The sequence below is a fragment of the Flavobacterium aestivum genome (assembly GCF_026870175.2).
In the GTDB taxonomy this organism is placed as follows: Bacteria; Bacteroidota; Bacteroidia; order Flavobacteriales; family Flavobacteriaceae; genus Flavobacterium; species Flavobacterium aestivum.
This window is the reverse complement of record NZ_CP113977.2, coordinates 1383624-1441294: the sequence shown is the minus strand read 5'-3', so window position 1 is coordinate 1441294 and position 57671 is coordinate 1383624. Positions and strand designations below refer to the sequence as shown.

The 57671-nt window shown below is 32.9% G+C and carries 53 protein-coding genes (1 of these 53 only partly in view); 11 read left to right on the top strand and 42 right to left on the bottom strand.

Translation table 11 applies throughout. The annotated features are described in order from the left end of the window. Positions 1–43 precede the first annotated feature (43 nt). The 7 genes from OZP08_RS06285 (at position 44) to murI (ending at position 7880) form a co-directional block, all read left to right on the top strand. Positions 44–928, top strand: a complete 885-nt coding sequence (locus OZP08_RS06285) for an NAD kinase (RefSeq protein ID WP_268848798.1) — start codon at positions 44–46, stop codon at positions 926–928. Positions 929–1082: 154 nt separating this feature from the next. After that, a complete protein-coding gene (gene porG, locus OZP08_RS06280) occupies positions 1083–1763 on the top strand; it encodes a type IX secretion system protein PorG (protein ID WP_281323243.1) in 681 nt (226 codons plus the stop codon). A gap of 4 nt (positions 1764–1767) precedes the next feature. Further along, positions 1768–2505, top strand: coding sequence for an undecaprenyl pyrophosphate synthase (uppS, locus tag OZP08_RS06275; protein WP_281323242.1), 738 nt, complete (start codon positions 1768–1770; stop codon positions 2503–2505). Then, entirely contained in the window at positions 2438–5179 is a 2742-nt protein-coding gene (locus tag OZP08_RS06270; protein ID WP_281323241.1) for a BamA/OMP85 family outer membrane protein, read from the top strand. Before uppS ends, OZP08_RS06270 begins: the two co-directional genes overlap by 68 nt. Positions 5180–5213: 34 nt before the next feature. After that, entirely contained in the window at positions 5214–6461 is a 1248-nt protein-coding gene (locus OZP08_RS06265) for an OmpH/Skp family outer membrane protein (protein ID WP_349293463.1), read from the top strand. A gap of 32 nt (positions 6462–6493) precedes the next feature. Then, the gene (locus tag OZP08_RS06260) at positions 6494–6994 is read left to right on the top strand and encodes an OmpH/Skp family outer membrane protein (RefSeq protein WP_268848795.1); all 501 of its coding nucleotides are present in this window, start codon (positions 6494–6496) and stop codon (positions 6992–6994) included. Positions 6995–7103: 109 nt separating this feature from the next. Further along, positions 7104–7880, top strand: coding sequence for a glutamate racemase (murI, locus tag OZP08_RS06255; RefSeq protein ID WP_268848794.1), 777 nt, complete (start codon positions 7104–7106; stop codon positions 7878–7880). Here murI and OZP08_RS06250 read toward each other — a convergent pair whose 3' ends face one another. Together OZP08_RS06250 and OZP08_RS06245 are read right to left on the bottom strand one after the other, a co-directional pair. Next, positions 7881–8396, bottom strand: a complete 516-nt coding sequence (locus OZP08_RS06250; protein ID WP_268848793.1) for a gamma carbonic anhydrase family protein — start codon at positions 8394–8396, stop codon at positions 7881–7883. It lies immediately after the preceding gene. 15 nt (positions 8397–8411) lie between these two features. Then, positions 8412–9407 carry a PorP/SprF family type IX secretion system membrane protein gene (locus OZP08_RS06245; protein ID WP_268848792.1) on the bottom strand — a complete coding sequence of 332 codons (996 nt, stop codon included), beginning with the start codon at positions 9405–9407 and terminating at the stop codon, positions 8412–8414. Between the two features lie 124 nt (positions 9408–9531). On the opposite strand from OZP08_RS06245, the gene OZP08_RS06240 reads away from it, so the two are divergent. Beyond that, positions 9532–10431: a NifU family protein gene (locus OZP08_RS06240; RefSeq protein ID WP_268848791.1), complete on the top strand. Its 900-nt coding sequence runs from the start codon at positions 9532–9534 to the stop codon at positions 10429–10431. Between the two features lie 379 nt (positions 10432–10810). Here the strand turns inward: OZP08_RS06240 and OZP08_RS06235 are convergent, their stop codons facing one another. The 7 genes from OZP08_RS06235 to OZP08_RS06205 form a co-directional block, all read right to left on the bottom strand. After that, positions 10811–11005 (bottom strand): hypothetical protein, encoded by a 195-nt coding sequence (locus OZP08_RS06235; protein ID WP_268848790.1) that lies wholly within the window; start codon positions 11003–11005, stop codon positions 10811–10813. Positions 11006–11121: 116 nt separating this feature from the next. After that, positions 11122–11325: a hypothetical protein gene (locus tag OZP08_RS06230; RefSeq protein ID WP_268848789.1), complete on the bottom strand. Its 204-nt coding sequence runs from the start codon at positions 11323–11325 to the stop codon at positions 11122–11124. 120 nt (positions 11326–11445) lie between these two features. Next, on the bottom strand, positions 11446–11643 hold the full coding sequence (locus OZP08_RS06225; RefSeq protein WP_268848788.1) for a hypothetical protein: 198 nt from the start codon (positions 11641–11643) through the stop codon (positions 11446–11448). Positions 11644–11759: 116 nt separating this feature from the next. After that, the gene (locus OZP08_RS06220) at positions 11760–11951 is read right to left on the bottom strand and encodes a hypothetical protein (protein ID WP_268848787.1); all 192 of its coding nucleotides are present in this window, start codon (positions 11949–11951) and stop codon (positions 11760–11762) included. A gap of 134 nt (positions 11952–12085) precedes the next feature. After that, on the bottom strand, positions 12086–12262 hold the full coding sequence (locus OZP08_RS06215) for a hypothetical protein (RefSeq protein WP_268848786.1): 177 nt from the start codon (positions 12260–12262) through the stop codon (positions 12086–12088). 107 nt (positions 12263–12369) lie between these two features. Continuing rightward, positions 12370–12552, bottom strand: coding sequence for a hypothetical protein (locus OZP08_RS06210; RefSeq protein WP_268848785.1), 183 nt, complete (start codon positions 12550–12552; stop codon positions 12370–12372). Positions 12553–12660: 108 nt separating this feature from the next. Beyond that, on the bottom strand, positions 12661–12843 hold the full coding sequence (locus OZP08_RS06205; RefSeq protein ID WP_268848784.1) for a hypothetical protein: 183 nt from the start codon (positions 12841–12843) through the stop codon (positions 12661–12663). Between the two features lie 455 nt (positions 12844–13298). On the opposite strand from OZP08_RS06205, the gene OZP08_RS06200 reads away from it, so the two are divergent. Next, entirely contained in the window at positions 13299–13775 is a 477-nt protein-coding gene (locus OZP08_RS06200) for a YtxH domain-containing protein (RefSeq protein ID WP_281323240.1), read from the top strand. A 79-nt stretch (positions 13776–13854) separates the two neighbouring features. Then, a complete protein-coding gene (locus tag OZP08_RS06195) occupies positions 13855–14682 on the top strand; it encodes a mechanosensitive ion channel family protein (RefSeq protein ID WP_268848782.1) in 828 nt (275 codons plus the stop codon). Positions 14683–14705: 23 nt separating this feature from the next. Here OZP08_RS06195 and tsaB read toward each other — a convergent pair whose 3' ends face one another. From tsaB to OZP08_RS06160, 7 genes are all read right to left on the bottom strand, one after another. Next, positions 14706–15374, bottom strand: coding sequence for a tRNA (adenosine(37)-N6)-threonylcarbamoyltransferase complex dimerization subunit type 1 TsaB (gene tsaB, locus OZP08_RS06190; protein WP_281323239.1), 669 nt, complete (start codon positions 15372–15374; stop codon positions 14706–14708). Positions 15375–15598: 224 nt separating this feature from the next. Then, positions 15599–16891 carry an efflux RND transporter periplasmic adaptor subunit gene (locus tag OZP08_RS06185; RefSeq protein WP_281323238.1) on the bottom strand — a complete coding sequence of 431 codons (1293 nt, stop codon included), beginning with the start codon at positions 16889–16891 and terminating at the stop codon, positions 15599–15601. Between the two features lie 4 nt (positions 16892–16895). Further along, entirely contained in the window at positions 16896–18293 is a 1398-nt protein-coding gene (locus OZP08_RS06180) for a TolC family protein (RefSeq protein WP_281323237.1), read from the bottom strand. Between the two features lie 74 nt (positions 18294–18367). Continuing rightward, entirely contained in the window at positions 18368–19483 is a 1116-nt protein-coding gene (locus OZP08_RS06175) for an efflux RND transporter periplasmic adaptor subunit (RefSeq protein WP_281323236.1), read from the bottom strand. Between the two features lie 41 nt (positions 19484–19524). Further along, positions 19525–20790: an ABC transporter permease gene (locus OZP08_RS06170; protein WP_268848780.1), complete on the bottom strand. Its 1266-nt coding sequence runs from the start codon at positions 20788–20790 to the stop codon at positions 19525–19527. A gap of 2 nt (positions 20791–20792) precedes the next feature. Beyond that, complete coding sequence (locus OZP08_RS06165) at positions 20793–22037, bottom strand: ABC transporter permease (RefSeq protein WP_268848779.1); 1245 nt, start codon at positions 22035–22037, stop codon at positions 20793–20795. Then, positions 22030–22731, bottom strand: a complete 702-nt coding sequence (locus OZP08_RS06160; protein ID WP_268848778.1) for an ABC transporter ATP-binding protein — start codon at positions 22729–22731, stop codon at positions 22030–22032. The genes OZP08_RS06165 and OZP08_RS06160 overlap by 8 nt, the downstream gene beginning before the upstream one ends. A gap of 263 nt (positions 22732–22994) precedes the next feature. Here OZP08_RS06160 and OZP08_RS06155 point away from each other — a divergent pair, with 263 nt between their 5' ends. Continuing rightward, a complete protein-coding gene (locus OZP08_RS06155; RefSeq protein WP_281323235.1) occupies positions 22995–24410 on the top strand; it encodes a DUF4403 family protein in 1416 nt (471 codons plus the stop codon). A 126-nt stretch (positions 24411–24536) separates the two neighbouring features. Here the strand turns inward: OZP08_RS06155 and OZP08_RS06150 are convergent, their stop codons facing one another. The 26 genes from OZP08_RS06150 to OZP08_RS06025 form a co-directional block, all read right to left on the bottom strand. Continuing rightward, positions 24537–24767, bottom strand: coding sequence for a hypothetical protein (locus OZP08_RS06150; protein WP_268849447.1), 231 nt, complete (start codon positions 24765–24767; stop codon positions 24537–24539). A gap of 22 nt (positions 24768–24789) precedes the next feature. Further along, positions 24790–25329: a DUF420 domain-containing protein gene (locus OZP08_RS06145; RefSeq protein ID WP_268848776.1), complete on the bottom strand. Its 540-nt coding sequence runs from the start codon at positions 25327–25329 to the stop codon at positions 24790–24792. 46 nt (positions 25330–25375) lie between these two features. Next, positions 25376–26062, bottom strand: coding sequence for an SCO family protein (locus tag OZP08_RS06140; protein ID WP_281323234.1), 687 nt, complete (start codon positions 26060–26062; stop codon positions 25376–25378). Between the two features lie 4 nt (positions 26063–26066). Next, positions 26067–26708 (bottom strand): hypothetical protein, encoded by a 642-nt coding sequence (locus OZP08_RS06135; protein ID WP_281323233.1) that lies wholly within the window; start codon positions 26706–26708, stop codon positions 26067–26069. Positions 26709–26786: 78 nt separating this feature from the next. Further along, positions 26787–27137, bottom strand: a complete 351-nt coding sequence (locus OZP08_RS06130) for a cytochrome C oxidase subunit IV family protein (RefSeq protein WP_268848775.1) — start codon at positions 27135–27137, stop codon at positions 26787–26789. A 16-nt stretch (positions 27138–27153) separates the two neighbouring features. After that, on the bottom strand, positions 27154–28128 hold the full coding sequence (locus OZP08_RS06125; RefSeq protein WP_268848774.1) for a cytochrome c oxidase subunit 3: 975 nt from the start codon (positions 28126–28128) through the stop codon (positions 27154–27156). A 42-nt stretch (positions 28129–28170) separates the two neighbouring features. Beyond that, entirely contained in the window at positions 28171–28758 is a 588-nt protein-coding gene (locus OZP08_RS06120) for a cytochrome c oxidase subunit 3 (RefSeq protein ID WP_268848773.1), read from the bottom strand. Positions 28759–28760: 2 nt separating this feature from the next. Next, complete coding sequence (cyoE, locus tag OZP08_RS06115; protein WP_281323232.1) at positions 28761–29663, bottom strand: heme o synthase; 903 nt, start codon at positions 29661–29663, stop codon at positions 28761–28763. 144 nt (positions 29664–29807) lie between these two features. Then, the gene (locus OZP08_RS06110) at positions 29808–31922 is read right to left on the bottom strand and encodes a gliding motility protein RemB (RefSeq protein WP_268848771.1); all 2115 of its coding nucleotides are present in this window, start codon (positions 31920–31922) and stop codon (positions 29808–29810) included. 17 nt (positions 31923–31939) lie between these two features. After that, positions 31940–32683, bottom strand: a complete 744-nt coding sequence (deoC, locus tag OZP08_RS06105; RefSeq protein ID WP_268848770.1) for a deoxyribose-phosphate aldolase — start codon at positions 32681–32683, stop codon at positions 31940–31942. Between the two features lie 205 nt (positions 32684–32888). After that, the gene (locus OZP08_RS06100; protein WP_268848769.1) at positions 32889–33281 is read right to left on the bottom strand and encodes a VanZ family protein; all 393 of its coding nucleotides are present in this window, start codon (positions 33279–33281) and stop codon (positions 32889–32891) included. Beyond that, positions 33274–33654 (bottom strand): glycine cleavage system protein GcvH, encoded by a 381-nt coding sequence (gcvH, locus tag OZP08_RS06095; protein WP_268848768.1) that lies wholly within the window; start codon positions 33652–33654, stop codon positions 33274–33276. Before gcvH ends, OZP08_RS06100 begins: the two co-directional genes overlap by 8 nt. Positions 33655–33740: 86 nt before the next feature. Further along, positions 33741–40886 (bottom strand): T9SS outer membrane translocon Sov/SprA, encoded by a 7146-nt coding sequence (gene sov, locus OZP08_RS06090; protein ID WP_281323231.1) that lies wholly within the window; start codon positions 40884–40886, stop codon positions 33741–33743. Positions 40887–40909: 23 nt separating this feature from the next. Next, positions 40910–41491 carry a Holliday junction branch migration protein RuvA gene (gene ruvA, locus OZP08_RS06085; RefSeq protein ID WP_281323230.1) on the bottom strand — a complete coding sequence of 194 codons (582 nt, stop codon included), beginning with the start codon at positions 41489–41491 and terminating at the stop codon, positions 40910–40912. A gap of 144 nt (positions 41492–41635) precedes the next feature. Further along, positions 41636–43918 carry an NADP-dependent malic enzyme gene (locus OZP08_RS06080; RefSeq protein ID WP_281323229.1) on the bottom strand — a complete coding sequence of 761 codons (2283 nt, stop codon included), beginning with the start codon at positions 43916–43918 and terminating at the stop codon, positions 41636–41638. 146 nt (positions 43919–44064) lie between these two features. Continuing rightward, complete coding sequence (locus OZP08_RS06075) at positions 44065–44499, bottom strand: CBS domain-containing protein (RefSeq protein WP_268848767.1); 435 nt, start codon at positions 44497–44499, stop codon at positions 44065–44067. Positions 44500–44917: 418 nt separating this feature from the next. Then, complete coding sequence (gene queG / locus OZP08_RS06070) at positions 44918–45841, bottom strand: tRNA epoxyqueuosine(34) reductase QueG (RefSeq protein ID WP_268848766.1); 924 nt, start codon at positions 45839–45841, stop codon at positions 44918–44920. 148 nt (positions 45842–45989) lie between these two features. Further along, positions 45990–47012: a Holliday junction branch migration DNA helicase RuvB gene (gene ruvB, locus OZP08_RS06065; RefSeq protein ID WP_268848765.1), complete on the bottom strand. Its 1023-nt coding sequence runs from the start codon at positions 47010–47012 to the stop codon at positions 45990–45992. A gap of 80 nt (positions 47013–47092) precedes the next feature. Next, entirely contained in the window at positions 47093–48889 is a 1797-nt protein-coding gene (locus OZP08_RS06060) for a cytochrome c oxidase subunit I (protein WP_281323228.1), read from the bottom strand. A 28-nt stretch (positions 48890–48917) separates the two neighbouring features. After that, a complete protein-coding gene (locus OZP08_RS06055) occupies positions 48918–50075 on the bottom strand; it encodes a cytochrome c oxidase subunit II (protein WP_268848763.1) in 1158 nt (385 codons plus the stop codon). 19 nt (positions 50076–50094) lie between these two features. Next, positions 50095–51423 (bottom strand): quinol:cytochrome C oxidoreductase, encoded by a 1329-nt coding sequence (locus OZP08_RS06050; RefSeq protein WP_281323227.1) that lies wholly within the window; start codon positions 51421–51423, stop codon positions 50095–50097. A gap of 30 nt (positions 51424–51453) precedes the next feature. Further along, on the bottom strand, positions 51454–52002 hold the full coding sequence (locus tag OZP08_RS06045; protein WP_268848762.1) for a c-type cytochrome: 549 nt from the start codon (positions 52000–52002) through the stop codon (positions 51454–51456). 8 nt (positions 52003–52010) lie between these two features. Beyond that, complete coding sequence (locus OZP08_RS06040) at positions 52011–52535, bottom strand: DUF3341 domain-containing protein (protein ID WP_281323226.1); 525 nt, start codon at positions 52533–52535, stop codon at positions 52011–52013. Beyond that, positions 52528–53928, bottom strand: coding sequence for an NrfD/PsrC family molybdoenzyme membrane anchor subunit (gene nrfD, locus OZP08_RS06035; RefSeq protein ID WP_268848761.1), 1401 nt, complete (start codon positions 53926–53928; stop codon positions 52528–52530). The genes OZP08_RS06040 and nrfD overlap by 8 nt, the downstream gene beginning before the upstream one ends. Positions 53929–53964: 36 nt before the next feature. Beyond that, positions 53965–57015, bottom strand: coding sequence for a TAT-variant-translocated molybdopterin oxidoreductase (locus tag OZP08_RS06030; protein WP_268848760.1), 3051 nt, complete (start codon positions 57013–57015; stop codon positions 53965–53967). A gap of 108 nt (positions 57016–57123) precedes the next feature. Beyond that, positions 57124–57671, bottom strand: the 3' end of a protein-coding gene (locus OZP08_RS06025; protein WP_268848759.1) for a cytochrome c3 family protein. Its footprint extends 796 nt past the window's final position; 548 of the gene's 1344 nt are visible here — the last part of the coding sequence; the start codon falls outside the window, past its right edge; it ends in the stop codon at positions 57124–57126.

Genomic DNA, 57671 nt, shown 5'->3' with positions numbered 1-57671 from the left:
TAAAAATAAAACTTCAACAAACCAACAGATTCAGAAAAACAAAATGAAAGTAGCTATTTACGGTCAATATTATTTAGTAAGCACAGAACCAATTATTAAAGACATTTTTGTGTTTTTTAAAGATAATAATGTAGAAATGGTTATCGAAGCTGATTTCTTAAAGATGTTGCATGAAAAAAACATTGTAAAAAAAGAATACAAAACTTTTAGCTCCCACACAGAACTAGACAAAAGTTTTGACATGTTGATCAGTATTGGTGGAGATGGTACGATTTTGAGAGCTATCACCCTTGTTCGTAATTCTGGCGTTCCTTTATTAGGTATAAATGCAGGACGATTAGGTTTTTTGGCTACCGTACAAAAAGAAAACATTGCCGAATTTATGCAATTTGTAATTGATAAAAACTTCACAATTTCAAAAAGAACCCTCTTGAGCTTATCATGTTCTCCAGATAACGAAGCTCTTGATGAACTAGATTTTGCAATGAATGAAATATCCGTCAGTCGAAAAGACACTACATCGATGATTACCATAGAGACCTATTTGAATGATGAGTTTTTAAACTCTTATTGGGCAGATGGCCTGATAATAGCAACTCCCACAGGTTCTACTGGTTATTCCTTAAGTTGCGGAGGTCCAATTTTGACTCCAGATGTAAAAAGTCTTGTAATTACTCCTATAGCCCCTCATAATCTAAACGCAAGACCACTTGTCATTCCTGACGAAACAGAAATCAAACTAAAAATATCTGGAAGAGAAGATCAATACTTGGTTTCCTTAGATTCAAGATTAGCCACTGTCAAAAATGATTCTATATTAACCATAAAAAAGACTTCTTTTCAGATAAATATGGTAGAAATTCCAGAAGAAACATTTTTAAAAACCTTGAGAACAAAATTACTTTGGGGAGAAGACAGAAGAAATTAAATAGCTACACATACGAATAACCGCTATTTTCTCGTTTACAAACATTAACATTCCATTCTTATATAGAGTCTCGCTTTTGAAAAAAACGTACTATTCACACAATGGGTATTGAATCCTATTGATAATTATTATATTTGCACACAATTTTTAATTTATGAACAAAATTCTCACCTCTTTTTTGTGCTTTTTTGCTTACACAACTATTTATGCCCAGATCAATGAGGTAGGAGTTTTTCTTGGTGGAAGCAACTACATTGGAGATGTTGGTTTGACCAACTATATTTATCCCAATGAACCTGCCTTTGGCGTTTTATACAAATGGAATAAAAGTCCGAGACATTCATATAGATTTTCATACACCCAATCTAGGATTTCTTCTGATGATAATGATTCTAAAGAACCTGGAAGATATAACAGAGGATACAAATTCAAAAATAACATAAAAGAATTGTCAGCAGGTATTGAATTCAATTTTTTTGATTTTAACTTGCATGAAGAGAAGCCAAAAGTCACTCCTTATGTGTACACTGGTTTAAGTTATTTTTTTTACGATAATCTATACGTCCTTTCTGGAGAAATTGTCAAAACTGACAAAATAAATAGTTCAGTTGCAATCCCAATGACAGTTGGAGTAAAATCTAATATTTCACGTGATTTAATTTTAGCTTTAGAAGTTGGAGCTCGATATACATTTACAGATAATATAGACGGGAGTAATCCAAGTAATGGCAGTTTGCCTAAATTTGGCAATATAAATAATAATGATTGGTATGTTTTTTCCGGAGCAACATTGACTTATACCTTTGGAAAAAAACCATGTTATTGTAGAGAATAGAAAAATGTTAGAAGACAAAATAAACACAAACAATTTACCCAATCATCTGGCCATTATCATGGACGGAAATGGGCGTTGGGCTAAACAACAAGGTTTTTTAAGAACCCTTGGACATCAAAGTGGTTCAAAGTCAGTAAAAAAAATCATCCAAGAATGTTCAGATTTAGGAATAGGCTTCCTTACATTATATGCATTCTCTACTGAAAATTGGAACAGACCAAAGCTAGAAGTAGACACTTTAATGAAAGTACTTGTCAAATCATTAAAGAAAGAATTACCAACATTAATAGAAAATAACATCCGAATGAACGCCATTGGTAATTTAGAAAAATTACCAAAAAACGCTCAAAAAGAAATAATCGATGTAATCGATAAAACAAAGCACAACACTAAAATGACCCTTACTCTTGCGTTAAGTTATGGCTCTAGAGAAGAAATAGTAAATGTTGTAAAAATAATAAGCGAGAAAGTTAAAAATAATATAATTTCAATAGACGCTATTGACGATTCAATTATAAATGAGCATCTTTACACGCATAATTTACCAGATGTAGATTTATTAATAAGAACAAGTGGAGAACACAGAATAAGTAATTTCTTGTTGTGGCAGATAGCCTATTCAGAATTATACTTTACTGATGTTCTATGGCCTGATTTCAAAAAACAAGATTTGCATGAGGCTATTATTAGTTATCAAAAAAGAGAACGCCGATTTGGAAAAACAAGTGAACAAATTAAATAATTATTTAGTGTCATATAAAAGCATAAAATTAGTCTTTACCCTTTTTATTTTAGGAACCTTTACTCAGATAAAAGCACAAGAAAGAGTTCCATTTGACCAAGGAAAAAAATACATATTGGCAGATGTTGCAGTAATTGGCGACATCAGCTTTAATCCACAAACGGTTGTTACATTTACAGGTCTTGAAAAAGGACAAGAAATCACGGTTCCGGGCGAACAAATAAGTAGCGCTGTTAAAAAATTAGGAAAATTAGGTCTCTTCGATGAGATTTCATTTTATATAAACAGAATACAAAACGATAGCATATACCTCGATTTAAACATCAAGGAATTACCTAAGATTAATGAAGTAAAAATTGTTGGTGTAACGAAAAGCAAAGCTGAAACTTACATTAAAGAAAACGGACTTACAAAGAGTAAAATTGTAACCGAAAATTTAATCACTACCACTAAAAACTACATTGAAAAGCAATACAAAAAAGACGGCTTTTACAATGCCAAAGTATACATAACCACAACAAAAGACACTGCTTCAGCAAATGAAGTAAACATGCTTGTAAATGTTGATAAAGGAGAAAAAGTAAAAGTATATGATATTGAAATTGAAGGGAACAAGGAAATATCCGATAGTAAACTTCTATCATCAATGAAAAACACGAAAATTCAAAACTTTTTTCATGTTTTAAAAAGATCTAAATATATTGAAAGCAAATATCAAGAAGATTTAGAATCAATAGTTAGCGATTACAAAAAAATTGGATACAGAGACGCCAGAATTAAGAGTGACTCAGTTGCCTACAACAAAGAAAAAAATGCAATCTATATTAAAATCGACGTAGAAGAGGGACAAAAATACTATTTCGGAAATATTAAATTCATAGGTAATACAGTCTATTCGGACCAAGGATTAAGTAGCATGCTAGGAATTCGTCCGGGTGACACATATAATGGTGTCCTTCTTCAACAAAGAATAGCAGATAAAACTAAACCTGATGGAGATGATATTACCAATTTATATCAAAATAACGGGTATTTGTTTTCGAACATAAATGCTGTTGAAACAAAAACTGTAAACAACACTATTGACTTCGAAATAAGAGTAACAGAAGGGCCTATAGCATATTTTAATAAAATCACTGTAGTAGGAAACGACAAAACAAACGATGAAGTTATTTATCGTGAATTGAGAACTCATCCAGGTGAAAAGTACAATAAAGCAGAACTAGTTAGAACAATTAGAGAAATTGGGCAATTAGGATTTTTTGATCCTGAAAAGATTGATCCAAAATTCAAAAATGTGGATTCTGCAGCTGGTACAGTAGACATTGAATACAATCTTGTAGAAAAAGGCGCGAGTCAAATAGAACTACAAGGTGGTTACGGTGGAGGTGGTTTCGTAGGAACATTAGGTTTATCATTTAACAACTTCTCAGCAAGAAATCTATTCAACAAAGAGGCATACAAACCTCTACCAATGGGGGATGGTCAAAAGGTTGCTTTACGATTACAGGCAAGTTCTTATTATAAAACCTATAGTTTATCTTTTTCAGAACCTTGGTTTGGAGGTAAAAGACCAATTCAATTTAACACCTCATTCGCATTTAGTCAACAATACAACGCTAATTACCAAACTCAAAAAGTAGACAAGTCAAAATACATTAACATTACAACATTATCAGTAGGAATAGCAAAAAGACTGACAGTACCAGACGACAATTTTGTACTTTCTCAATCTATCAGATTTCAACAGTATGATTTACACAATTACCTATATGGTTTATTTACATTCGCCAATGGTACATCAAGAAACTTATCTTACACTATTGGCCTAACAAGAAACAGTAAAGGTCATAATCCAATTTTCCCAACATATGGTTCTGAATTCGGAATTGTAGGCGAATTCACACTTCCGTATTCATTATTTAACGGAATAGATTACGCAACATTAGGAGAACAACAAAAATATAAATATATTTACAATGGTAATTCTTATGTAGATAATAATGACCGAGTAGTAAATTCTGGAGATTATCTAGATAAATTACCAGGTGGCTCAGTAGTTGCCAATAAAGTTGACAATTACCAGGATGCTGTAGCGGATCAGGCAAAAGTGGATCAAGAGAAATACAAATGGTTAGAATATTATAAAATACAGCTAAACGGAGATTGGTATACATCGGTTTATAAAAATTTGGTTCTACGTACTTTAATGCAATTTGGTTTCTTAGGAGCTTACAATCAAGACAGAGGAGTAATCCCATTTGAAAGATACTATCTAGGAGGAGACGGAATGGCAGGAAGTGCAATAGACGGAAGACGAAATATTGGACTAAGAGGATATGAAAATGGTTCATTAACACCTGCAAACAAAAATGGAGAGGCATATGGTGCGACAATTTATAACAAGTTCTCATTAGAATTACGTTATCCAATAACATTAAAATCGTCAGCATCTATATATGCGCTAACATTTGCTGAGGCAGGTTCAGCTTATGCAACACTTTCAGATTATCGCCCATTTGATTTAAATCGTTCTGCTGGTGTTGGTTTAAGAGTATTTATGCCTGCGTTTGGATTATTAGGAATTGATTTCGGATATGGATTTGATGCTGTTCCAGGGCAGATACAACCAAGCGGATGGCAAACACATTTTATAATTGGTCAACAATTTTAAGTATATTAGTGTGAAATTTCAAAATTTTAAAATTATGCGAAAACATATTTTATTTATAATTTTACTACTGATTGTAACAACTACAATTAGCGCACAGACCAAAGGAAACAAAGTGGGTTATATTGATATGGAGTACATTTTACAAAATGTTCCCAATTATATAGAAGCCAAAACTCAATTGGAAGAGAAAGCTCAAAAATGGAAACAAGAAATTGAAGCTAAAAAAATAGAAATCAACAAACTAACTGATGCACTAAAAGCAGAAAAACCTTTACTTACATCAGAGTTAATTGAAGAAAGAGAAACAGAAATAAAATTTCTGGAAAATGAAAAATTAGATTATCAACAAAAAAGATTTGGTCCAAATGGTGACTTAATCACGCAAAAAGCAGGATTGGTAAAACCAATTCAAGATCAAATTTTCACTGCAGTACAGGATATTGCAGAAGCAAAAAAATATGATTTTATATTTGATAAATCATCACACTTAACCATTCTTTTTGCAGCAAAAAGATTTGACATCAGTGATCAAGTAATAAGGATGTTAAATAGAACTGAAAAAAGAGAACAACTGACGAAAAAACAGTTAAAAGAAGAAGAAGAAAAAGAGAAAAAAGAAGATGCAATTGATGAAAACCCAGCTTTAGCAGAAAGGGAAAAAGCATTAGAAGATAGAAAGACTGCACGGGAGAAATTAATCGAAACTAAACGATTAGCACAAGAAGAAACAAAAAGACAATACGAGGAAAGACGTAAACAACTTCTTGCCGAAAGAGAAGCGAAAAAAAATGGCACGGTTGTTGCAAAAACACCAACTGAAGCTAGCTCTCCAAATGGCACTGTAGACAAAACAGAGACGGCTAAGCCAAGTGCACAAGAAGAACAAAAAAGGCTTTTAGAAGAAAAAAGAAAAAAAATTCTTGAAGAAAGAGAAGCTGCTAAAAAAGCACTTGAAGAGAAAAGAGCCAAAGAACTTGCTGACAGAGAGGCCAAAAAAAACAACTTTACTCCTACAACAGGAAAAGTAAATGAAACGACAGAAAAAGCAGCTGACCCTAACAATGCTACTGCAAAACCTTCTACCGAGTTTAAACCAACAACAGAAGAAACCAAGACAGATGCACAAGAAGAGCGTAAAAAAGCTTTAGAAGAAAAAAGAAAAAAAATTCTTGAAGAAAGAGAAGCTGCCAAAAAGGCACTTGAAGAAAAAAGATTAAAAGAAATTGAGGAAAAAGCAGCTTTGAAAAAAGCAAATGAAGATAAATTAAAAGAGAACAAATAATAATACTAATTAATACTAAATATTTTAAAACGATGAAACAAATCAAAACTTTACTAATTGCTGCAATTTTAATACTAGGAGCATCACAAACTATTAATGCGCAAACTAAAGTGGCTCATGTTGATGTAAGTGAAATTATGGGAAAAATGCCTGCTATGCTTGATGCTCAAAAACAATTGACGAAATTAAGTGAAACATATGATGCTGACTACAAAAAAATGGTTGAAGAATACCAAGCTAAATTAAAAAAATATGAAGCTGAATCTACAACTGTTACTGAAGCTATAAATCAAGAACGTTCTAAAGAAGTTCAAGACATGCAAAAAAGAATTGTTGACTTTAGAGATAACGCTCAAAAAGAATTACAAGCTAAAGAATCTGAAATCGTAAAACCAATTATGGAAAAAGTAAGAGCTTCTATCCAAAAAGTAGGAAAAGCAAAAGGATTCCAATACGTTTTAGACGGATCTACTCTTTTACTTGCTGATGGAACAAACATAACTGCTGATGTAAAAAAAGATTTAGGATTTTAATCCCCTAAAAAAACAAACAGAACTGCTCTTCCAAAATTTTGGATCGAGCAGTTTTTTTTTACAATGAAAATTCTAGTATATTTAAACTATAGCTTATAAATTTGCATTTATGACAAACGATAGACCAATAGGTATTTTTGATTCAGGAATTGGAGGAACATCCATATGGAAGGCCATACATAATTTACTTCCAAATGAGAAAACTATTTACCTTGCAGACAGCAAGAATGCTCCTTATGGGCAAAAATCGAAAGAAGAAATCATTGCTCTGAGTATCAAGAATACTGACCTATTAATTGACATGGGCTGTAAATTAATTGTAGTAGCTTGCAATACAGCAACCACTAATGCAATACAAGAATTAAGAGCTAAATATACAATTCCCTTTATTGGTATTGAACCTGCAATAAAACCTGCAGCAACACATTCAAAAACACAAACAATAGGAATTCTAGCCACAAAAGGCACCTTAAACAGTGCGCTTTTTAATAAAGCTACCGAAATATACCGAGACACTAAAATAATTGAACAAGTGGGCCATGGATTAGTCCAACTTATAGAGAATGGAGACATTAACTCAGCAGAAATGACTCGATTGTTACATTCTTATCTTACCCCAATGATTGAAGCAAATATTGATTATCTAGTATTGGGATGCAGCCATTACCCTTATTTGATTCCTCAAATAAAAGAAATCCTTCCAAAACATATTCAAATAATTGATTCTGGAGAAGCGGTGGCAAAACAAACCAAAAAAATCCTGAAAGATAAGGTTGGCTTTTCAAGTGCAGAAAATAACCTTCCTGTTTTCTATACCAATTCAAACCCAAAAGTTTTGGCTGAAATTTTAGAAAATAAATATCAGGTTGAAGAGAGAGATTTTTAATTATTCTTCTTTAAACCAACTCGAATACATAACATAATTATTAGAAATACGATCAATTTCGCCAGCAAAATTAGATTGATCAATATCTTTAACTTTTTTAGCAGGAACACCAGCCCAAATAGAGCCAGATTCAATTATTGTATTTTGGGTCACAACTGCACCAGCAGCAACAATAGAATTGCTCTCTACAACACAATTATCCATAACAATAGCTCCCATGCCTATTAATACATTGTCATGAATAGTACATCCATGCACAATCGCGTTATGACCAATTGAGACATTATTCCCAATAATAGTAGGATGTTTTTGATAGGTACAATGTACAATTGCTCCATCTTGAATATTTACTTTATTCCCAATGGTAATGAAATGAACATCACCACGGATTACAGCATTAAACCAAACACTACAAGAGGCTCCAAAAGTTACATCACCCACAATAGTAGCATTATCCGCCACATAACAATCTTCAGGAATATTTGGCGACTTGCCTTTTACTGATTTAATTATCATTTTTTTTAAGTTAAATTAATTAATTGCCGGGCAGTTACAATCATACTTCACTGGTTTGCAAAACAAATTTAAACCTAAAGTAAGTTGATGCAATCCTGAGGTATCGTATTGTACATCTCCCAATAAATAGGAGTATGTATAAGCAAACATAAAGTTTTTATAGTTAAAACCTAAAACTGGCGTTATATATTGTAATTTTTGACTGTTGGTTCCACCACCATTACTAGACCCTACTCCATCAAAACTTCTTCTATAGGACAAAACAGCCCATAGACTACCGGAATTTATATTCTTATATGCTTTCATATTTACATCTAATGCACTCTCTTTTGTTTTATCTACAAATTGATACAAAAGTGATGGTTCCCATAAAACTTTATCAGCATTTCCAAAAACATATCCTCCGCTAATGATAAATTTTCTCAAATTATCACTTTCATACTCTGTATAAATATTTTGTCTAGTCTCTAAAACATTCTTAACAACCGCATTCAAACTGAAATCAAGAACATTATAAGATGCACCAATATCCACATTAAAATAAGAAGCTTTTTGAACTACATTTCCAAGAGTAGGATCATAATCTCCTGAATTTTGAAAATCGGTTTCATCCAATTGACTCTGATTCACTCCTGCATTAATTCCAAAAGACAACTGATTTAAATCGACCTCATCTCTTGAAAACATAAGATGATATGCATAAGTAGCTTTGAAACCAAATTGCGAATGATACCCATTGACATCATTAAAAACAATAGCTCCTATTCCTGATTTCTCTCCTACCCTACCATTATAACTTAACGTCTGTAATGCTGGTGCATCTGACTGACCAAACCATTGCTTCCTAGAAGTGAGCCTAACTTTATCGCAATTGGAAGCACCTGCCATTGAAGGAAAAATCAAATAATAATTATCCGACAAATAATCTGAATATACAGGTATGCCTTCTTGAGAGAAAATATTTAGGGAGATAAAAAACAGGGCAACGAAAAACTTTATTTTACAGCACATTAAGTTGATTTTTACTAAACTTAGGCATGAATAAATCAACCTTTTGTTAATTTATTCATTAAAAAAACAAATATAGCTAATCGTAGAAAATAACTTCACTAAATTTGTGCAAAATTTAAAAGTCATGACAAAAGTTACCATAAAAGAAACACAAAATCCAACCATATTAAAATTTGAATTTCAAGATTTTATTACTCAAAATGAAAGTTTTGAATTTAAAAATATAGACGAAGCCAAGACCTCTCCATTGGCACAACAATTATTTTACTTACCATTTGTAAAAACAGTTTACATTTCAGGAAATTTTATCGCTATCGAAAGATTTAGTATCGTAGAATGGGAAGATGTAAAAGATGCAGTAGCGGAACAAATTGAGGCATTTGTAGATAAAGGCGGAGTTATAATTACTGTTGATAAAGACAAACCAAAAAAGCAACCTATTACTGTTTATGGTGAATCAACTCCAAATCCTGCCGCTTTAAAATTCGTAGTGAGCAGAATGTTGACAAAAAATGCTATAGAATTCAAAAACATAGATCAAACTGCTCCATCTCCTTTGGCGAAAGAATTGTTCAAGTTTCCTTATGTAAAAGAAATCTTTATCGATGAAAATTATATTTCTGTCACCAAATACGACATTAACGAATGGCAAGACATCACTCTGGAAATAAGAACTTTCATCAAACAGTATATTGAAAATGGAGGAACTGTTTTAGACGAGAATTTAATTCAGACTATTGTTAAAGATGAAAAAGCAAAAGATGAATCCTTTGATGCTTTAGACGAAACTTCACAAAAAATTATCAATATTTTAGAAGAATACGTAAAGCCAGCAGTAGCTGCGGATGGTGGTAATATTCTTTTTGATTCTTACGACGAATCCTCAAAAACAGTAAAAGTAATGATGCAAGGTGCTTGTAACGGATGTCCATCTTCTACTTTTACACTAAAAAGCGGTATTGAAAATATGCTAAAAAGTATGTTGAATGACGAAGGCATTAAAGTTGAAGCAGTAAATGCATAATGGCTTTCATTTACTCATTAAATAATTCAAAGCGTTTCCATCTGGAGACGCTTTTTTTTTAAAAACTATTTCCTCCAAATGTTGTTTCTAAATTATTCGGAAATCAATAATGAATAGCCAATTTAAGAAGCATGATCCTAAGAACATTAAAAGAAAATACAGTCTGAACATTCCAAATAACGTGTTAACGGGAATGCAGAAACATCAAACTTTCTTTTTTATGGATAGATATCAAACTGAAAGAACTTTTTTCTACACTTATCTAAACAAAAGCAGTAGCATTAATATCTTAATTTTTTAGACTCCTAAAAGTTAGTTTTGATATATAAAAAACGAGGAAACAACAATGCTATTCCCTCGTTCTAAAAACATTAATTATTTAATAACAGTATGGAGAAGAGCAAATAGGTACACAAACCCATACCCCTCTAACACATGCAGTAGTGCGTCCAGGACCACATGGGGGACCTTGTGGTGACTCACAAGGCATACCTACATCACCAGCATTAATGCTTTTTTGCTCACTTACTGTTAATTTTTGAGCGCCTTTTAATTTTAAAATTTCTTTTAACATAGCTTATTTTTTTTTTAATGTTTAACATTTTAATCATTTAGACACTTACAATTAGTGTCTATGCTTTAAAAAACGAAGGAATAACATTGGTCATTCTATCGTTCTAAAAAAATTACTTATTGAGAACATCCTGGATAAGGAACCGGACAATTAGGCACACATACCCATCTCCCATCAAAACCACATTTATAAACATATCCAGGACCACATGGAATATTTGGTGGTCCACAGCTTACGCCAATATCTCCAGCTTTTATGCTTTTTTGCTCATTTACTGTTAATTTTTGAGCTCCTTTTAATTTTAAAACTTCTTTTAACATAGCTTATTTTTTTAATGTTTAACATTTTAATCATTTAGACACTTACAATTAGTGTCTATTCTTTAAAAAACGAAGGAATTACATTGTGTCATTCTATCGTTCTAAAAAAATTACTTATTATTAACACCCTGGGTAAGGAACAGGACAAGTAGACACACATACCCACTTCCCATCAAAACCACATTTATAAACTTGACCAGGTCCACAAGGAGGTCCTAGTGGTCCACAGCTTACACCAAGATCACCAGCTTTTATACTTTTTTGCTCATTAACAGTTAATTTTTGAGCTCCTTTTAAACTTAAGATTTCTTTTAACATAACTTTTTTTTAATGTTTAACATTTTAATGATTTAGACACTTACAATTAGTGTCTATACTTTAAAAAACGAAGGAACAACATTGTCATTCCCTCGTTCAAAAAAAATTACTTATTATTAACAGTATGGAAATGTTGGACAAGAAGGCGTACATACCCATCTTCCGTTAATACATCTATTAGTTTGTCCAGGACCGCATGAAGGCCCTTGTGGTCCACAGCTTATACCTGTATCACCAGCTTTAATACTTTTTTGCTCACTAGCAGTTAATTTTTGAGCTCCTTTTAAATTTAAAATGTTTTTTAACATGATTTTAGTTTTTTAGTTTTTTAATTTTTTTTTAATCAACCCATATTCCAATATTGGGATCTGCTTTTACACAGTAATCTTTAAATATTAAAAATCAATAAGCAAATAAACTTACTAATCAATATTTTAATCTATTAAGTATAAGCGCATTTCCATTCTCCACCAATACACATTACATAGTAATCAACTTGGCAAATAGGTTGTGGATGATATCTATCACAATTTCCCCATACACCAGAACCGTTTATGTTTTTCTGTTCTTTTTTAGTTAACTGTTGAGCACCTTTTAATTTTAAAATGTTTTTTAACATGGTTATTTTTTTTAAAATATTTAACATTTAATCATTTAGACACTTCGAATTAGTGCCTATATTTTAAAAGAAAGGGAATGACAATGTCATCCCCTCATTCTTATTTATTAGCACCAAGGACATGCAGATACGCATACCCACACCCCATTGACACACTTACGAGTTTGTCCAGGTCCGCAAATAGGAGCAGGAGCTCCACATGCTACACCAGTATCACCAGCTTTAATACTTTTTTGCTCATTAGCAGTTAATTTTTGAGCTCCTTTTAAATTTAAAATGTTTTTTAACATCGCTATTTTTTTTTAATATTTAACATTGTAATCCTTTTAGACACTTCAAATTAGTGTCTATATTTTAAAAAAGAAGGAATGACAATGTCATTCCCTCATTCTTATTTATTAGCACCATGGACATGCAGATACGCATACCCACACTCCATTGATACACTGACGAGTTTGTCCAGGTCCGCAAATAGGAGCAGGAGCTCCACAAGCTACACCAGTATCACCAGCTTTAATACTTTTTTGCTCATTAGTAGTTAATTTTTGAGCACCTTTTAAATTTAAAATTTCTTTTAACATCGTGTTTTTTTTTTAGTAATTTATAACTCAATCAATTTTTAGACATTTGAGTCTTATGTCTATTCTTGGCCAAGAATATTTTTGAGCCTCTTCACAACCTCATCAAAAGGAAAGAATTAAAGCTATAATTTATAATTTTTTAATTAAAGTATTGTCTCACAACAAACTTAAACATCATAAGAATTTACAGCCAAAACTAACTCAAAAACAAAACATAATAAAATCTAAAATGTTATTAAAATGTTAATTTTCTTACGCTAATAATTACGAATATTCATATTTTTAACAAAATCACTCTTAAATGTTTATAAACTAAAATAAAGGACCAATTCAAAAAGCATATATCAACATCTTAAAAACGCTACATATTGATTTTTAATAAATTACACAAATCTTAACCTGTTAACAGCAAAAAAATATTTACTTTTGATAGTTAACAAAAAACAAAAAAAGTCATGGGAGTATCATCATTTTTAAAAAAATTATTTGGTTCAGCCAAAGTGACTGCCAATGAATTAGCCGATCAGGCAGAAACTGTTATAGAAGAAACAAAAACAGCTACAAAACCCTATGTTGATAAAGCAGAAGAATTTATCGAAGACACTGTAACAAAAGCAAAAGAAACTACAACTCCATATATGGAAAAAGCTGAAACATTTGTTGAAGAAACCGTAAACAAAGCAAAAGAAACAGCAACTCCGTATATCGAAAAAGCAGAAACTTTTGTTGAAGAAACAATTGAAAAAGTGAAAGTAGCTACCACGCCGCTTTTAGAAAAAACAGAAAAGATCTTGAATGACACTAATGATTCAGAAACAAAAGCAGCAAATACACTTGAAGAAAAGACAAATACTAGCACAAATGATTCTGAAGTGACAAATATTGAAAACTCAAAACAAGCAACAGATAAAACAGAAGAAGATGCTAATTAACATTTAAAAAAATAAATAATTCGTATTTTTGCACTTCAACTATCACCTTCTCTCTGAGAAGGTTTTTTATTATTTTACCATGACATTAAATCCTGAAAACATCACTAGCTATGCCAGCACTTTTTTGAAAGTTCTGATAGATTATTCGCCAAAGGTAATTTCTGCCTTTCTAATTTTATTTATTGGACTTTACGCTATTCGAATTATCAATAGAATTATTCGAAAAATAATGGTTAAAAGAGAATTGGATCCTACATTAACCAAATTTCTTGCTGATATTTTACTTTGGGTTTTAAGAGTACTATTATTTGTAACCTTCATAGACAAATTAGGAATAGGAACCTCATCTTTTGTTGCCATTCTTGGTGCTATGGGGCTTGCTGTTGGTTTATCTTTACAAGGTTCATTATCAAACTTTGCTGGCGGAATGCTAATTATCCTTTTCAAACCTTTCAAAGTAGGAGACACAATTGAAGCGCAAGGAGTTACTGCTACAGTAAAAGAAATACAAATTTTTGTAACCAAATTAATCACCTCCAACAATCAAACAATCTTTGTTCCAAATGGAGCCTTATCAAATGGAACCATTATCAACTATTCTATGGAAGGTTTTAGAAGAGTTGATTTAACTATTGCTATTTCATATGACACCGATATTAAAAAAGCAAAGGAAATCATAACAACTATCCTAAACAGTAACCCTAAAGTATTATCAACACCTGCTGCAGAAGTTTCAGTAAAGAATCTCACTGATAATTCAATTCAGTTGGCAGTTCGTCCTTGGGCAAATAATGACGATTTCAACTCTGTTACCTCAGATACTTTAGAAAATTGCAAATTGGCTTTTGATACTGCTGGCATTACTTTTCAGCCATTCGTTACTGAATTATCTAAAAGCAATAATTAGAAACAATGATTACTAGTGATTGATTATTTCTTTGAACTAGTAATTAAAAAGTCTTTCAAATAATAAGGTTCAAAATAAGCGACATCTACAGTGTCGCTTATTTTGTATTTATCATAGCTTAAAGCACTCATTTCATTGGCAGAAGGATACTTAATTGTATCCAAGAATACGAAATTCTCATTAGTTAAAACAGATTTGCATTTCTCATTACAATCACCCACAAAATATAATTTTTCATGTAGTTCTTCGAAAGAGTTTTCCGTGATAACCTCTGCAAGGATTTCTCTTTTTTTCTCTAAAGTTGACGAGAATATGGCGCTATATACTTCCATTCTACGGGCATCAATCATTGGAACAATTAAACCATCTGTAACTGTTACCTGGGAGGCTAATGCTTGTAACGTATCTACCGCAATCAACGGAATATTCAAGGCGAAACACAATCCTTTTGCTGCCGAAACACCAATACGCAATCCTGTATATGAACCCGGTCCTTGACTTACTGCAATAGCAACTAAATCATTGAGGGTAATCCCCGCCTCATTGATAATTTCTTCAATAAAAACATGCAATCGTTCAGCATGAGAATAACCTTCATCTGCAATTTCTTTGCACAATATAGTTTTTCCTTCTTTTGCCAAAGCAACAGAACAATTTTTGGTAGCAGTTTCAATGTTGAGGATATAGGACATTTTTAAAGATTTTAAATATTAGATTTTAGACTTTAGTTTCTGACTTATACAAAATTAGATTACCAAGATCTAAAAAGCTTCAAATGATTCATACGATTGCAAATTTACACCGAATTTTGAAATATCCTTTATAAAAACAAAAACACGCCCAGAAAGTTCTGGACGTGCTTTATTTACTAATAATCGAAATGAATTTGACCGAAAAACAATTTAATAAACTTAAATTATTTTTTCTTATCATCTGTCTGAACAAATACTTTATCTCCAGAATTTAACTCTTTAGATACTGTGGTATAAGGTCCCGTAATAACTACATCTCCTTTTTTTAGACCAGACAACACCTCAATATTTGTATCATCCTGAATACCCGTTTTTATGATTCTGATTTTAGCTTTATCTCCTACTTTTACAAAAACACATTCTAATTTCTTATCACTTTTAGGAATAGTTTTTTTCTCATCAGATTCTGGCCCATCTATTTTTATTTCTTTTACTGCAGTTGTATCAGACTTCACGACTACTGAACTTATAGGCACATTAATAACGTTTTTATGCGTTTTTGTAATTATATCTACTGTTGCAGTCATTCCTGGTCTAAAAGGAGAATATGAAGCTCGTCTGCCCTCCATTAAATCTTGATATGATTCTTTTAAGATTCTAACTTTTACTTTAAAATTAGTCACTTGGTCAGCCGTTAATGCCGTGCTAGCCGAATTGGAAATACTGGTTACAACACCTCTGAACTGTTTTTTTAAATAAGCATCGACTTCAACATTTGCCAAGTCTCCCTCCTTTATTTTTACGATGTCATTTTCATTTACATCAACTTCGACTTCCATATTATTCAAGTTGGCTACTCTTAAAATTTCAGTTCCCGCCATTTGTTGCGTTCCTAAAACCCTTTCTCCTAGCTCTACATTCAACATTGATATCGTACCATCTGCTGGAGCGTAGATAACGGTTCTCCCAAGATTGTCTTTGGCTTCAATTACAGTTGCCGAAGCACTTTGTACATTATAGTAAGCGGATTGTTTGGTAGCTTTTGCTACTTCAAAAGAAGCAATGGACTTATCCCAATCTGATTTAGAGATAATTCCTTTCTCAAACAAAATTTTATTTCTTTCGTAATTTGCTTTAGCTTCACTATAAGAAGCCTCAGACTGACTTAAGCCCGCTTTTGTTCCAGATAAATTAGCTACCGTCCTGTTCAAACCTGATGTATACAGATCTGGATTTATCTTCACCAATAAATCTCCTTTCTTCACCACCTGTCCTTCTTTTATAGGTAAATCTATAATCTCGCCAGATACCATAGAAGCTATCTTCACTTCTATTTCTGGTTGAATTTTCCCTGTAGCCGAAACGGTTTCTACAATAGTTCCTGTACTAACATTAGCTATTTCAATTTCTTTACCCTTGTCCTTATTTCCTATAATACCTGCCTTAGAAAGCCCTATTAACAAGCCTATAATTAGTATACCTGATCCTATTAAAATATAAATTGTTTTTTTTGACATGCTCTTATTTTTTCATGATTTGATCGATTGGAATTCCAAAATAAAATTCTAATATTTTTATTTTAAAGATATAATCGTATTTAGTTCTTAATACTTCTGATTGTGCATTCGTTAGCAAAGTTTGCGATTGATTAAAATCAAAAGAATTCATTAGCCCCACTGCATATTTTTCTTTAGCATAATTATACGCTTCATTTCTTGCTTCAAGTGCAACAATAGAAGATTCATGTGCATTCAAAGCTCCTTTTGCATCTGTAAAAGCTGTATACACATTTCTTTGCAAATCTAAGTCAGCTTTTTCTAATGCAATTTTTGATTTTTCTAAATCGACTTTAAAACGTTCTACATTATTTCTGGCAGAATATCCGTTAAAGATAGGAATTGATAATTGTGCTCCAAAAGACTGACCTTTATTATTATTAAATTGGTCCGAAAATGGCGCTGCACTTTTTTTCCCTATTATATTACCATTACTATCAAATGCTACGACATCTGCATAAGAAATCTGAGTATTAAAGTTGTAAAAACCTTGTAGTGTTGGCTGAAAACCTCCTCTTGCAATTGCTACATTTTTTTCGGCTATTTCTAAATTTGTTTTAGCAATTTTTAACTCCGTTCTGGTTTCCTTAGCCTTTTGATAAATATCTATTGGTTTAATCGCCATGATATTATTTTCATCTTTGGCATTACTAGCATCAATAACATCAAAATCCCAAAATTCCTTTAATTGTAATAATTGAGCCAAACTCAATTTAGAAATCAGCAAGGCATTCTCGGCAGTGATAACATTTTGTTTATTGGAAGCCACTGTTGCTTTTACGTCTAACAGATCGCCACGTGGTATAGATCCTGCTTTTACCAATTCTTCGGAACGAGTATATTGTTTTTCATTAATAGCCAATTGTTCTTGTTGAACTTTTAGGTTTTCTTTATTAAAAAGTACTTGCAAGTAAGCATTGGCAACATTCAGAGCGATATCTTCTCGCATTTTTAGCAATTGATATTTTGATGCTACAACAGAAAGTTTAGCTTTTCTAAGAGCATTTTGATTTTGCATTCCTTTATAAATATCAAAACCAATACCTGCTCCTATTGAGGTATATTGAGTAGTTTGATTACGTTTAACGTTTGTTACTGGATCTGTATTTAATCCGATATTCCATGAATGCGAAGCATTAGAATTCAACGAAGGAAGAAAGCTCCCAATTGCTCCCCTTTTATCAATATTTGCCGAAACGGTATCCAGTTCAGTTTGTTTAATAGAGATGTTATTTTTTATGGCATAATTTACACACTCTTCTAGAGTCCATGCTTTAGTTTGTGTTGTTGTTTGAGTTTGTGCTTGAGTCGAAAAACCTAGCAAGAAGATAAAGGCAATACTTAAATAATTTATTTTTTTCATTGTTTATTGAATAAAAGCTCGGCAAACACGCCTTACTCATTTAACTTAATTTTACACTTAACACTACGTGCCTACTATTTTTTTTCTTCTTCAGTTTTCAAACCTTGATTCCAAACTTTTATTTTATCAGTAGATTTGATTCCGCTTTTTATTTCGACATTAATACCATCACTTACTCCTAAAACCACATCTTTTCTTTGGAATTTTTGTGGACTATTTTCAATTTCTACATACGGTTTTTGCGTTTTTTTATCAAACTGTATTAAAGACTCTTTTACAGACAAGACCTTATCAGCTTTTTCTAAAATAATAGAGGCATTAGCACTCAAACCTGCTCTGATAAAAGTATCATCTCTATTGGTCATTGTTGCTTTTATCTCAAACTGAATCGCTCCATTTTCTGTCTTCCCTTTTGGGGCAATGTAAGTCAAAACAGCAGTGAATTTTTTATTATCAATAGCACCTACGGTAATTTCTATAGGCATATTTAATTTAATTTTTCCAACTTCGGCTTCATCAACTTTACCTACAAAGATCATTCTTCCTATGTCGGCAACACTTGCAATGGTAGTTCCTTCATTAAAATTATTACTTTCAATTACTTGGTTTCCTACTTTTACTGGTACATCTAACACCATTCCGTTTACTGTAGAGCGGATTAATGTATTGGCATAATTTCCCAGACCCGAAGCTGTTCCTGTTTTTACGATATCTAACCCTTGGGTTGATGCCTTATAGTTTTGCTTTGCCTGATTATATGCCAACTGTGCTGCATCAAAATCATTGGCAGAAATCACTCCTTTATCAAACAATGTTTTTTGTCTTTGATACAATTTTTCTTGATTATCTAATTCAATTTTTGCAGTTTTTACTTGATTTTGAGAATTACTCAAATTAGATACATTGGCTACTACTTTTATCTTTGCAATCAAATCACCCGCTTTTACATTTTCACCAGCTTTAATATAAACCGCTTCAATAATACCTGAAATATTTGGTTTTATAAGTACCTCCTCATCAGGAACAATATTTCCTGTAGCAATGGTACTTTTTACTATTGTTTTCACTTCGGCTTTATCCGTTTCAAAAACAATAGGTGATTCTTGATTCTTTGCATACAGGTAATATAAAGCGCCAAAAAAGACTAGCGCTATCAAAATTAAAACAGTTATGGTTACTCCTTTTTTCATTTTATGATGGTTTATTCGATTATTATATTTTGGTTAAAAATCTATTCTGTTCGTAATGCATCGACTGGCTTGACTTTAATAGCTGTTTGTGCAGGTATAAATCCAGCCAATAATCCCGATCCTACTAATATCAACAGAGCAATAAAAACTACGGTTAAGTCAACACTTGGATTGACAAACATCATTCCTTCAGATGGCATTGAGGCTAAAATCATGTTCAAAATGACCAATAATCCTGTTGCCACAGCAATACCAAACATCCCTGCAATAATGGTTAGCGAAATCGCTTCTAACAGTATTTGGGATCTAATAGCTGCTGGGGTTGCCCCTAAAGCTCTTCTGATTCCTATTTCATTGGTTCGTTCTTTAACAACAATAAGCATTATGTTTGAGATTCCAATAATACCAGACAACAATACTAATGTCCCTACAAAATAAGCTATGAACTTAAGTACCATAAACAGATCCTGCACTTTTTGAAATTCCTTAAACAAATCAAAATTACCTATAGCTCTCTCATCATCGGGATGAATTGAATGCCTATCACGCATAAATGCCATAATTCCAGATTTAAGCTCCGTAATTGATGCATCATCATTTGCGGTAAGCGCCATCCATCCCACTTTATCTCCAAAATTAAATGCTTGTTGAAAAGTGGTAAAGGGAATAAAAACATTTTTTTGGGCCGACTCTGCATTCCCATTATTATTGCCCTTTGACTTATAAACTCCTACCACCATGAAGTTAATTCCGTTAATCTTAATATATGAGCCAATCACTTCTTCGGCACCCATATATAATTCACTGATTACCCCACTTCCGATTATAGCAATTTTACGTTTTAAAAGAATATCTTGCGGATTCACAAAACGCCCCTTAATAATGTCCATTTGTTCTTGCTTAACCAATTCCGGGTAATCGCCATATATCGTATAAGCTCCCGTCTTTGTTCCTCTTATAACATTGCTAACCCCATTAAAATCGCCTAATTGATTACGGGGAGAAACATATAATAAATCTGGAAACTTTAGTTTTAAAGCTTCGACATCACTATTCCTAAAATCATATTGTCTTACTTTTGGCAAACCTTTGTAGGCTTTTGATGTGCTTTGGGTCCACATAAACATAGTGTTGGTAGCAATGCCATCAAACCCTTTTTTGACACCATTCTCTAAACCATTCGAAGCTGCCAATAATATCACCAGAATAAAAATCCCCCAAAAAACACCAAACGCAGTAAGTAACGTACGAAAAGTATTTGCCGTTAAAGCCTCTAAAATTTCACTCCAGTTCTCTCTGTCAAACATAACTATTCGTCTCTAAGTGCTACAATGGGTCTAATTTTTGCGGCATTATAAGCAGGTACAAAACCTGCTAATGCTCCAGCAACTACCAATACAATTAAGGTTGATAATGCCACGGTAAAATCAACTTCTGGATTCACGAAATACTCGCTCTGCGCATGAGGACCAACTAATTCTAAAAGTGACAATCCTATTAATAGTCCCATAAAACCTGAAATAGTTGTAATGAATATTGACTCTTGCAAAATCATCACAATAATCGAAAATGGTGATGCTCCAAGCGCTTTTCTAATTCCTATTTCTTTTGTACGTTCTTTTACGATAATCATCATAATATTACTTACACCAACGACTCCCGCAATGATTGTACAAATCCCAACCCACCAAAAAAACAATCGAATATAGAGATTCAAATCGTAATATTTTTTGGCATCAACTACCGAATTATTAATTCCAATAGCACTTTCATCATCTGGGGCAATCTCGTTTTTACTTCGCAATAAGTGCCCTAAATCTTTTGTAAATTTATCCGCATCTGCTAAAGCCTCTTCATATGTATCTCTCTTTTTTAGGGTATAAAACAAATTATTAATCTTATCTCCTAAACCATATACCTTTTGAGCAGTCGACAGAGGTAAAATCACCCTTCTTTCCTCTCTTTCTCCACCTGGATCCGTGAAAACTCCAACTACTTTAAAATTGATATTATTAACTATGATTAGTTCTCCTATAGGATTTTTTTCCTTGAATAAATCTAATTTTACCTTTTCCCCAATTACTGCTACTTTTTCATTATTGACAAGATCATTATTGTTTATATAGCGTCCTTGTATGATGTTCGCATTTTCTATCGCTAAATAATCTGGATTCACACCGCGGTATTGATAATTACCCGATTCTTTTCCATATACCACATTGATATTCCAAGCATTATATGTTGACACGTTTTTATCTAATTGCTCTCCATATTTTTGAGTTGCAATATCGTAATCACTATTTCTAAATTGTATTTGCCTTCCTGGATTCATCCCTTTATAGGCTTTTGTGGTTGTCCCTGACCATACTTCAATTATACCGGCTGCATCACGTTCGAACTGCTTTTCTATTCCGTTTTGCAATCCTTTTCCAACCCCCAGCAGAATCACTAAAATAAAAATACCCGAAGCCACAGAAATACCCGTGAGAAAGGTTCTCAGTTTATTTTTGGCGATAGCCTCAAATATTTCTTGCCAACGTTCTATATTAAACATATGAAGAAGCTCTAACTTGTTCTACCATTTTATCGTCAATGATTAACCCGTCTTTCAACACTACATTCCTTTTGCACATTGCTGCAATATCCGGTTCGTGAGTTACTATCAAAATAGTTTTTCCTTCGTCATTAATCCCTTGTATCAATTCCATCACTTCGTAGGAAGTCTTGGTATCTAATGCTCCCGTAGGCTCATCTGCCAATAATACTTTAGGATTAGAGGCTAAAGCCCTAGCAATAGCGACACGTTGTTTTTGTCCTCCGGAAAGTTCATTAGGCAGGTGATGTGAATGCGAAGCCAAGCCCACTTTCTCTAAATATTTTAATGCTATTTCATTTCTGTCTTTTCTCTTTACACCTTGATAATACAATGGCAAGGCTACATTATCCAATGCGCTTTTATAATTAATCAAGTTGAAAGATTGAAAAACAAAACCTAAAAATTGGTTACGGTATTTAGAAGCGACGGTTTCATTTAACTTTTTTATGGGCACATTGTCTAAGTTATAAACTCCCGAATCTCCTTCGTCTAAAATACCAAGTATATTAAGCAATGTTGATTTTCCTGATCCTGACGACCCCATTATAGCAACCAATTCTCCTTCTTTTATATTGAAATTAATTCCTTTTAGCACATGCAATTCGGAATGTCCCATTTTGTATGATTTGTGTAAGTCTTTAATTTCAATCATGATTCGTTTGTTTTAAAACAATAGTATTTATCTTCTAAAAATAGCAATAAAAAAATGAAAACTAAAATTACTCATTTTAATTTATCTGCATATTTTCAATTATTTTCTAACATTCATTTATAATCAATTCAACAGTCTTAGTTACCCAATGCCATTTTTTGCTTATACATGTTTCATAAGACTTATATTTCATAAAAATGTTACATCCTTAACGTAAGAAATATATTTGTTTTGTTAAATTTGCTCCCAAAAATTTTAAACAAATGCAAAAAAACCTTTCTATTCTAATCATTTACTTAATTACACTAATATCAATAACAAGTTGCTCCTCTACTTCCCAAAAAATAGAAGCCTTAAGACCTGAACCGGATGATGCAGTACCGCTGACCTACACAAAAACTCCTTCATACATCAATCTTCCAGTTAGTATTAAACTAAAAGATATTGAAAATAAGACCAACTCTTTATTGAGTGGTTTAATTTATGAAGACAACAAAATTGAGGATGACGATATTGAAATCAAAGTGTGGAAACAAGCTCCTATTACCATTACTAATGATCACGGAAAAGAAGGTGAAAAAATAAAAACTGTTTTACCTCTAAAAGTTTGGGTTAAATATAGAGTTGGAACCAAAACGTTAGGCGTAGAATTATACAAAACGCAAGAATTCAACCTAAACGGAATGGTAACTCTACTAAGTGATGTTTCTTTGGTTAACTGGCGATTAAAATCTAAAACAACATTAAAATCACTCAATTGGGTCGAAAGCCCTACGATGACTGTTTTTGGTAAAAACATGCCTATAACTTATCTTATCAATCCTGCAGTAAGTCTGTTTAAAGCAAAAATAGAACAAAGCATTGATAGCGCTATAGAAGACTCTATGGACTTCAAACCGAATGTTTTGGATGCAATTTCAAAAATCAGTTCACCTTTTCTAATGAGTGAAGCTAACAAAAGCTGGTTCAAAATTTCTCCTCTTGAAATTTATTCGACTAATGCAAAACTTAAAAATGATTCATTCTTACTCAATATGGGTTTGAAATGTTATATGGAAACTTTAATAGGCAACAAACCTGAATCGAAGTTTGACAACAACAAATTCGCTCTAAAATCAGTTGATAAAATTCCAGAACAGATTTCGGCAAATATAGCTGCAGTTTCAACCTACCAAGAGGCTTCAAAATTGATGAATACCAATTTTGCAGGACAAGAATTTGGATCAGGAAGCAAAAAAGTAAAAGTGCAAAACGTTGCTATGTGGCACAAAGAAGGTAAAATCGTTATTTCATTAGATCTTTTAGGAGCTGTAAACGGAACAGTCTATTTGAATGGTGTTCCTCAATATAATGATACAACAAAAGAAATCTATTTCGACAAATTAGATTATGTGTTAGATACAAAAAGCAGATTAATGCGTACTGCAAACTGGTTGGCTCAAGGAATCATTTTGAAAAAAATAGAACAAAGCTGTCACTATTCTATCAAACAAAATTTAGATGATGCTAAACAAAGTATGATGGCTTATTTAAAGAACTATTCTCCAATGCCAGGGGTTTTCATCAATGGAAAAATGGAAGATATACAATTTCAAAAAGTTGAACTTACCAACCAAGCGATGATTGCTTTTATAAAAGTAAACGGAACAGTAAATGTTGCTATAGACGGATTGAAGTAAAACAATCAGTAATAGCCTAATTTCAACAACCCGAAAATAAAAAAGTCAGTCTCTAAAATTAGAGACTGACTTTTTTATTTTAATTCAATTGCATATTGCAACCGAATATATTATCATTAGAAATCCTTAAGATTTCTTCTTTTTCATTCTATACACATAATACCCCAGCGCCCCAACAAGTATGTACGGAATCACCATAAGATAAACTATACCATCATTTACAGCTGCTGCTTTGGCTTTATTTTCATCACCTGTTAACGCAGCACGACACATAGCACATTGTGCATATGAAGAAACAGTAAAGAATAAAGAACATAAAATACAGAAACACACTCTTAATCCTATTCTTCTTCCCATTCCGTTAATTCTATTTTCTCTACTAAACATAATAAGGCGAAATCATTAAATACACAATTACACCAGTTACCGCAACATACAACCAAATTGGAAAAGTAATTTTAGCAATTTTTCTATGCTTATCAAATTTATTAGCTAACGCTCTAACATAGGTTATCAATACAAGAGGGATAATCGCTATAGACAAGAAAATATGCGTAATTAATATAAAGAAATAGATATATTTCAAAACACCTTCTCCTCCGTATTTAGTAGATTCTGCAGTCATATGATATGCAACATACATTGCCAAAAAAGCTACTGAACATCCAATTGCTAGCTTCATCAATAACTCGTGACGACTTTTATTCCCTTTTTTTATTGCCAATACCGCAGCAATCAACAATACAGCTGTAATCCCATTTACAGTAGCATAAATAGGCGGCAAAAAGGTTAATGGTGTTACATTAAATCCAAAATCATTCAGTTTAATTTTAAAAAGCACAGCAACCACAACTGGAATTGCAATTGACAACAACACAATCCATTTATTATATTTTTGTTCTACAGTATTATTTTCCATTCTCTATCAATCTATTTTATATTCTTTTCTATTCAATCTTTTCTTTTTACTCTTTCAACAAAACTTGAATATCTTGCTGAATGTCTCTAACTCCTTTTTTATCCAATCCATCATAATATAAAATTGGATTTCCGTAATCATCTTTTCTACATCTGATATTTCCATTTTTATCAATTAGGGCAAACAATCCTGAATGTTCAAAACCACCATTGACTTTACTATTTTCACCCACATAAATATTAAAGCCTTTATTTGATAAACTATAAATATAATCCTTATCTCCTGTCAAGAAATTCCAATTGGATGATTTTGCACCTACTACTTTGGCATGTTCTTTTAAAACAGCTGGAGTATCATGCAAAGGATCAATAGTTATTGAAGCAATACCAAAATTTGGATTTCCAAAAAATGCATTTTGAATCGTAACCATATTGGCATTCATTTTAGGGCAAATAGAAGGACATGTTGCAAAGAAAAACTCCAAAACATATACTTTCCCTTTATAGGTATCATTTGAAACCTTTATACCGTCTTGATTAATAAGTTCAAATTTAGGAACTGGGCCTATTTTTACCAATTTATCATTCTCTACTGTTGAACCTCCAACCTTATCTAAACGATCTCCTTGCACTATACTATTCTTTTCCATTCTATTTACAATCTTTGGAATTGCATAAATTCCAAAAACAAGTATCACGAAAGAAATCCCTATGTATGATTTATTTTTAAGCATAGTTTTAAAGTTGTTTTGTTGCGTTATGATTCTTTTTTAAAGCTGCACGGTATTCATAAAGAACGATTTTAAAATCATCTAACATTTCATTACTCAATTCTGCGGGATGAAAAGTACTGTAACCTTCTTTATATTCTTTCTTTTCTTTTCTGCCACGAAGATTTCTTTCTTTATCAATAATATAAACATTAGGTGTCCCTAAATCATTTCCTAAATTTGATTTAAGATTTAATTGTTTGTAATACGATTTTATTTCTTGTGGAGTAGTAAAGACAAAATGCCATTGACTTACATCTGTAAAAGTTCCCAAAGACGCAAGTACTGACTTAACCTCTGTTTCTGTTCCTAAAGGAGAAACCACCACAAATTGCAAATCTTTAAAGTCATGGTATCTTTGATAAATTTTTTCATTGAGATTAAAATAGTTACCTCTGTTCTTTATAATTTCAGTACCTGAAAAACCAAGAATAGTAATCTTATTATTCAAACTTACTTTTTCACCATTTAAACCTTTCCAATCTCCAAGGTCAGAAACTTTTGGAGTGATTATTGGTAATTTGGTAAAACTATTTACACCTGAAGCAAAAAAGAGATAGGCAACAATTGGTAAAATAAAAAGAACAAAAAGGACGATATTTTTCTTCATTATGAAAAACTATAGAATTAAAGTGCAAAAATAAAAAAAGGCACGCAATGCGTGCCTTTTTTTTGAATTAATATCATGTTAAAAATTCCATTTGATGGTAGAATTCTTAAAAACCTCAAAAACATAGTCTCCTTCTGTTAAGAGAATAAAAAGCAGATAACAAACTAAAAATATTAAAGGATAGACTACTGCACTTTTCAATGAGTTTTTCTCACCTTCCATATGCATGAAAGCCCATACAATATAATATGCTTTAACAAGTGTTAATATAATAAACAACCAGTTCAATAAGTTCATGCTTAAAAAAGTATGCATATATAAAGCGTCTGGTCTAACAATACCAAAACCAACTTCGACTGTTGTGATTAAAGACAATAGACCAAAAACAGTCCAAATTCTTTTTGAGTTAGAAACATGTGCGTGTGACATAATGATAAATCTAAAATTAAACTAAATAGAAGAATGTGAAAACAAATACCCAAACTAAATCTACAAAGTGCCAGTATAACCCCACTTTTTCGACCATTTCGTAACTTTTTCTTTTCTCGTAAGTTCCTAATAAAACATTAAAAAAGATGATAATGTTAATTACAATTCCAGAGAAAACGTGGAATCCGTGGAAACCAGTAATAAAGAAAAAGAAATCAGCAAAAAGCTTACTTCCGTATTCATTATGAGTTAAGTTAGCACCTTCAATAACTAAATGAGCTTGATTTAATCTCAATAGAGACTCTTCTCTAGAAAGTACTATTTTCTTTTTGTTTTTGTCCAGTTTTTCAATTCTTACCAAAACATCTGGATGCGCTTTAAAACCAGCTTGAACTTCTGCAACGGTATAAGTAGGTATTGCAGCCTCGCTCATAAACCATTTTCCTTTATCTCTTGATAATTGTTCTCTTTCAACAGGTAATTTTGCTGCAAAATCAGCCAAAGCAACGCGATGTCCTTCTTTGTCAACAAACTGCAGTAAGCTACCTCCTTTTGTTTCTATAGCACCGTATTCTCCTTTGATAAAATTCTTCCATTCCCAAGCTTGAGAACCTACGAATATTAATCCCCCAATAATTGTAAGAAACATATAAAGGGCAACTTTATCTTTCTTCATTTGATGTCCTGCATCAACAGCCAAAACCATTGTCACAGAAGAGAAAATCAAAATAAAAGTCATTAATGCTACATAATACATCGGAGCTGAAACACCGTGTAAAAATGGAAAGTGTGTAAACACTTCATCGGCCAATGGCCAAGTTTCAATAAATTTAAATCTAGAAAAACCATAAGCTGCTAAAAATCCAGAGAACGTTAAGGCATCTGATACGATAAAAAACCACATCATTAATTTACCATAACTTGCTCCCATTGGCTCATTCCCGCCTCCCCAAGTTTTTTCACTATTTGCAGTAGTAACTGTCGCTTCCATAAAAGTTATTCGTTAAAAAGTTCCCAAATTTACGTTTTTTTCTTATTTAAAGAAATATAAAAATAAAAATAAATAAACCCACAAGAAATCTAGAAAGTGCCAGTACATCGCACCTAGTTCAATTCCAAGAGTTTGAGTTGAATTATATTTTTGTTTAAAATGATTATAAATAATAATTAATAGCGAAATCATTCCGCCAGCTAAGTGAATCAAGTGTACAACCACCACTACATACAAAAATGTTGTAGTAATAGAGCTAGCACTTCCTGTAAAGAAATACCCCTCAGCAACTATTTGTCCAAAGCCTACAAATTGCAAAACCACAAATGAAATACCCAAGGCCAATGTCGTCAAAAGCAAAGAAGTTGTAGCGCTATGTCTATCTTTTTGAATTGCTTTTTTAGCCAAGTGAAATGCGACACTACATCCCAAAATAGCTATTGTACTAAAATAAAAAGCAGACGGCAATTGAAAGTTTTTAGCCCAGTCAGCTCTAGATTGGCTCACAACGTATGCACTTGTTAAACCTGCAAACATCATGGTCATACTTACCATTGCAAACAACAATATCAATTTATAGGATCTTGCTGTTCTAGATTTATGCTCTTCTGTTGTCATTGTCATTTCCATAATTATCTCAAAAATTTATCAAATATATATATTAATTGTAATAAGGTAATATACGATACACTAACAAGCATTAATGTTCTTGCTGCTTTTGCAGTTCTTATTTTATATAACTGCACTGCATAATAAAGCATCCAAAGCCCCAACAAAAATACCAAACCTGCCGCTACTGGTGTAATAAACAAACGTCCCGTATAACCTAAAGCCGGTAGCAACGAAGCTATTGTCAACCAAACAGTATATAATATAATCTGCAAAGAAGTTCCTTTGTCTTTCTTACCAGTTGGCAACATAAAAAAACCTGCCTTTTCGTAATCATCAAACAAAAACCAACCAATAGCCCAAAAATGAGGAAATTGCCAGAAAAACTGAATCAAAAATAAAGTCCCAGCTTCTATACCAAATTCACCTGTTGCCGCTACCCAACCTAACATAAAAGGGATTGCACCAGGAAAAGCTCCAACAAAAACAGATAATGAAGTAACTGTTTTAAGCGGTGTATAAACACTTGTATATAAAAAGATAGAAATCGCACCAAACATGGCCGACTTAGGATTAATTGTATAAAGCAAAACTACTCCTATTATAGTCAGAAGACTTGCAACAATCAAAGCCAAATTTGGAGACATTCTTCCTGATGGCACTGGACGATTTTTAGTACGATCCATAAGTGCATCTAAATCTTTCTCAATAACTTGATTAAAAGCATTAGACGCTCCCACCATGCAATATCCACCAATTGCCAGTTTCAACAAAACGACCCAACTAAAAGGATGAGCATCATCGAAACCAAGAATATACCCTGCTATAGAAGAAAAAACAACACTAATAGCCAAACCTGCTTTTGTAATTGCTTTAAAATCAATATAAATAGACTTAAATGAAAAGGGAATTTGTGTTGTACTCAATGCGGATAAAATTTGTATTTTTTTGAAATCTGGTGCAAATATACAAATAAGATTCAAAAATGATCCATGAAATGAAAGAATGAAAATACAGCTATTTATTTAATCGGTTTTTACTGCACAATTACATCATGAAAACTTAAAAAACTAATAATCAAAATACCAATTAAACACATCAGACCTAAAACCAATAGTAAACCAAGTAGTTTGCTCTTTGAAAACTGTTGCAGTATCAGTTGTTGGGTCAAAACTTCGATATAAAAAATTACCAAAAAATTTCAAATTGGTTGCCGGATTCACTAAATAACCCAGTTGCAATTCAGTAATAAAAACACTTGTTTTATTTCCTTGCCCTACATTAACCCCTTTATCATATGGTCTGTTTAAATCATAATCTTTATAAATATCTTGCCCATAGTTGAATTTATTATCAGTAGTATTATAATCAAACCCACGAGTACCAAACGTAAATTTAGTATTCGCATAAAATCTGTCTTTATGATAGTATCCCAACAAAACTACCTCTTGAAAATTTCCTCCCCATTGATGTCCCAAACTTTGGTTGTTGTGCCCATAATTAGTAATTGGATCGCTATGAGAATATACATAAGGCCGAACGCGATTGAGTTCCAATTGCAACAACAAGTTATCTATATGAAAAGCATTGAAATATTTTGCACCCAATTGATATCCTAATTTATTTTTCCAGCTTTTTTCTCCTCCAAAAATATCACCGGTTGAAAACTCATCAATAAGAAATTGTCCGTATAGATTTATCTGATTATTCCATTTGTATTTATAACTCAATCCTAAAACAGCATTCCCAGTTTTGGAAGAAGAAGAAAACTCAACTGCTCTATAAAACACGATTGGGTTCACAAAATTAGCATCAAACCCTCTTCCATTAGTATTTGTCCAAATAGCTGATTCAAAAAAACCTAAATTCAATCGATTCGAAACATTCCAGCTCAAATAATGATTCACCATATATTTGGTAGCATAAGTTTTATCGACCGTAACTTCAGGACGCACATCTTTCAGCCACATATAATCTACTGTATATTTAATTTTCCAGAAATTGGCATCAATCTTAAAAAAAGGATACGGACTGGATCCATCACTTAAAAACAAGGATCGATAACCATCACCAATGAAATTTTTCCCATAACCCAACTGTAAATCCAGAAATTTTGCTGCATTAAACGAAATATTAGCATCTGCCATAGGAAAATCATAACCATCAGAATTATATTCTTTTGCTATACCAATCCCTGGTACAATTGCAGGATTACCTCCCGATGGTTTTATTGAATTAGCATAGGCATTAAAATAATCCGCAAAGCGACCCTGACTTTCATAAAAAGTAGTTGTAAAATTTAAACGAGATCCAAGACCTCCTTTAAAATTTAATGCTCTCGTATTTATGTACGTATAGTCTGTTTTACTCGGATTTGAAATTCCAGCTTGAACATTAAATAAAAAGTTCAAAGCAAACCAATAACCTTCCCCTTTAATTTCAGTTAGATTTTCATTCAATAATTTTCGTCCCCACCAACCCGACTTATTCTTCATAAGACTGGCATTGACTTTATGAAAATTATAATATTTCTCGACTTCAGCATACGAATAAGGCTTAGAAGCAGTATGATTATTACTACCTACTCGATTCATATCGTCATCAAATTGAGCATAATAACTATGTGAGAAAGGAATACTTAAATGACTTTTGAATTGTGGATTATCGAATTTTTTATAAACAATGCTATCCAACTCCGTCAATCCTTCGTTTACATTTATATTTTCTTTTTTGGCCAATGTTGCTGCTGCAACTTGTTCTGGTGACAATAAAGGGATTGCAATGTTCATATTAAACTTAGAATATGTTGGATTGCCATCATATGTAGGCGGAGCAATTTTTGGAAAACTACCAAAAACTCTTTTCGTCTCGGATATAAGCTGTTCATTATTTGAATTTACATACAAAACTTTAAATTTACCATCTGCATCTACTTCAAAAAGCACTTTTACAAGTCCTGAATAATTACTTTGTTTTAACTTTTCGGGCACTTGAAAATTATGATACACCAATTGCTGTACTTCGTTATAGAAGCAATTCTCTAAATCTTGCGCATGTAAATTTTCACAACTTGAAAAAATAGGAAAGCGTTCGTCAGAAGTTCCAGATTGTACAGAATTCGAAATTTGTGCATTTGTAAAAAATACACACAGAGAAAACAAAAAAGTTAATACGTATTTATTCATTTTGATTTAATATCTTATCAATATTGAGAAGAGGATGCTTGTCCGTTAGCAATAGCCTTGGCCCCAGAAGTTCCAATGCGCTTTACACCAAGTTGAATCATTCTTACTGCTTCATCATATGTTCTCACTCCTCCTGCTGCTTTTACCGGGAGTGGTGATGCATTTTCAAGCATTATTTTTATAGAAGAAACTGTGGCTCCGTTAGGTAAATTATTTACAGTTTTATAAAAACCTGTTGATGATTTTACAAAAACTGCCTCATATGCTTCTTCTTTAAAATTAGCTATTACAACATTCTTAATTAGTGCTGATAGTTTTGCAATTTGCAAATCATCAAGTGCAGCCACTTCAATGATCCATTTTACTATTTTATTGTGTTCTAAACCCAATTGGGTTCCTTTTAGAATTTCTTCTTTGACCAGTGTTTCATCTCCTCTAATGAAAGCTTCATAATTGCATACAAAATCCAGTTCATCAGCACCGTTTTGTATACACTGAATTGCTTCGTTTAGTTTCGCCTCTATAGAGGATTTACCATCAGGAAAATCTATTACAGTTCCTACTTGAACTCTCGAATTAGCATTAGAAATTATCTTTCTTGCCAAAGCTACCATGTTAGGACGTATCATTATCAATTTGAAATCCTCATCTATAGCTTCTTGTATAAAACCTTTTACTACAATTTCATTTTCACTTTCACTTAATCCAGCTTGTTCAGCCGTTTTCAAGTATGTTGAATCTAGATAAGTTTTAATGTTCATTGCTATTAAATATAGAAGTTCAATAAAACAAATTTACGTTATTATACAATTACTCGTTATAATTTAGTTAAATCGTTTTTACGCTTGGACTCATTTTTGGGCTTACAAACTAGTTTTAAACGAATTAGCCATAATTTACTTCGCAAGAAAACACTTCAAAAAACAAGTAAATACTAGAATAAAAAAAAATTCCACCGAAGTGGAATTAATTTTTGAAAACGTTGTTCAGTATATTAAATCGATTACAAAGTACAACCGTAAAAAGAGCTAATAGCGCTCCAATTGCATTTGCTATAAAATCAAAAAAATCAGCTGATCTTGTTGTTGTACATAACTGCTGCAAAAACTCTATTATTATCCCAAAAATTAAAGAAAATAAAAAAGAATAAAACAACGGTCTAATGACATTACTGTATTGCAATTGCTTTCTTAGATATAAAAACCAAACTAATGTAAATACAAAATGAAAAAAAGTGTGAATACATTTATCCAAATTTGGGATATCTATAGTAGGAATTTCACTTGATTCAACTAAGCAAAAATAAGCTACAATTCCTGTCCAAAACAAAGCTATTACAAATAATAGAAATTTAGGCACCAATAAGTTCTTTGTATGAATCACTTGAAAGCAATTCCTCAACTTCAGCCAAGTTTGCTATTTTTATTTTAATCATCCATCCAGCTCCATAAGGATCAGTGTTTACACTTTCTGGATTTGTTTCTAAAGCATCGTTAAAAGCGATAATTTCTCCAGATAAAGGAAGGAATAAATCAGAAACTGTTTTTACAGCTTCAACAGTTCCAAAAACTTCATCTTTATCTAAAGTTTGATCTAATGTTTCTACTTCAACATAAACAATATCACCTAACTCTTTTTGTGCAAAATGTGTAATTCCCACTGTGGCAATATCACCTTCTATACTAACCCATTCGTGGTCTTTTGTGTATTTTAAATTTGCTGGTATGCTCATAAAATAATAATTGAATAATTAATAATTGATTTTTTTTTTTTGCAAATGTAGCAATCTTATAATCAAATCTTGATCAGATTCTCAAATTAATTTCCAAAAGTATAACGTAATGTAAATCCAGAACGAATATTTGTTAGTGGAAACGAAGTTGAAACTACTGGTTTAGAAAAAGAATGATTATAATAGAATATAACTGTTAAATTTTTACTTAACGAATAATCTGCTGTAAGATTCAAAGTCCAAATATTTTGACCAGCCGCCAGTTGATTATTGACATAATCTAAATAACGAACAATCGTTTGATTGTCTCTTAAAGTCAAATCTGCTTTTATGTTGATATCACTTTTAATAACTCCGGTAGGATTATCTGCTAATCTAGAAGAAAAAACAACATCTTTTATTCGATATCCTAAACCTACAACATACTCCAAACCATGAACTTCCGTCAATAAATTATTATCAAAACTCATTGACAACGCCCTGTCTTTATTGATTTGCGTTAATAACTTAAATGAATTTTTAAACTCAAAATCAACTCTCAAAAGCGGATTAAATTGCTCCACTAATGTTACATTAGACATTATTGTTGGATTAAAATAATTACCACTTTCATCTACTCCATTCGGATCTTTCACATAGTTAAAATTCGATCTAAAAGAATTCACTGTATAGGAAGCTCTATAATTTTGTTGCAAAGAAAAGCGTTTGAATCTTTTCTTAAAAAAGTTATAGCGCATTAACCCATTGTACTTAATAGCCCAGTTAGGAATTGGGAAATTCCTAAAAATATCAAGTGAAACACCACCTGCATTACTTCCTGTATAAGCTGCCAAAAACGATGGCAACAATACCGCTTGATTTGAAGCATTATATCCTTTTGGGAAACCATCCGGACCAATATTCGCAGGATCATTTATATCAATTCCTCTTTGAACTGCTAATCGATTAGCAATTGTTAACCTATTGTTCTTGAACTCATCAAAAGCACTTGATCTATTTTCATCACTGGTAGAAAAAGAGGTTTTGATTAATACCGTTGAGATTGAGAAAACACCAAAACTGTAAGGTGATCTTGGATTATATACTCCATCCTGAACATCATATTGTTCTGAAAAATTTTCTGAATATGAACGATCTGCTAAGAAATCTATTTTAAAATCAGGAGTCAACTCAACATTCACAGATCCTTTAAAATTTTGACTGTTTATCTGAGTGAAATTTTGATTAAACTCTTTATAGTCGGTCAACCAACCATTTTTAGCAGCTTCATATCTCACATCATTTTGGCTACCAAAAATAAATCCTAATGTAGGTTTTTGTGAACCAAAGAAACCAACACCCGGAAGAAAACCGGGTAGGACAGTCCCTTTGTTTTCGGTAAAACTAAGCTGTATATTCTTTACACTAGTTAAAACCCCATACACTCCATTCATAAACATATTTCTGTTTATGTTTTTTGACACATCAGTTTTAGCTACTTTTTCACCAGGTTTTGGCGGAGCCGCTTTAGGAACATTTGTCTTTTTGGAGTCTTTAGATATCCCAATATATTTATACAAAGTTTCCATATTAAAAGTTCCGTTCAGATTGATTGATTGTGCATTCTGAACCGTATTCCCCAAATCGTATGTACTGCCTCCAATTTCAACATTTGTCAATGCAGTAGAAGCACGCTGCCAACTATAATCTCCAGTATAGGAAAAACTAGACTTAACAAAACTTAATACTGGAATTTTATACAATGGAATATCATAATTTAAGACAAACTGTTGCGTATGATTATTAGCAGTTCCAGTATCTAAATACCTATCCCAAATAGTGAAATTTTCTAAAGGCACATCATCCTCATTCAAGTAATTTTTTACAATATTTCTTGATGAAGCCGTATAATTTATTTTTAATGATTTTGTCAGATTAAAATTAAATCCATATTGATAGTTAAATCCAAAATTCCTTCTATACAAGGGATCAAATCCAATTCCTATATCCTCAACTTGTCTAAATTGTTGCACATTACTTTGCCTCACAACATTGGTATTAAATGTAATGTTAGAAGGCAAATAATTAAAATTAATATCACTTAAAAACTTCCAGTAGGAACTTTTTTTCATGAACTTCGTTTTCTTGAAAGGTTCAACTTCTTTTGGCTGAAAATTAAAGGCATAGTCTACAGCTGTTCTAGCTTGTTGATCTAAGTTTTTCTCAACTTCAAAATCATGACGCTCTACTTCGTTATAATACTGTGAAAAAGTAAAATTTTCAGGATCATATACCCTTGGCTTTTGCTCCAGACCTCTTTCTTTCCTTACACCAATTAAGTTAATACTTTTACGCTTTGTATAATCTATAGCTTGTGATAATTTATTTTTCCTATCCTCATCACTATCAGCTTCATCTAACACTTGATCCAGCTTAACGTCCTCATAAAAAGGATCATATTCCGGAGTAATAACAGATTCTCCAATAGAATAATTAAACGGCAAATTAAGCCTCCATTTTTTAGGCAAAAGTTTACCTAGATTGATATTAGTGATAATATTATACTGCTGTAAATCTTCTCTACTTCTTTCATTAGGTCCTTGTTCTAAACCTCCAAAACCAAAATTCTTCATGTTTCCGGTAAAAGATACCGTTCCTAAATCGGCAAAATTGGTATCAACATTCAATAAAGCTGCCATACCACCTTTATTGTCCATATCGGCTAAACGAAGTTCATCAAACCACACCTCTCCTTTAATATCTTGATGAGCTTCATTACTTTTTATACCCATCATAATACTTCTAACCAATCCCATATTAGGATTTCCTTTTATACCCAATCGCAACATATTGGTTTTACCTGCCAAATCAGGGTTCAATTCTCCTTCTGTCTGGTAATAAATTCCATCCGGAGGCAAAGTAGTCGGATCGATTTTTAACGATTGTAATTTTAACTTCGTTAATAAACTTAACGAAAGATCAATTTCATTTTCAGTAGGCCAAACTGCTTCTCTACTTAAAGGAGTACAAGCCGATCCTATTTTAGAACCAGGTAATGTTACTTTTAAAGGAATTTCAACTTGATAAAAATCATCTGAATAATCACTACCAAAGCGAATAAAAGCAACCATTTGATTATCTTGTAATTCGGTTTCACCAGGTAATGATTCAGCGTGAAGAAACATTTTTACGTTTTTATATTGACGCATATCAACATTAAAACTCTTGTAGGCTCCTCTTCCATGAAAAGGCTCAAATCCTTTCCCTGAAACTTTCATTGACAATGACTGTTCATCTTGATTGATTACAGTATTGTTGTTATACAATTTCTCCCTTGCAACACCGGGTGGGCTTATATAATTTATTGGACATCTATTAGAGTTCTCTTCAATATTTACTGCAGCTGTCCCAAAAGTCGTTAACTGATTTGGATCTGTAGTCCCATTAGAAGTTAATTCTTTATCATAAAGTCTCCACTCACCTCTTACTAAGTCCAAGGCTCCAAAACGCAATGTTACTTTATCTGTAAAATTAGTCAAAAACATACGCATGAATCGAATCGAATTAAAATCGGAAATATTACCAATTTTATTTTCGTATTGCTTTACTGGTATTTTAAACTGAATCCATCTAGATTCTGTCAAATTACCATTTGCCAGTTTCACTTGTGTATTTCTAATATCTGCAATAAAATTTTGCCCAACTGTCATATCAGGTTTCATATCAATGCTATACTCATAATAGGCATTGATAGTATTCATGGTATTATCCCTATTGATATCTTCAACATCCGGAACCGTAGATGATCCTCTATTAGCAGAATTTATATTAACTGCTGAATTCCCATCAACCCCATTGTAATTTTTATATCTATCAATTACACCTCCTGATGTATTTAAATAATAGATATAATCATCACCTGCTGGATCAGGTTCAGAAGCATAATTAGTATATACATTTCCTTCACTAGCTGATGGAAGTCCATCTAAACCTATATCTTGAGCTGTTCTATTTCCTTCATTGTTATCAAATGCATAAATCAAAGACTGTGAAGCTGGTGCATTACCCCAAACTGGTGGTGGATTTACCAGAACTTGATTTGGTCCAAGTCCGTTTTCATATAATTTTCTCCCGTCTTTCAGAACATCTTCAGAGATTTCTCCAAGGTTAAAATAAATTTTTCCTAAGTTGGTTTTAGGCACACTACCTTCCCCAACATAAGGATCCATTACCCAAAACTGAATATACTCTATGTTACTTTGTTCAAAATTAGTTGAACTTAACGATCTCATAATTCCTCCAAAATTTTCTCCAGGGGTACTTCCTACACTTGAGTTATTATTGTAAGGTCCTCTATCTGATGGATAATAACTCAAATCCAAAGTATTAACCACCAAGGATTGCCCTTGCACAATATCTGTCAAAGGATATAGTTCTTCACTATATACTCTTCTTGTACTGTTTAATGATAAGTCATCATTTGATATTCCCGATGGTTTTGATGTATAAAAAACGGGGTCAATTGAATACCAAGATAATTTTGATCTTTTAAAGCCATAATCCAACCCTTCTAAATTTCCATTAAAGTTGTATTTACTTTTAGGATTATTCTCTGGAGTAGAAGCCAAACTCCAAGCATAGGCAGAACGCAGATCTATAGATGATTGTGAACTTTCAAAATCATCCACATATATAGTAGATTGACCATCAAACTGATCTCCTTTTGATGCATTAGGCATTAGGTAAGCAATCTCTCCACTTACTGAAATATTAGAAGGCACATCTGTATCTACGTTTGGTAGCTTATTGACTAAGCGTGTAAAAAAGGGAACAGGTGACGAAAAATTTCCGTGTAACCCCACAATACTATTATTTACGGATTCTTGACCATAGCTTGATTTTTGGGTAAAGGGTTTTTCATTCATATTTAAAAAAGTCCCTCCCACCATAAATTTTTCATTTATCAAGTGGTCTACATTTATCCCCATAAACCTTCTTGTCTGCTGACCGAAAGTAGAATTGTTTTCTAAGGAAATTTCTATTGGAGTATTAGACGCTTGAAGAGATGGGTCCAAAATTTGAACTCTACCCAATTGATAATTGACACTATAATCTATACCCTCAACTAATACCCTTCCGGCTGCGGTAACTTTAACAGATCCAAGAGGCACATTGTAAGCCCCAATCGGAATTCCGTCTCCCCCTGTAGATTTGTATCGCCCTCGTAATAAGAACTTATTCAATTCCGGATTTTGTGAAGCTACTGCTTGTGTATTTCTATACATAACAGAGTTCACATATTTTTTCTGATTAGGGTTATAAGTATTCACATCCCTATAATCTTCCGAAGAATTTGGATTTTTTAATTTATTAAACATCAATTCCCCAAAAGGTTCTTTAGTAGTAAATATCAATCTACCATTTTGGGTATCTACTGTTAATCCCGGGACAAAATCGAAAAATCCATCACCTCCTGCTTGAGGATCATTATTAAAATTCAATCTATCTAGATTTAACACTTTTAATAATGTTGTATTTTCTACCGTATTTTCTGGAGTTGGATTTGGCGGAAACGGACTTCCATCTACTGGAGAAATGTAGTTTAATAGAGATGGGTTTTTATATAGAATATTAAACCTAAAATCATCCTGAACTAATTGATACCCTCCTTGAATTTGATAAATATTCTTCATCATCAAATTCCAAACTGGATTCGTAACGTTTGTCAAGCTACTTTTTAACATTTTCAATATCAAAGTTTGAGTGATAACACTTTGATTTGACGGTTGATTACCTGTAACCACAGTAGCATCGACCCCATCATTACCAAATTCCCCAACTTGATATACTTTGTCTCCAATTGAATATTGGTATGCTACAGCTAATATTTCATCATTCCCTAATCGTTGTTGTAATGATATATATCCCAATTGCGGATTAAAAGTATATTCATTAGGCAATAACTTCCTTGCATTTTCTAATTTAGAATAATCTTGCCCTTCACTAACTGTGGTATTAAACCCAGAATTTGCAGTAACAATTTCTCTAATATTAGGATTTAGCAAACCTCCGCTTGTAGCGATTAATGCAGGATTATAAAGGTTATTTGCATTATCTGAAGGAGAGTTTGGAGGGCTTGTAAACATACCCGTTGGCGGATTTAGCACTACTACATCTCCATCCGGCAAACCAGATATTTGGGATTCTCCCAAATCCTGAAGAGCAATTATATTTCTTAAATTATTACTGGTTGCATTGACACGATTTTGCTTATTTGTTATCCAAACCTCCAACCTTGAAATCTGAACCCTACTATCAATAAAAGGGTAACTTTTCATCGAACTATCGTATCTGTCTCTAAAATATTGAGACAAAAAGTAGTGCCTGTCATTATCATAATCAGCACCATACATTTCAAATTCCTGGATTGTACCTCCTCCTTGTGCCACCACTTTTTTGGCTTGGGATTTCTGTTCAGAAAAGACTCCTGTAATAGTTGTTTTCCCGAATTGTAACTCGGTTTTCACTCCAAATAAACTTTGAGCACCAACAATCAAAGTACTATTCAAAGGCATACTTACGTTACCTACTTCAATTTTACGAACAATATCATCCTCCGCAGGTGTGTATTCTAACTTGAATAAATTTTGAAATGCAAAAGTAGATTGAGTATCAAAATTAGCATTCACTTGAAGTCGGGTTCCTATTTTCCCCATCAAGCTCATACTAATTCTTTGATTAAAATCGAAAGAAGTATTAGATCTATTTCTAGTTGAGAAAGCTGGATTATCTTGTTTGGTATACAATAATCCTAAGTCAATTTCTATGGATCCGGTAGGTTTAACATCTATTGTGTTACTACCAAAAATAGTTTCAAAAAGACCTGATTTAATATAATATCGGGGCAACAAATCTTTTTTTGCGGCTTCACTTCCCTCCTTTTTACCATCAATCGCATCAACTTTTTTCTTGAAATAATCACTCATGGATTCTTTCAACATTAATTTTTCATACTCCGCTGGAGTTAAAACTATTGGGTAATTGATATTAAAGCCATCAACAGAATTGGTATAGACATAAGTATCCGTAACTGGATCATATGTATAAGCAGAAAGAATACTTTGGGGATTTTTAATTTGAACTTCACCTACATCGTATCCTTTTTTAACAGTATCTTGAACAACTTGTTGCACCTGAGCCCGCGATACAAAACCGCAAAATACGACCAGCAAAAAAACATAAATTTTATGCATATCAGTTAGGCTTCTTATGTACGTTATAAGTTTTTTAAAGCTTTTTTAATTATAGATTCAACAGTAGCTTCTGGATCCTCTTTAACAATTTTTTCTACTATTTTTTCAGAAGTTTTCCTAACAAAACCGAGAACTTCTAGAGCAGATAACGCCTCATCTTTGTTTGTATTGCTTTGAGAGATTGAAACATCGTCTAAATCGTATAATTTTAACACTTTTTCTTTCAAATCGAGTATAACTCTTTGTGCCGTTTTGCCCCCAATCCCCTTAATAGTCTGAATTGTTGAAACATCTCCTGATGCAATTGCATTAATGATTTGTTTCGGATCTAAAGAAGAAAGCATAGTTCTAGCTATACCTGCTCCAATACCTGAGACTGAAAGTAACATTTTAAAAATTTCTCTTTCAGATTTCTCTACAAAACCAAATAATGTATGTGCATCTTCTTTTATTTGAAGATATGTATACAATTTAATAAAGTCGGCATTAGGAATTAACGAATATGTGTGCAAAGATATATTTATATGATAACCAACCCCTCCACAGTCAATTATAACTTCTGTCGGTGATTTCTCTACTAATTTCCCTTGTAAATGTGCTATCATATTATAAAATATCAATTCAAATATAATAAAATTTGAGATTAAAAGAAAACTGTATGAAATTTATGATTTGATTCTATATTATAAATCAAACAAAACTCACCAATTCCTTAAAATCTCAAATTGTATTATTACTATAATTTTTTCCTATTCTTCTTTTCTTTTGCTTTTTTCCTGTGCATCGATTACTGCTACTGCAGCCATATTTACCATTTCTTCAACACTTGCACCTAATTGGAATATATGAACTGGGCTTTTCATTCCCATCATGATAGGCCCTATCGAACCTACACCATTCAACTCTTTCAAAAGTTTATACGTAATATTTGCTGATTCTAAATTTGGAAAAACTAAAGTATTCACTTTTTTTCCAGCCAATTTAGAGAAAGGGAACTTAGCTGTTAACATTTCTGGATTTAAAGCAAAATCAGCTTGAACTTCACCATCAACAATAATATCAGGATGATTTTTATGCAAATAGGCAACTGCTTCTTTTACTTTTGAAGCACTTTCGTTTACAGATGAACCGAAATTTGAATATGAAACCATTGCAATAACTGGTTCTATTCCGAACATTTTAACCGTTTTCGCAGTCATTACAGCTATTTTTGCTAATTCCTCTGCAGTTGGATTTACATTGATAGCTGTATCCGATAAAAACATAGGACCACGACCTGTCAACATTAAATTTGTTGTTGCCACTAAAGAAACGTTCGAAGCTTTCCCAACAAGCTGTAGCATTGGTCTCACAACTGATGGATAACTTCTAGAATGTCCAGAAACCAATGCATCTGCTTCTCCACAATTAACCATCATGGCGGCAAAATAGTTTCTTTCTCTCATAAATTTTTGAGCATCAAATAATGAAACTCCATTTCTTCTTCTAGATTCCCATAATGTATTTGCGAATCTTTCTCTTCGTTCTTTCTCTTCATCTAATTTTGGATCAATTATCTGAACATCGGCATCAAAGCCTAATTCTTCTTTTAATTCCAAAATAATTTCTTTGTTTCCTAACAAAATTGGGAATCCAATACCTTCTTCAGATACAATTTGAGCTGCCTTCAGAACATCAAGTTGGTCTGCCTCGGCAAAAACAATTCGCTTAGGATCTGTTTTTGCTCTATTGGTAATTAAACGAACCATTTTATTGTCATTCCCCAAACGATTCAAAAGTTCCTCTTCATATTTGTCCCAATCTGTAATTGGGTTAAGAGCAACTCCAGAATCCATTGCTGCTTTTGCAACTGCTGGTGCAACAATATGTATTAACCTAGGGTCAAAAGGAGATGGAATTATATACTCTCTACCAAAAACCAATTTAGTAGCACCATAAGCTATATTAACTTGTTCTGGAACCGATTCTTTTGCTAAAGCTGCCAATGCTCTTACAGCAGCCATTTTCATAGCCTCATTAATTTTGGTTGCTCTAACATCTAAAGCTCCTCTAAAAATATAAGGAAACCCAAGAACGTTATTTACCTGATTAGGAAAATCCGAACGACCGGTAGCCATAATTACATCTTTACGAGTAGCAATTGCTAAATTATAATCTATTTCCGGCTCTGGGTTTGCCATTGCAAAAACAATTGGATTATCTGCCATTCCCAGTAACATTTTTGGACTCATAATATTTCCTGAAGACAGCCCTAGGAAAAGATCAGCCCCCAATAAAGCCTCTTCAAGACTCATTGGTTCAATATCTCTAGCATATTTTTGTTGCAATTCAGATAAAGAAGTATCTCCTTTTGTTAGAAGTCCTTTACTGTTAAACATCAATATGTTTTCTAATTTTACTCCTAATAAAACATATAAATTGGCACAGGCTAGAGCTGCTGATCCCGCTCCTGATACTACCATTTTCACATCTTCGGCTTTTTTACCAGCCAATTCTAATGCGTTTATCAAAGCCGCCGAAGAAATAATTGCTGTTCCGTGTTGATCATCATGCATCACAGGGATATTCAATTCTTCAACCAATCTTCGTTCGATTTCAAAAGATTCCGGTGCTTTTATATCTTCCAGATTAATCCCTCCAAAAGTTGGTGCGATATTTTTTACTGTCTGAATGAACTCATCTATATTTTTAGCTCCAATTTCAATATCAAATACATCAATATCGGCAAAAATTTTAAACAACAAACCTTTACCTTCCATTACTGGTTTTGAAGCTTCCGGCCCTATATCCCCAAGTCCTAAAACAGCTGTTCCATTTGTAATTACGGCAACTAAATTTCCTTTGGCAGTATATTTATAAACATTATTTACATCTTTTGCTATTTCCAGACAAGGCTCAGCAACACCTGGTGAATAGGCTAAAGACAAATCTCTTTGAGTTGCATATTTCTTAGTAGGGACTACCTGAATTTTTCCCGGAGTTGGTTTAGCGTGATACAATAACGCTTCTCTTCTTTTACTATTTTTGTCCATTCTTTTAGTTTTTTTTTCAGTTCACAAAGATAACAGACTTCATTAAATCGAAAGCCTTTATCTTATGTTTTTATTTCATATCAATCTGATAAAAAAATGGCCGCATAAATGCGGCCATTTTTTTATCAATCTATTATCTACTCATTTTATGCCTTGCTTCCGCTGATATACGAATCCAAATATTGAATGGTGTTTTTTTGAAGTTCAATTATCGCTTTTACAACATCCCCTATAGAAACAAGTCCAATAATATTATCGTCCTCTGAAACAGGCAAATGTCTTATTCTCTTTCCTGTCATTAATTGCATGCAATATTCTAAATCATCATCTGGCTTTACAGTTATAACATCTTCCTCCATAATTTCGCTCACTAATGTTTCTTTTGAAGACTTGTCCTTTAAAACAATTTTTCGAGCATAATCTCTTTCAGATAAAATTCCTTTCAAAACAGTTTCTTCAATAACCAAAACTGCTCCAATATTCTTTTCTCCCATTATTCTCAAAGCTTCGAATACGGTTATTGAAGAAGGTATAGAATAAACTTCCCTTCCTTTTACACTTAATATTTGATTTACAGTCATAATAATCTATTTTATTTAAGATAAAGTTAAAAAAAATTAACACACAAATAATAAAAATGCAAATTATTTTAAGCGTCAGAGCACATCATCAAGATTGATTTACAACAAATTAACCACAGAAATTCTCTTAGTATTTACATCAGTTATTTTCATTTCTGTTTACAAAAATCAGGCATTATTTCTTCTCTTGTAGCGCCTAAAAAATGACAAAATGGTTCAAAAAAAATTGAAATTAGCACTTATAAAAAACAGAAAAAGCAGCAAATATATTTGCTGCTTTCTAAAATGATAATACAACCTTGCATTCTTAATTGATGGGACAACAACCATTTGGATTGCTAAAAATAGAATCTATTTCAATAATCATAAAGCCAATTTATTCATGACATATAGCTATCAAATATAAATTCGTTTTGACTTATTTCAAAAAAGCTATATTTCTCTTAATACCTGAAAACTTAGTTCGCTTAATAGGTGAATTTTTAAACACTACTTTGAATGTTTCTTCTGTAATTTCATCCCAATCTTTTTTAGACAAAGAAAGAAATTCCGGATTGGGATTAAACAAAGGCTCATTGTGTGATTTAGAAAAACGATTCCAAGGGCATACATCTTGGCAGATATCACATCCAAAAGCCCAATCCTCAAACTTCCCTTTCATGTCTAAAGGAATATTTTCTTTGAGTTCGATTGTGTAATAAGAAATACATTTACTACCATCTACTACATATGGCGCAACAATTGCATCTGTAGGGCAGGCATCCAGACATGCAGTGCATGAGCCACAATGATCTGTAACCGCTGTGTCATATTCTAAATCTAAATCTATAATAAGCTCAGCTATAAAATAAAAAGATCCTACTTTTTGAGTGATTAGATTACTGTTTTTGCCAATCCAACCTAAACCACTTTTGGCTGCCCAAGCTCTATCAAGAACTGGTGCAGAATCCACAAAAGCCCTTCCCGTAACATTCCCGATGGTAGACTCAATAGAAAAAAGCAGTTCTTTCAGTTTATCTTTTATTACAAAATGATAATCTTGACCATAAGCATACTTTGAAATTTTATAGGAATCAGAATTTTGCTTTTCAGAAGGATAATAATTCAATAAGAGAGAAACCACACTTTTTGCATCATCTACTAATAAAGTTGGATCCAACCGCTTGTCAAAATGATTCTCCATATAGCTCATTTGACCATTATAATTTTGATTCAACCACTTTTCTAAACGCGGTGCCTCTTGCTCCAAAAAACCAGCTTTAGATATACCACAAGATAAGAACCCGAGGCGCTTGGCTTCGGATTTTATAAATTGTGTGTATTTAGCCTTATTGTCTATCACTTTTTAATTGAAAGAATTTGAACTTGGAAATCAACATATCATAGTCCTGATTACTTCTCTAAGAGTCTATTTTAATTTATTCTCAATGAATTTCATTTATAAAATATTCTCTTTCTCATTCCTTTTATTTAGGAATAACATCATACAATTAGAACAAACCACCTTGAATGTTTGTTCTAATTTTCCCTAAATGTTTATAGGCCTTATCTGTTACTTCACGTCCTCTTGGTGTTCTCATAATAAATCCTTCTTGAATCAAGAAAGGTTCATAAACCTCTTCGATAGTTTCACTACTTTCGGATACAGCTGTGGCCAATGTAGTAAGACCAACTGGACCACCTTTAAATTTCTCGATAATAGTATTCAAAATCTTATTATCCATCTCATCCAATCCATGAGCATCGACATTAAGTGCCTTCAAGGCATATCGAGCAATTTCAATATCAATTTTACCGTTCCCTTTTATTTGAGCAAAATCACGAACACGTCTCAATAAAGCATTTGCAATACGAGGTGTTCCTCTACTCCTACCTGCTATTTCAATGGCAGCTTCCATAGTTATAGGCATTTTAAAAATAGAAGCACTCCTCTCAACAATAGTTGTTAAAAGTTCAGTTGTATAATATTGTAATCGTGATGAAATACCAAAACGAGCACGCATAGGTGCTGTTAAAAGTCCTGAGCGAGTGGTAGCACCAATGAGTGTAAAAGGATTTAGATTGATTTGAACCGTTCTCGCATTTGGCCCTGATTCAATCATAATATCGATCTTAAAATCTTCCATTGCCGAATATAGATATTCTTCAACTATGGGACTCAAACGATGAATTTCATCAATAAACAATACATCTCTTTCGCCCAAATTAGTAAGCAATCCAGCAAGATCACCAGGTTTATCCAAAACTGGTCCTGACGTTATTTTAATACCAACTTGCAGTTCATTTGCAAGAATATTTGCCAGTGTGGTTTTTCCAAGACCTGGAGGCCCATGAAAAAGGGTATGATCTAAAGCATCATTACGCTGATTGGCAGCCGCAACAAAAACTTTAAGATTTTCCAAGACTTGATCTTGCCCAGCAAAATCGCTAAAAGACAAAGGTCTCAATCTTTTTTCGATATCGAGTTCTTCAGAGCTGAAGTTATTATTTGTTGGATCTAAGTTTGCATTCATTGGATAAAGATAAAAAAAGTAATCATTCTATAAAAAAAATGCCTTTCAAGATTGAAAGGCATTTATATAATTTTGAGATATTAGTGATGTAATACTACTTCACCTTCTTTCATTGGTACGGTTTGTGGTACAAAATCCTCTTCGTGACCAGGATTACTGTAATCATAAGGCCAACGGTGTACGTGAGGAATTTCTCCTGGCCAGTTACCATGAATGTGCTCAACTGGTGTAGTCCACTCAAGAGTATTTGATTTCCATGGATTTTGAACTGCTTTTTTACCGTAGAAAATACTAGTAAAGAAGTTATACAAAAATACTAATTGGAAAGCTCCACCAATTAAGGCGAAAGTTGTAATCAATACGTTCACATTTTGCAAATCATCGAACAATGGGAAGTTTGTATTTGTATAATAACGTCTTGGTAAACCAGCTAATCCGATAAAGTGCATTGGGAAGAATACACCATAAGCACAGATTGCAGTTACCCAAAAGTGTACATAACCTAAGTTTTTGTTCAACATTCTTCCGAACATTTTAGGGAACCAGTGGTAAATACCAGCAAACATTCCATAAAGAGCAGAAATACCCATTACTAAGTGGAAGTGAGCAACTACGAAATAAGTATCGTGAACGTTGATATCTAATGTACTATCCCCAAGAATAATCCCTGTTAAACCTCCAGTGATGAAAGTAGAAACCAAACCAATTGAGAACAACATAGCTGGATTCATTTGAAGATTACCTTTCCAAAGAGTAGTAATATAGTTAAATGCTTTTACAGCAGATGGAATCGCAATCAACAATGTTGTAAAGGTAAATACAGAACCTAAAAATGGATTCATACCTGAAATAAACATGTGGTGACCCCATACAATTGTAGATAAAAATGCAATTGCAATAATTGACATGATCATCGCTCTGTAACCAAAGATTGGTTTACGAGAGTTTGTTGCAATAATTTCTGAAGTAATACCTAATGCAGGTAAGATTACGATGTAAACCTCAGGGTGCCCCAAGAACCAGAACAAGTGCTCAAAAAGAACTGGCGAACCTCCTTGGTAATGTAATACTTCACCAGCAATATAAATATCAGACAAAAAGAAAGAAGTTCCGAAGCTTCTATCAAAAATCAACAATAAAGCTGCAGATAATAATACTGGGAAAGAAACAATACCAATAATTGCAGTAATAAAGAAAGCCCAAATTGTAAGTGGCAATCTTGTCATAGACATTCCTTTTGTTCTAAGATTAATTACTGTAACTACATAATTCAAAGATCCCATTAAAGATGAAGCAATGAATACAGCCATAGAAACCAACCATAAAGTCATTCCCAATCCAGAACCAGAAATAGCTTGTGGTAAAGCACTCAAAGGAGGATAAATTGTCCAACCAGCATTTGCAGGTCCTGACTCAATAAATAAAGAACATACCATGATTACACTTGACAAGAAGAATAACCAATAAGAGATCATATTCATAAAACCGGAAGCCATATCTCGAGCTCCAATTTGCAATGGAATAAGTAAATTACTAAAAGTTCCACTTAATCCTGCTGTCAACACAAAGAATACCATTATGGTACCATGTATAGTAACCAAAGACAAGTAAATATCATTAGCCATAACTCCGTTTGGAGCCCATTTATCACCAAGTAATATATTGAAAATCTTGAAAGACTCCTCTGGCCAAGCCAATTGCATTCTAAAAAGCAAAGACATAGTTACACCAATTACTCCCATAATAATACCTGTTATCAGATATTGTTTGGCAATCATTTTATGATCAATACTAAAAATATATTTAGTAATGAAAGTGTCTTTATGGTGGTGTTCGTGTTCGTGATCTAGTCCGTGATCGTGACCTTCTGCTGACATATATTTATACTTTAAATTTTCTTAATAATTATTTCATCGCTATTTTAGCAACAGCTGCAGTATCTTTTGATTTAGTAGAATCAGATTTAACCCCACCTTCAACTGGTTCTGGAGTAGCATTTGCAGCTTTAACTTCACTAACCAAAGTTGCTTTGTCACTCAACCATTTTTTGTAATCTTCTGGTGTATCTACTACAACTTTCATTTGCATGTTATAATGAGATGCTCCACAAATTTTATTACATAATAATAAATAATCAAAAGTGTAAGGATCTAAAGCAGCTTCACCTTTAGCAACAAGCTCAACGCTTTTCTTAGATCTTATAGCGTTTATTTTAGCTACTTTTTCAACCATATATGGCATAGCTTGATATTCTGCAGTAGTATAAATTGGAGTAAAAGCGAATTCAGTTACCATACCTGGAACACAGTTCATTTGAGCTCTAAAATAAGGGAAATAAGCAGAGTGTAAAACATCTTGAGAACGCATTTTGAAATGCACCTTTTTCCCTTTTGGAATATGCAATTCTGAAACTACGATATCATCTTGAGCATATGGATCTGATAAATCAACACCTAAAGTATTAACTCCTTCAATCAATCTCACATTAGCTTTACCTAAAACATTATCAGCACCAGCGTATCTTGCAGTCCATTTAAATTGTTGAGCGTATAACTCAACTACAATTGTATCATCATCTTCATCAACAAACATAATGTTTGTCCAAGCATAAAGACCGTAAAGAATCAAACCAGCCAAAACAACAGCAGGGATAACACTCCAAATTGCTTCCAACTTATTGTTATCAGCGAAGTATAACGCTTTTTGATCTTTCTTACCTCTATATTTAAAAGCAAAATAATGTAACAATACCTGAGTAATAGCCTGAACTATAAATATTAATACCCAAGTAATATTCATCAGACCATCGATAAGAGCACCATGTTCTGAAGCTGGTGTATGAAGAACTAAAGATCCCCAAGTAAATACACCGTAAATTGTAAAAATATAGATGAAAGCTAAAAAACCAAACATCAAATATCCTTGCACATTGTTATCATCATTGGTTGCAACTTGAGAATTGTCCGAACTCGAACCAACTTGAGTTAGATCGAATATCTTCGTCAATTGCCATAAAGCAACAGCCAATAAAACTAAAACTATAATTACCAACAAACTTGTCATCTGTTTATCTCTTTAAATATTAATAATGAAAATGTTTACTCTCTTCTATATAAGGATTTCTTTTTGGTAATAAAGGAGCTTTAGTTAATGCTGTGAAGACAACAAAAATAAATAATCCAAGAAAGAATAAAACTGATGCAATTTCTGAAACACCAATAAACCAACTACTTCCAACTGTACCAGGCATAATCATATTAAAGAAGTCAACATAGTGACCTAATAATATCACAATACCAGCCATAACTAAAACCCAAGTAATTCGTTTAAAATCAGTATTAATTAAAATTAAAACCGGGAATAAGAAGTTCATAACAACAGCACCAAAGAAAGGTAAGTTATAAACTTGAATTCTTGTTATGAAATAAGTAATCTCCTCAGGAATATTAGCATACCATATTAACATAAATTGAGAGAACCATAAGTAAGTCCAAAATACACTAATACCAAACATAAACTTAGCTAAATCATGAATATGGCTAGAATTTACATTTTCTAAATATCCTCTTGATTTTAAGTATATAGTAACCATTGCAATCATGGTGATACCACTTACGAAGAAACTAGCAAATACGTACCATCCAAACAAAGTACTAAACCAGTGTGGATCGATTGACATAATCCAGTCCCAAGACATAATAGATTCTGAAACGATAAAGAAAACTAAGAATCCAGCAGAATAATTAAAATTCTTTTTGTAAAAGCTATTGTCATTTGACTCATCTTGAGCTAAACAATTTTTTCTTGAAAAATGACGGTACAAGTTCCATCCCAACAAAAATACTACAGCTCTAACAATCCAAAAAGGAAAGTTCAAGTAACCTGATTTTGTTTGAATAATTTCATCATGTTTTACTACTTCAGGATCTAACCAAATAAACAAATGGTTAAAGTGTAAGCCACAAAGTACTAATATGATGAAGAAAATTACAGAACCTACAGGTAAGTAAGCCGTAATCCCTTGCATAACTCTAAATAATACAGGAGACCAACCTGCTTGTGCTACTTGTTGAATAGCATAAAATGCTAATGTTCCCAAAGAAAGCAACATAAAAAATATACAAGCCACATATAATGCAGACCATGGTTTATTTTTTAATTGGTGCAAAACATGAGTTAAGTGCTCATTGTGTTCAGCATCTGCTTTAACTTTTGATTCTGCAGAAACCGCGTGTGCTCCTTCAGATTCACTACTAGCTTCATGATGACTACCATGAGCATCTGCAGCGAGTATTTTTTCAACTTCTTGAATGTCTTTAGGTGCAGTTAAAAAACCATATCCAATTCCTAAAAGACCAACGGCCATTAAGACTAAAGAAAAAGTTTTTAATTTACTTGAAAATGTATACATATCTATTACGATCAGTTAGTTCAACAATTATTATTGTGCTTTTAGTTTAAGAACATAGTCAGCAACCAACCAACGTTCGTGAGCACTCATTTGATTAGCATGTGAACCCATAGCATTTAAACCATAAGTCTCAACAAAGAAAATACTTCCTTCAGTAATTTCTCTGTCTTTATAGTTAGGAACACCAAGAAATTTTTCTCTTTCAACTAATTTACCTTTACCATCTCCAGCTGCACCATGACAACTAATACAATAGATTTCAAATAATTCTTTTCCTTTATCTGAATTTCTATCTAGTGAATCTAAAGGAGATTTCAAGTTAGCTTTTGCTAACGCATATCCTTCTGGAGTATTTTCATATTCAAAAGGCTCAAAACCTCTATTTATAGTACCAACAGCTGGAAGTTGACCTTCTTTACCGTTTTTAAATACATCGACTGGCGACGCAGAGTACGTTTCAGCACTCACCGCTTCATACATATTTGGAAAATATTGATAATTTGGGTTAGCATCGTTATGACATGATGCAACTAAAATCATTAAACCAAATAAAAGTGTTATTTTATATAAACTTTTCATATCTATAATTAATGCTTATCGATTACTTTAACTTCTACTGCACCAGTACCTTCAAAAAAAGAAATCAATTCTTCTTCATTGTTATTAACAGCTACTTCCATCAAAAAGTGGTCGTCTGTTGTTCTTACATCCGGATTTTCAGCTTCTTTAAAAGGCCACAATCTACTTCTCATATAAAAAGTAATTACCATTAAGTGAGCAGCAAAAAATACAGTCTCTTCAAACATAATAGGCACAAAAGATGGCATATTATCAATATAACTAAAACTTGGTTTACCACCAATATCTTGAGGCCAATCTTGAATCATAATAAAATTCATCATCCAAGTTCCAAAAGACAATCCACACAAACCATATATAAAAGCGCAAATTGCTAATCTAGTTGGTGCAAGTCCCATTGCTTTATCCAATCCGTGAACTGGAAAAGGGGTAAAAACTTCTTCAATATGATGATGAGCCGCACGTGTTTTTTTTACGGCATCCATCAAAATATCATCGTCATTATAAATGGCGTATATAACTTTATTACTCATGATGTGAATTTTTATTAGCTCTTTCTTTAATATAATTTTCTCCAGTAGCTTTCAATATAGTTTTAACCTCGGCTTGTGCTATAACAGGGAATGTTCTAGCGTACAATAAGAAAAGTACAAAGAAGAAACCTATTGTTCCGATGAAAATACCAATATCAACAAATGTAGGAGAGAACATTGTCCATGAAGATGGTAAATAATCTCTATGTAAAGAAGTAACGATAATTACAAATCTTTCAAACCACATTCCAATATTTACAACAATTGAAATAATGAAAGAAAACATAATACTTGTTCTTAATTTTTTGAACCACATGAACTGTGGAGAAAATACGTTACAAGTCATCATTGCCCAATATGCCCACCAGTAAGGTCCAGTAGCTCTATTTAAAAATGCATATTGTTCATATTCTACTCCTGAATACCAAGCGATGAATAACTCAGTAATATAAGCAACACCAACTATAGATCCAGTAATCATGATTACTATATTCATCAATTCGATATGTTGAATTGTGATGTAAGCTTCAAGGTTAGAAACTTTTCTCATAATGATAAGCAACGTATTTACCATTGCGAATCCTGAGAATACCGCTCCAGCAACGAAGTATGGAGGGAAAATTGTAGTATGCCATCCTGGAATAACAGAAGTAGCAAAGTCCATCGATACGATAGTATGTACAGAAAGTACAAGTGGAGTTGCAAGACCTGCAAGAACTAATGAAACTTCTTCGAAACGTTGCCAATCTTTAGCTCTACCGCTCCATCCAAAACTTAGTATAGAATAAATTCTTTTGTTGAAAGGTGTGATAGCTCTATCACGTAACATTGCAAAGTCAGGTAATAAACCAGTCCACCAGAAAACTAATGACACTGAAAGATAAGTTGAAATCGCGAATACGTCCCAAAGTAATGGAGAGTTAAAATTCACCCAAAGAGATCCGAACTGGTTTGGAATTGGTAATACCCAATATGCTAACCATGGACGTCCCATGTGAATAATTGGGAATAAACCTGCCTGAATTACAGAGAAGATTGTCATCGCCTCTGCAGAACGGTTAATCGCCATTCTCCATCGTTGACGGAATAATAAAAGTACAGCAGAGATAAGAGTTCCTGCGTGACCAATACCAACCCACCAAACGAAGTTAGTAATATCCCAAGCCCAACCTACTGTTTTGTTTAATCCCCAAGTACCAATACCTGTAGACACTGTGTATATAATACAGCCTAATCCCCAAAGGAAAGCTGTTAATGCAATTGTAAATACAATCCACCATTGTTTATTTGCTTTACCTTCTATAGGTGCGGCTACATCAACAGTTATATCGTGATAAGACTTATCACCTATAACTAAGGGTTTTCTAATGGCTGCTTCGTAGTGAGACGACATAATCCTTTATTTGATTCTTAATTAATAATTTTTGTACTAGGTATTTCTAACTTTAACGTGATATACAACATTTGGTCTTGTACCAACATGCTCTAATAAATGATAACTTCTTTCGTCTTCTGCTAATTTAGTAACAGCAGCTTCTTTATCATTCACGTCTCCAAATACCATTGCTCCACTAGAACAAGCATTTGAACAAGCTGTTTGGAATTCACCATCTTTTACAGTTCTTCCTTCGTTTTTAGCTTTCAAAATAGTCGCTTGTGTCATTTGAATACACATAGAACATTTCTCCATTACTCCACGAGAGCGAACGTTTACATCTGGATTTAAAACCATACGTCCTAGATCATCATTCATATGATAATCAAATTCACTGTTTTTGTTGTATAAGAACCAGTTGAAACGACGTACTTTATAAGGACAGTTGTTAGCACAGTAACGAGTACCAACACATCTGTTATAAGCCATTTGGTTTTGGCCTTGACGACCGTGTGAAGTTGCAGCAACAGGACAAACAGTCTCACAAGGAGCGTGATTACAATGTTGACACATTACTGGTTGGAAAGAAACTTGTGGATTATCTCCAGCTTTTTCCATTTCATTGAAAGTAGATAATGAACTAGACAATCCAGCGATATTCTCACTTCTTTCGTTGTCTCCTTCAAATGTACTTTCAGAAGAATAATATCTATCAATACGCAACCAGTGCATATCTCTACTTCTTCTTACTTCTGATTTACCTACTACAGGAACGTTGTTTTCAGCGTGACATGCAATTACACAAGCACCACATCCTGTACAAGCATTCAAATCAATAGATAAATTAAAATGATGTCCTGTAGAACGATCGAATGAACCCCATAAATCTACAGTTGTAGTTTTTACTTCTTTATGATCTAAAGAAACTTCTGGTTTTTCATTCCATATCTCAGCATCTTTGGTATTGAATATCTCTAAAGAAGTTTCTTTAATAATATCACCTCTACCCATCAATGTTTTCTGACCTTGAACACAAGCAAATTCGTGCTCTCCTTTTGCTTTTTCAATTGTAACAGACTGTACACTATTGAATCCAGCATATATAGCGTAAGCATTAATACCTACCTGCATTTCTTCTTTCAAAGCAGCTTTGCGACCATATCCTAAAGCCATACCAACTGTACCAACAGCTTGACCTGGTTGAACAATTACAGGAACGTTTTCTAATTTTACACCGTTAACAGTCAAATTAGCATAACTACCGTTCAAACCACCGTTAGCAACAATTTCATTAGTTAAATTCCATTTCTTAGCATCAGCATTAGAAACAGTAACATAATTATCCCAAGAAACTCTTGTCAATGGATCTGGAAACTCTTGTAACCATGGATTATTAGCTTGTTGACCATCTCCCATACCTGTTTTAGTATATAATACTAATTCGGTAGTAACTGGTTTAGCTTGAGCCAAAGCATTTGCTGCCCCACTATAATCAGCAGTACCAGCGCTTGCAGCAGGAATTGCCCCTACAAAAACTCCATCATGTAAAACTTTATTCCATGTTGTACCTGCAATTATTGAAGATGAAAATGCTTTCAAGTAATCGTAGTAAGTTCCAGGAATACCGTTTAAAGACAATAAAATATCTTGAAATTGTTTTGTATTAAATAATGGACGTATAGTAGGTTGAGTAATACTATAAGTTCCTTTTGTTAATGCTAAATCACCCCAAGCTTCCAAATAATGAGGAACTGGCGCAGCAATTGTAGCTAACGAAGCTGTTTCGTCTTCTTTAAGAGACAATGAAACCGATGTTTTAACCTTTTTCAATCCTTCAACAAATGATTTACTATCTGCTAAAGTATAAACTGGGTTAACACCACTCATGATTAAAGTATGAACACTTCCTGCATTCATATCTTTTACTAATTGAGCTACTTTTTCATTAGATCCTTTACGGATTTGTCTTGTACCAGAAGTAGTAAAAGCTTCACTAGTCAATACTTGATTGATAGCTAAAACCAATAATTGAGCATTTTTATCTTGAATACCAGACACAAGAAGGCCTTTTGAACCAGCTGCTTTTAATTGTTGAGCCGCTTTTGTAACTTCTGCTTTATAAGCTGCATCTAAATTAGTTGCAACAGATGATCCGGTAATAATATTATAAATAAGAACTAATGCTTGTTTTTGATTAGCAGTTGACATCGCAACACGCTTATCAGCAGCAGCACCAGATAAAGTCATATTAGCTTCTAATTGGAAATGACGAGACATTTTTCCGTTTTTCGGAATTCTACCTTGTGCATAACCAGTATCATATCCTCCACCTTGCCAATCTCCAAGGAAATCAGCTCCAACAGAAACGATTAAAGAGGCTTTTGAAAAATCATAATCTACTAAAGCTCTTTCTCCATAAACAGTTTCAAAAGCATCTAAAGCTTCTGAAGAAGAAACAGCATCATATATTACATGTTTAGCATTAGGATTTTTAGCAACAAAATCAGCAATTAATCTTTCAGTAGATGGGCTTGCTAATGTGTTTGTCAATAACACTACTTGACCTCCTTTTGCTTTAGCATCAACAATACTAGATTTTATTTTTGAATCAACCGTTGACCAAGCAGCATTTTTACCATCTAACTTAGGCTCTTTCAAACGCATACTATCATATAATGATAATATCGAAGCATGAACTCTAGCATTAGCAGCAAATTTTGCTCCAGCGATAGTATTATTTTCAATTTTGATTGGACGACCTTCACGGGTTTTTACCAAAAGGTTTGCAAAATCAAAACCATCAAAAACAGAAGTTGCATAATAATCTGCTACTCCAGGAATAATTTGTTCAGGTTGTAACACGTAAGGAATCGACAAATGCACGGGACCTTCACAAGCAGCAAGAGATGCTGCCGCTGTACTAAAACCAACGTACTTTAAAAAGTCACGACGTGTAGTTGAAGAAGAAGACAAAGCCGCTTCATTTCCTAAAAACTCATCAGTAGGAATTTCTTCAACAAATTCGTTATTTCTAAGCGCCTCAACAATAGAACTATTTCCGTCTAGCTCTTCAACACTTTTCCAGTATTTTTTGTTTGATGACATATTATATATAAATATTAATCTTAATAATTTCTTTTTAGTTTCAAGTTTATTTTGCTTCAAGTTTCAAGTTATAATAATTACAACTTGAAACTTAAGACTTTAAACCTTTTAGTAGTGACATTTACCGCATTCTAATCCACCCATTTGAGCAGCGGTCAATTTATCTACACCATATTTTTTAGAAAGCTCTTCATGAATCTTAGTATAGTATTCATTTCCTTCCATTTTAACATCTGTTTTTCTATGACAGTTTACACACCATCCCATTGTTAATGGAGAGAATTGTTTCATAATCTCAAACTCTTGAACAGGTCCATGACATGTTTGACACTCTATACCCGCAACAGTAACGTGTTGAGAGTGGTTAAAGTAAACAAAATCAGGAAGATTATGAATACGAACCCATTTTACAGGCTCAGTTTTTCCTGTATACGATTGTGAAGCAGCATCCCAACCCACAGCTTTATATAGCTTTTGAATTTGAGCATCGTAAAAAGCTTTACTGTACTCTGGCGTAGCTGTAGTTTCAGCAACTTCGCTAATACTTTTATGACAGTTCATACAAACATTCAATGAAGGAATACCTGCAGTTTTACTTACACGAGCAGCTGAGTGACAATATTTACAGTTAATCTCGTTATCTCCTGCGTGAATCT

Coding starts and splice junctions, on each gene's coding strand:
- OZP08_RS06155 (WP_281323235.1), top strand. CDS start 22,995: ATGCAAAAAAACCTTTCTATTCTAATCATTTACTTAATTACACTAATA.
- OZP08_RS06050 (WP_281323227.1), bottom strand. CDS start 51,423: ATGTATACATTTTCAAGTAAATTAAAAACTTTTTCTTTAGTCTTAATG.
- OZP08_RS06235 (WP_268848790.1), bottom strand. CDS start 11,005: ATGTTAAAAGAAATTTTAAAATTAAAAGGCGCTCAAAAATTAACAGTA.
- OZP08_RS06125 (WP_268848774.1), bottom strand. CDS start 28,128: ATGGAAGCGACAGTTACTACTGCAAATAGTGAAAAAACTTGGGGAGGC.
- OZP08_RS06040 (WP_281323226.1), bottom strand. CDS start 52,535: ATGAGTAATAAAGTTATATACGCCATTTATAATGACGATGATATTTTG.
- OZP08_RS06140 (WP_281323234.1), bottom strand. CDS start 26,062: ATGCTTAAAAATAAATCATACATAGGGATTTCTTTCGTGATACTTGTT.
- OZP08_RS06060 (WP_281323228.1), bottom strand. CDS start 48,889: ATGTCAGCAGAAGGTCACGATCACGGACTAGATCACGAACACGAACAC.
- tsaB (WP_281323239.1), bottom strand. CDS start 15,374: ATGTCCTATATCCTCAACATTGAAACTGCTACCAAAAATTGTTCTGTT.
- OZP08_RS06180 (WP_281323237.1), bottom strand. CDS start 18,293: ATGAAAAAAATAAATTATTTAAGTATTGCCTTTATCTTCTTGCTAGGT.
- gcvH (WP_268848768.1), bottom strand. CDS start 33,654: ATGAGCATACCAGCAAATTTAAAATACACAAAAGACCACGAATGGGTT.
- OZP08_RS06045 (WP_268848762.1), bottom strand. CDS start 52,002: ATGAAAAGTTTATATAAAATAACACTTTTATTTGGTTTAATGATTTTA.
- OZP08_RS06265 (WP_349293463.1), top strand. CDS start 5,214: ATGCGAAAACATATTTTATTTATAATTTTACTACTGATTGTAACAACT.
- OZP08_RS06160 (WP_268848778.1), bottom strand. CDS start 22,731: ATGATTGAAATTAAAGACTTACACAAATCATACAAAATGGGACATTCC.
- OZP08_RS06055 (WP_268848763.1), bottom strand. CDS start 50,075: ATGACAAGTTTGTTGGTAATTATAGTTTTAGTTTTATTGGCTGTTGCT.
- OZP08_RS06240 (WP_268848791.1), top strand. CDS start 9,532: ATGACAAAAGTTACCATAAAAGAAACACAAAATCCAACCATATTAAAA.
- OZP08_RS06250 (WP_268848793.1), bottom strand. CDS start 8,396: ATGATAATTAAATCAGTAAAAGGCAAGTCGCCAAATATTCCTGAAGAT.
- OZP08_RS06230 (WP_268848789.1), bottom strand. CDS start 11,325: ATGTTAAAAGAAGTTTTAAAATTAAAAGGAGCTCAAAAATTAACAGTA.
- OZP08_RS06185 (WP_281323238.1), bottom strand. CDS start 16,891: ATGTCAAAAAAAACAATTTATATTTTAATAGGATCAGGTATACTAATT.
- OZP08_RS06150 (WP_268849447.1), bottom strand. CDS start 24,767: ATGGGAAGAAGAATAGGATTAAGAGTGTGTTTCTGTATTTTATGTTCT.
- OZP08_RS06145 (WP_268848776.1), bottom strand. CDS start 25,329: ATGGAAAATAATACTGTAGAACAAAAATATAATAAATGGATTGTGTTG.
- OZP08_RS06215 (WP_268848786.1), bottom strand. CDS start 12,262: ATGTTAAAAAACATTTTAAAATTAAAAGGTGCTCAACAGTTAACTAAA.
- OZP08_RS06030 (WP_268848760.1), bottom strand. CDS start 57,015: ATGTCATCAAACAAAAAATACTGGAAAAGTGTTGAAGAGCTAGACGGA.
- OZP08_RS06075 (WP_268848767.1), bottom strand. CDS start 44,499: ATGACTGTAAATCAAATATTAAGTGTAAAAGGAAGGGAAGTTTATTCT.
- OZP08_RS06195 (WP_268848782.1), top strand. CDS start 13,855: ATGACATTAAATCCTGAAAACATCACTAGCTATGCCAGCACTTTTTTG.
- nrfD (WP_268848761.1), bottom strand. CDS start 53,928: ATGTCGTCTCACTACGAAGCAGCCATTAGAAAACCCTTAGTTATAGGT.
- OZP08_RS06220 (WP_268848787.1), bottom strand. CDS start 11,951: ATGTTAAAAAACATTTTAAATTTAAAAGGAGCTCAAAAATTAACTGCT.
- OZP08_RS06200 (WP_281323240.1), top strand. CDS start 13,299: ATGGGAGTATCATCATTTTTAAAAAAATTATTTGGTTCAGCCAAAGTG.
- OZP08_RS06245 (WP_268848792.1), bottom strand. CDS start 9,407: ATGTGCTGTAAAATAAAGTTTTTCGTTGCCCTGTTTTTTATCTCCCTA.
- OZP08_RS06225 (WP_268848788.1), bottom strand. CDS start 11,643: ATGTTAAAAGAAATCTTAAGTTTAAAAGGAGCTCAAAAATTAACTGTT.
- OZP08_RS06205 (WP_268848784.1), bottom strand. CDS start 12,843: ATGTTAAAAGAAATTTTAAATTTAAAAGGTGCTCAAAAATTAACTACT.
- ruvB (WP_268848765.1), bottom strand. CDS start 47,012: ATGAATGCAAACTTAGATCCAACAAATAATAACTTCAGCTCTGAAGAA.
- ruvA (WP_281323230.1), bottom strand. CDS start 41,491: ATGATAGCACATTTACAAGGGAAATTAGTAGAGAAATCACCGACAGAA.
- OZP08_RS06080 (WP_281323229.1), bottom strand. CDS start 43,918: ATGGACAAAAATAGTAAAAGAAGAGAAGCGTTATTGTATCACGCTAAA.
- sov (WP_281323231.1), bottom strand. CDS start 40,886: ATGCATAAAATTTATGTTTTTTTGCTGGTCGTATTTTGCGGTTTTGTA.
- OZP08_RS06270 (WP_281323241.1), top strand. CDS start 2,438: ATGAGGCTATTATTAGTTATCAAAAAAGAGAACGCCGATTTGGAAAAA.
- OZP08_RS06130 (WP_268848775.1), bottom strand. CDS start 27,137: ATGTCACACGCACATGTTTCTAACTCAAAAAGAATTTGGACTGTTTTT.
- murI (WP_268848794.1), top strand. CDS start 7,104: ATGACAAACGATAGACCAATAGGTATTTTTGATTCAGGAATTGGAGGA.
- OZP08_RS06210 (WP_268848785.1), bottom strand. CDS start 12,552: ATGTTAAAAAACATTTTAAATTTAAAAGGAGCTCAAAAATTAACTGCT.
- OZP08_RS06165 (WP_268848779.1), bottom strand. CDS start 22,037: ATGTTTAATATAGAACGTTGGCAAGAAATATTTGAGGCTATCGCCAAA.
- OZP08_RS06110 (WP_268848771.1), bottom strand. CDS start 31,922: ATGAATAAATACGTATTAACTTTTTTGTTTTCTCTGTGTGTATTTTTT.
- OZP08_RS06120 (WP_268848773.1), bottom strand. CDS start 28,758: ATGGAAATGACAATGACAACAGAAGAGCATAAATCTAGAACAGCAAGA.
- porG (WP_281323243.1), top strand. CDS start 1,083: ATGAACAAAATTCTCACCTCTTTTTTGTGCTTTTTTGCTTACACAACT.
- uppS (WP_281323242.1), top strand. CDS start 1,768: ATGTTAGAAGACAAAATAAACACAAACAATTTACCCAATCATCTGGCC.
- OZP08_RS06175 (WP_281323236.1), bottom strand. CDS start 19,483: ATGAAAAAAGGAGTAACCATAACTGTTTTAATTTTGATAGCGCTAGTC.
- OZP08_RS06170 (WP_268848780.1), bottom strand. CDS start 20,790: ATGTTTGACAGAGAGAACTGGAGTGAAATTTTAGAGGCTTTAACGGCA.
- OZP08_RS06285 (WP_268848798.1), top strand. CDS start 44: ATGAAAGTAGCTATTTACGGTCAATATTATTTAGTAAGCACAGAACCA.
- deoC (WP_268848770.1), bottom strand. CDS start 32,683: ATGAACATTAAAACTTATCTAGATTCAACATACTTGAAAACGGCTGAA.
- OZP08_RS06260 (WP_268848795.1), top strand. CDS start 6,494: ATGAAACAAATCAAAACTTTACTAATTGCTGCAATTTTAATACTAGGA.
- OZP08_RS06135 (WP_281323233.1), bottom strand. CDS start 26,708: ATGAAGAAAAATATCGTCCTTTTTGTTCTTTTTATTTTACCAATTGTT.